Source organism: Microbispora sp. H10830 (assembly GCF_014161375.1).
GTDB lineage: Bacteria > Actinomycetota > Actinomycetes > Streptosporangiales > Streptosporangiaceae > Microbispora > Microbispora catharanthi.
Genome location: NZ_JABBWX010000015.1, coordinates 57103 through 114773 on the forward strand (window position 1 = coordinate 57103; position 57671 = coordinate 114773).

Below are 57671 nucleotides of genomic sequence, written 5' to 3' on the forward strand. Positions count from 1 at the left end.
TCGGAGGTCCCCTGGGCGAAGACCGCCAGTCCGAGCATGTAGATGGCGATTGGCATGACAACTCCACACCGCGTCGCAAACGTCATAGACGTCGCGAAAGTGTCGATGAAGGACACGGCGCGCCGCGGCGACGGCCGGACGACGAGGGAAGGTCCGGCCGGGCACGCGGGGTCGCCGCACGAGGACACCCGGGTTCCGGTGACGCGGTCGGCGACCATGACGGTGACGGTGGTGCGGAGCCCGGGAGAAACGGCCCGTACGACGGTGATCCGGTGACAGGCACGGCGCAGCCGTGCCGGACGCGATGCGCCCCGGCGTGGGGATCCGGCGCGGCGACTCAGCCGCGCGACGCATCAGCCACCGGATGACCGGTGGCTAGCGTCTCGACGCCTCGGGGCTGGACATGGGTGACACGTTAGTTACGGTGTGAGCGCCCTGTCCATCCCTTTGATCACGACAGCCGGGGCCCCCGGGGATCCGGGGCTCCCGCCACCCGGGCTCACGCGCCGGCGAGGCGGGCGATCACCGCGAGAGCCCTGCGGGCGCTCGCCGCGTCGTGGACCCGGAAGACCCGCGCGCCCTGCAGCGCCGACACGGCGAGCGTGGCCAGCGTGCCGGCGTGGCGCTCCTTGACGGGCAGCCCGCCCAGCGTCTCGCCGACGAAGTCCTTGTTGGAGACCGCCACGAGCACCGGCCACCCCGTGGCGGTCATCTCCCCGAGCCGCCGGCTGACCTCCAGCGAGTGCCAGGTGTTCTTGCCGAAGTCGTGAGCCGGGTCGATGAGGATCGCGTCGCGGCGGACTCCCGCGGCGACCGCGCGCTCCGCGAGGTCCGTCGTGTACGCGACCACGTCCGCCACGACGTCGGCGTACGCGACGCGGTGCGGCCGGGTGCGCGGCTCCACCCGCCCGGCGTGCGCGCACACCAGGCCGATGCCGTACGCCGCCGCGACGCCCGCGAGGCCGGGGTCCACGCCGCCCCAGGTGTCGTTGAGCAGGTCGGCCCCCGCCTCGGCGACGACCTTGGCCACCTCCGACCGCCAGGTGTCCACGCTGATGATCACGTCGGGATGCCGCTCGCGCACCGCGGCGACGACCTCCGCCACGCGGCGGATCTCCTCGGCCGGGTCGACCTCCGTGCCGGGACCCGCCTTCACGCCGCCGATGTCCACGATGTCCGCCCCCTCGTCGATGAGACGGGAGGCGGCGTCCACGGCGGCCTGGAAGGCGTAGGTGGACCCCCTGTCGTAGAAGGAGTCGGGGGTCCGGTTGACCACGGCCATGACCGCGAAGTCACCGGGACCGAAGGCACGGCCGCGCAGGCGCAGGACGGACGGCGTGCCGGGCTGCGAGCCGGCCTGCGAACCGGGCTGCGTGATGGGCGCCCCGGTGGGCATCGGCGAACTGGACACGCCGCCAGCGTACTGCCGCCGTCGTGCTGAGGACCGTCCCGCGGATCCCATCGTGGCGAGGTGCCGCCCGGGCTGAGCAGTTCTACTTCCGCCCGCGTCGGGAACCCGTCATCACGATGTCGACGGTCCGGGCCACGGGGGAAACTACCTATGTTGGGCCGTCGGGTGGGCTACCTCGGTTTTCCCCGTTATCGCGCAGCGGTCCGCCGTGAATGCTGGTTGACGGAGGCCGGCACCCGCATCCGGCCGTGGACGAGGAAAGCGACGATGAACAGCATCTCCAACCGGATCGAGCATGCCGAGCGGATCGCGGAGCGCGCGCTGAGCCAGCAGCGGCGGTTCGCCGCGGACGCGTCGCACGAACTGCTCACCCCCATCGCCGCCATTCGAGCCCAGCTGGAGGCCGCGCGACTCTACCCCGACGACGTGTCCGAGGCGATCGACGGGGCGCTGCGAGCCACCGGCAGGCTGGAGGCGATCGTCTCCGACCTCCTGTTGCTGACGAGTATCACGACGATCACACCGTCCGAGAGAGAGGAGATCGACCTCGGCCGGCTCGTCGCCGCGGAACTGGCGCACAGGCGGGCCCACCGCCCGCTCGAGGTCCACCTCGCCCCGGACGTGATCGTGCGAGGGCTGCGGCCGCTGCTGGCCCGCGTGGTGAGGAATCTGCTCGACAACGCCGAACGGCACGCCGCCACGGCCGTCCGAGTGGACGTCCGCAGGGACGGCGAGCGGGCCGTCCTCGCGGTGGGCAACGACGGCGAGACCATCCCCGAGGCCGACCGCGAGCGTATCTTCGACCGCTTCTTCCGCAGGGACACCGCCAGGAGCAGGTCCGCGGGCGGCTCCGGCCTCGGGCTCGCCATCGCCGGGGAGGCCGTCAAGGCCCACGGCGGGGACATCTCCGTCCAGGACGCCCAACCCGGGACGCGGTTCGTCGTCCGCCTGCCGCTCACGCGGCCCGCCGAGACCACGCCGGAGGAGCGGAGGGGACAGGTCGTGCGCCTGCGCGGCACGTCCCCGAGGCCGGGCCCGCCGTCAGCGGAGGGCGCCGCGCTGCGGCTGCCCGTCTTCCACGCCGGTGAGACGGCCGCGGCAGGCGCCGACCCGGAACGGCGAGGCGTTCGGGCGCTCGCCGAAGGCGGTGGAGAGGCCGGAGATCGCGTGCTCCTCAGCGTGGACGGGGAGGTGGCGTGGCTCTGCCGCGATCCCGGCCGTCCTGACCACCGTCCTGATCACTGGCCTGACCACTGGCCTGACCGCCGTCCTGACCACCGGCCTTCCGTGCGGTCACCCACGCGGCGATCTGGGCGCGGGAGTTGAAGCCGAGCTTGGTCAAGATGTGCTCGACGTGGCCCTCCGTGGTTCTCAGGGCGATGACGAGTGCCGAGGAGATCTCCCGGTTGCTCATTCCCTGGGAGACCAGCTCGGCGATCTCGCTCTCGCGCCTGGTCAGCGGTGACGCCGCCGGTATGGCTGCCTCCTGCGGTTCCTCGCCCCGGTCCTCGGTCCCGCGCGCGTCCACCGGCTCGCCGAGCGCCTCGGCGACGGCGTCGTCCAGCGTCAACCGCCCTCCCTGGCGCAGCGCGCGGTCGAAGGCCCGCTCCCCCATCTGCGCCCGGAGCGCGTTCACACACCGCTCGTGGAACTCGCCGTGCTGCACCATCCACAGGGCGCTCATTCCGGCCGTCCGGCACACCCCCACCGCGGCGCCGAACATGCGGGCGGCGGCGGCGTGCCGGCCCTCGCTCTGCATGATCCAGCCGAGCGCTTCCATCGACGTCCCGATCGCAAGCCGGTCGTCGAAACCGCGGCCGACCCGCAGGCTCTCACGGGCCAGAGACGCCGCCCGGGCGTTGTCCCCCCGCTGCCAGGCCTGGATGGCGCACACGTTCAGCACCCAAGATCGGATCCAGCTCTCACCATGGCGCTCGGCGATCGCGAGGCTGCGCTCGAGCAGCCGCGCCGCCCGTTCCAAGTCGCCCAGGTAGCCGACCGCGGCCCCAAGCGAGAAGAGGCCGACGACGAGGGCGATGCCCTCCCCGGCGGCGGCGAGCCCCGCCACGGCCTCCTCCAGCACGACGGCAGCCCGGGCGTGGTCGCCGCTCTGGTGACTCGCTATGCCGGCGACCAGCGACGCCCATGCCAGGATCCTGGCATCGTTCAGCTTCTCCGCGAGCGCCCGGCCCTCGCCGATGCGAAGCTCCCCCGCCGTCGGGTCGCCCTGCATGAACGCCAAGTGCGCGTCGGCGCACAACGCCTCGGCTCGTACGGCGGTCGGCCCCGGAGTCGCCTCCAGCAACCGGTCGAGCCAGTAACGGCCCTCGCTGTAGAACGCGTTGGGCATCCAGAGGGGATCGAACAGGAGCATGGCCATGCGCAGCCCGGTCTCCGCCTCACCGGGCTCGCTGAGGCAGAACTCCATGGCGGCGCGCAGATGTGCCCGCTCCAGCCGCAACCGGGCGTACCACGTCAACTGGGCGGGGCCGAACCACTCGGCCACCGCCCGCTCGACCAGACGGAGGTAGTGGTCACGGTGGCGCCGGGCCAGCGTTCGCCGCTCGTCGGGCCCCTGCAGCCGAAGCCTGCCGAACTCCCGCAGCGTCTCCAGCATGCGGTAGCGGACCTGGCACCCGTGCTCCTCGCGCAGCAGTAGCGACTTGTCCAGCAGCGCGTCGATCAGATCGAGCACGTCCTGCTGTTCGATGCCGTCGCCGGTGCAGACCGCCTCCACGGCCTCGAGATCGAAGTGGCCGGGGAAGATCGAGACGCGGCTGCACAGCGTGCGCTCGGGCGGGGAGAGCAGTCGGAAGCTCCAGTCCACGAGCGCGTGCAGGGTCCGCTGGCGCGGGACGAGGGTCGGGCTCCCGCTCGTGAGCAGGCCATACCGGTTGTCGAGTCGTTCGAGCAGCGCGTCGACCGTCAGCGCCCGCAGCCGTACGGCGGCCAGTTCGATCGCCAGCGGGATCCCGTCCAGCCGGCGGCACAGCTCGACCACGGCGTCCTCGTTGTCCGCTGTCAGGCGGAACCCGGGCACGACGGCCGCCGCCCGCTCCAGGAACAGGCAGACTCCGTCGTAAAGCTCCGGCGCCTTCCCCGGGAGCCGCCGGTCCGGCTCGGGAAGCGCGAGCGGCGCCACCTTCATCTGGTGCTCGCCCATGACCCCGAGCGACTGGCGGCTGGTGGCGATGATCCGCAGATCGGGAACGGCCCGCAGGAGCCGGTCGGCGAGCGACGCGCAGGCGTCTCGCAGGTGCTCGCAGTTGTCGAGCACGAGCAGCGTCCGCTGCGCCGACAGCGCCTGGATCAGCGAGGTGAGGGAGGACTTCTCCGACTGGTCCCGCACGCCGATGGTCGCCGCCACCGTCTCGGTGACCAGCTCCGGGTCGTCGAGGGCGGACAGATCGACCAGCCAGACCGCCTCGAACGCCCGGTGCTGCTCGGCGGCGACCCGCAGCGCGAGCCGGGTCTTGCCGACGCCGCCCGCTCCCGTCAGAGTCACCAGGCGCGAGATGTTCTGCAACCGGCGGATCTCGGTCAGGTCCCGCCTGCGGCCCACGAAGCTCGTCAGCTCGGCTGGAAGGTTGCCGACCCGACGCGCGAGCGGCGCGCTGGTGACCACCACTTCACGCTAAGCAGGACGAACTACCAGGTCAAACGCACTGTTGTCACCGCGACACCGGGCCGCCCGACCGCCTCCCTTCGACCGGTACGCCCGGGAGTCCGGAGCTTCACCGGCCCGCCGGCGGTCTTGCCGGTATGGGTCACCGTGGCGCGACCGGGACAGGTATCGCTCGACGGACGAGGCGATGGAACGATCCAAACAACCGGCATGCGATTCATGCCGCGGAGCCGCCCTCGGCCAGGGCCACGAAGTCCTGCGCCATCGCGGGCAACCGCCGCCGGGCGTGGACGACCGCGATGATCTTCCGGAGCGAGGGATCGAGCGAGCGGACCACGAGACCGGCCCTGGCCGCCTGCTCGGCCATGCCCCGATACCACAGCAGCGAGGCGCGCCCCTCCCGTACGATCCGCAGCCAGCCCCGCCGCTCGTCGGACTCGACGGCCGGGATCGGGCGGACGCCGTACGTGGCGAAGATCTGGTCGAACTCCCTGCGGCGGGGGTTGCCGGGGGCGGGCAGCACCAGCCGCATGCCGTCGAGCCGGGCCACGGGGACGGGATCGGGCAGGTCGAGGCCGGGCGGGGAGATCAGCACGATCTCCTGGCGTTCGAGCGGGTGGCTCACCAGGTCGGTGGGCACCGGGAGGTCGGTCAGCCCGAGATCGGCGCGCTGTTCGCGTACCGCGCTGACCACCCCCTCCCGGCCCTCGCACCGCACGATGTGCACCCGGATCCCCGGATGCTCGGCGGCGTAGGCGGGCAGCAGGCGCCCGGCGAGACCGGGCTCCAGGCTCGGCGTGGACGCGATCCGCAGTTCGGCGCCGGAGGAGTTGCCCTGCGTCGCGAGGGCCTCGATCTCCGCCACCGCGTCGAGGGCCTCGCGGGCCAGCTTCACCACCCGGCGGCCCTGGGCCGTCACGACGACCCCGCGGCCCGAGCGCGCGAAAAGCGTCATTCCGAGTTCACGTTCCAGGTCGCGTATCGCGCGGGACAGAGCAGGCTGCGCGATATAGAGCGATCTGGCGGCATCGGTCATGGTGCGGTGCTCCGCAGTGGCGACCACGTAACGGAGCTGCTGCAGATTCATGCGAAAAACGCTAGGGCAGACGAGCCCGGCGATTCCGGAACATCGCAGAGATCACGCCGGTCGATTACACATCGTGCCCGACATCTGCTACATCCGTGATGGATGAGAAAACAGTATTCTTTTGCCCCAAATCCACAAAGGGGGCAATGTCGTGGCGCAGCAGTACCCTCCCCAGGAGCCGCCCGGGGAGAGTTCTCCCTATTCAGGACCGCCGTATTCGCCGCAACCGGAGGCCGGGCCCGCCTCGCCGGACGGATCGCGATCCTCCGGCCCGGCCCCGGGGCCGTACGGTCCGCCGGGGTGGGGCGGCCCGGAGGGCGGCGCGTGGCAGCAGGCGCCCGGCGCCGCTCCCTACCCGCCGCCGCAGAACGGCTCCCAGGCGCCGGGAGGTCAGGCCTACGGCGGCCCCTATCCGCCCGGGGCACATCCCCAGGGCCCGTCCGCGTACCCGGGGAACGCACCGTCCCACGGCCCGGCCTATCCGGGGAACGCCTCGCCGCAGGGCGGCCCCCAACCTTCCGGCCCTCCTGTTTCCGGCCCTCCTCTTTTCGGGCAGCAGCCTCACGGCGCCGTCTCCGGCATGCCGCAGGGCGGCACCGCCTACCCGCCGAGCGGGCCGCCGCAGGGCGCGGGGGGCTACCCCGGAACTCAGCCTCAGGGCGGTGTTCCGAGCCCCGGACCGAATGGCGGCACCCCCTATCCGCAGGCCGCGCCGCCCTATAGCCAAGGCGCCCACCCGGGGGCCGAGGCGCAGGGGGGCGCCTATGCACCGAACGGCCCATACCCGGGCGCGACGCCCTACCAGCCCGGGCCCCAGTTCCAGGCCGGGACACAGTTCCCGGGCGGGGCACAGTTCCCGGGCGGGGCACAGTTCCAAGGCGAGGCACAGTTCCCGGGCGGGGCGCAGTCGCAGGCCCCGGCGTGGCCGGACGCGGCGGGCGCCGGACCGCACGCACAGCCCCCCGCGCAGTCCCTCGCGCAGCCTCCCGCACAGGCTCAGGCGGGGCCCTACGCGCAGTCCTACGCACCCCCGCCGTCCCCCGCCGCCCCACCCGGCTCTCCGTACGGGCCGCCGAACGGAGCGGCGGGCCACCAGGCAGGCCACGCGTACGCGCCGAACGGGCCCGCCTACCCGCAGGCGGCGCCGCCTCAGGGAGCGCCGTTCCAGGTGCCGCCACCGCAGGCGCCGCCACAGGGGTCGCCGCAGGGGCCGGGGTGGGCCCCGCAGCCTCCGCCTCCCCCGCGCGGGCCCGCCGCCCCGTATCCGCCGCCCGCCTGGCGGCCGCCCCGCCGCAAGTCCGGCGCGGGGGCGGTCGTCGGCGCGCTCATGGGCGTGCTGGCGCTGGTCTTCGTGCTCGTCGTGATCGTGAGCGCACTGGCCGGTCTGTCGGACCACGACGAAACGGTCTCGCCGGTCGCGATCCCGACCTTCACCTTCTCGCCGTTCCCCTCGCACGAAGCCACCACGGACACGGAACCGACCCACAAGCCCACCTCGAAGCCGACGTCGCAGCCCACGACGCGGCCGACTCCGGTGCTCAACCGCACGACGAAGAACAACACCCTCTATCGGGCAGGATCGCTGCCGAAGACGAACTGCCGGGCCGGGAACGCCAGCATCTACAACCACGCCCAGTTCAAGGCGCTGATCCTCAAGACCGGCGCGTGCATGAGCAAGGCGTGGGCGCCGGCGCTGGAGCGGGTCGGGATCGACTGGAGCCCGCCGAAGTACATGATCGCGGCCCGCAAGGGCAGGGGCGCGTGCGGCGACTATCCCTCCCCCGGCAGCAACGTGCCGTACTACTGCCCGAGCAACAGCACGATCTACGCCTCCACCTCGGCCATGACGAGGGAGTACGGCCCGCTCGGTTCGTGGAACGGGATCATCATCAGCATGATGGCCCACGAGTACGGCCACCACATCCAGAGTCTGTCGGGCATCTCCGACTCCTGGTGGCGGCAGACGCTCGACTCCGGCTCGCGGAGCGGCAAGATGGCTCTGAGCCGCCGGCACGAACTGCAGGCGACGTGTTTCGGCGGCATGTTCATGCGGTCGGTCGCCGCCTCGTATCCGATCGACACCACCCGGCGCAACACGCTCCTGTGGGCGTACAGCCACCTGGGCGACCAGCCGGGAGGGCCGCGCGACCACGGAAACACGCGCAGCAACGCCGCCTGGTTCCGCCAGGGATACACCCGCCCGATGGCCTACCAGTGCAACACCTGGGTGGTCGGCTCCAGTTCCGTGTCGTGATGGGCCCCCCGGTTTACGTCTACCTTGTCCGGATATGGGGGTTAGAATCCCTGCCACAGCTTCGGAGGAGAGAGCGGTGAACCATGCGAGGCGGGGGTCCCGCTGACGAGGCCGGAGGGCCCCTGGAAGGTCAGCGGCCAGGTCAGCCCGGTGGAAACACAGGTCAGCCCAGTGGAGCCAGCGGAGACACAGGCCAGCCCGGTGGAAACACAGGTCGGCGTGGTGGGGGCGGGGGCGGCAAGGAACCCGCGGGCCCGCCGCCCACGGCGGCCGCGCGCGGCGAGGGGCCGCGCTTCGGCCCTCGGCTGACCACCGCCTCCCTGATCGGCTGGACGGCGCTGTCGGCCGTCGTACCCGGGGCGGCCCACCTGCGGGCGGGCAACCGCCGCACCGGGATCGCGCTGCTGGCGACGTTCGGCGTCGTGCTGGTCGCCCTGGTGGTCCTGGTCCTGCGACTGAAGGACAACGCGGGGGTCGCGCTGCGCGGCAGCACGATGACCGCCATCATGGCCGGCGCCGCCGTGTGCGCGCTCGCCTGGTTCGCGCTCGTGCTCCTGTCGTTCGTCGCCCTGCGTCCGCAGCGCCTGACGCAGACCGGACAGGTGGTGTCCGGCATCGTCGCGGGCGTGCTGTGCGTGGCCGTGATGGCCCCGTTCGCCTTCACCGCGAACACGATCAGGACGGCCAGCCAGTTACTCGACGACGTCACGGCTCCGGTGGAGGGCTCGACCCCCGTCCCCGTACGGGCCGAGGACCCGTGGAACGGCCGCACGCGCGTGAACTTCCTGCTGATCGGCGGCGACGCGGCGGGCAACCGGCTCGGGGTGCGCACCGACTCGATGACCGTGGCCAGCGTGAACATCGCCACCGGCAACACCGTCCTGTTCAGCCTGCCGCGCAACCTCCAGTACGTCCGCTTCCCCCCGAGCAGCCCCCTGCGCAAGGTGTTCCCCAACGGCTTCAACGCCGAGGGACAGGGCCTGCTCAACTCCGTCTGGTACTACGCCGACAACAACCCCCAGGTCATGGGCGGCAAGAACAAGGGCGCGCAGGCGCTGAAGGACGCCATCGGCTACACCCTGGGCCTGAACATCGACTACTACGCGATTGTCGACATGTACGGCTTCGCGGCCCTGATCGACGCGGTCGGCGGGCTCAAGATCCGGGTCGAGCAGGACGTCAGGTGGGGCGGCAAGTTCGGCACCGCCGGGACCATCAAGGCCGGTTACCGGACGCTCAACGGCGAGGAGGTGCTCTGGTATGGCCGCTCGCGGGTGGACAGCGACGACTTCTCCCGCATGGCCCGCCAGCGCTGCGTCATCGGCGCGCTCGCCCAGCAGGTCACCCCGGCCACGGTGCTCGCGAACTTCAACAAGATCGCCGCGGCGGCCCGGCACATGTTCCGCACCGACATCCCCCGCGACCTGCTGGAGCACCTCGTCCCGCTCGGCATGAAGGTGCGCAGCGCCAAGATCACCAGTCTCCAGTTCGTGCCGCCTCTCATCTACACCGGCAACCCGGACTGGGTCAAGATCAGGCAGCTGACCAAGGAGGCGATCCGGCAGTCGATGTCCGACCGGGGCGCCGTCGCGGCCACCGCCTCGCCGATGTCGTCCGCCGGATCGGCGGCGTCCGCCACCCCCTCCGGTTCGCACTCCCCGTCCGCGTCGCCGAGTCCGTCTCCCTCCCGTACGCCGGTCGTCGCCGGGGCGAGCCCCCGCAGGACGCCCACCACGAACGACAAGGCGGCCAAGAGCCTGTCGGAGCTGTGCGGCTTCTGAGTCAACGCTTCTGAGCCAACGCTCCTGAGCGGGCGACACCAGCGGGTTTTTCCGCGAAGGCGTGGACGCCGCCCTCCGGATGCAGCAAGGTTGTCACGTAACGTATCCACCCAGTCACGATCCGCCTAGTAACGGAGTGGACTCGTCGTGCGCGTACTCATCCAGTTGCGTCCGTCCCCCGATCTGGTCGCCGCCGTCGCCGACCCGTCGGTTCCCTCGATGGCGTCGGACGTGGCCGACGGCCTGCCCGGGGTCGTCCTCGACCACTCGTACGCCCCCGTGGCCGTGCCCCGCCCGATGCCCGCGTCCCCCGGCGGGGACCCGCTGTCGCTCAACCAGCCGCTGGTCTTCTCCATGGCGCCCCAGGACGCCTCGGTCGTGGTCCGCGGGGAGATCGCCGACGACGAGGTCACCAGCAGGATCGCCCTCCTGCCCGCGGCCCGCCGCGACGTGGTCGCGGTGTACGCCGACCCGGCGATCGAGACCTCGCTCACCTGCGGGGGCGACCCCGCCGTCGGCGACTGGCACGACGTCGAACGCCTGCTGCGCGTGCCCGACCTGACGGCCGAGGGGCTGGACGGCTCCGGCGTCCCCCTCGCGGTCGTCGACACCGGCATCAACGCGGCGTACGTCAAGTCGGCCCGCGGCCACGACGTGACAGTGGATCACGAGCGGAGCTGGAACCCCCAGAGCGTCTCCGGAACCCCGGGGGACTTCCCTGTCGACCACGGCACCATGTGCGCCTTCGACGCGCTGATCGCCGCGCCCAAGGCGTCGCTGGTGGACGTGCCCGTGCTGCTGTCGCGGCGGCAGGGCGGCTCGACGCTCGACGGCCTGCTGTCCGACGCGATCGCCGCGTACGCCCATCTACGCGAGATCCTCGACGCCCAGCCCGCCGAGTCGCGGGCGCTCGTGGTGACCAACAGCTGGGGGTCCTTCTCCCCCCGCTGGGACTTCCCGCCCGGACACCCCGGCAACTACTCCGACAACCCGGCCCATCCGTTCAACCTGATCGTCGGCAGCCTGGCCGAGGCGGGGGCGGACATCCTGTTCGCCGCGGGCAACTGCGGGACGCAGTGCCGCGACAGCAGGTGCGCCTACCCCGACCGGCCCATCGTCGGGGCCAACTCCCATCCCCGCGCGCTGTCGATCGGCGGAATCGACACGGCGGGCACACGGGTGGGCTACTCCTCGCAGGGCCCCGGCCGGCTGGCCGCGCGCAAGCCGGACGTCTGCTCCTACACGCACTTCGCCGGCTCTGGCGCGCTCGGCGACGGCGAGCCCGACTCGGGCACCTCGGCGGCCTGCCCCGTCGCGGCCGGGCTGGTCGCCGCCGTACGCTCCCGCTGGCCCTCGACGGTGCTGCCGCCCGCCCAGCTCAGGACCCTGCTCCGCCGGACGGCCGATGATCGCAGTGCCGTAGGGTATGACCACGACTACGGATACGGCGTGGTGGACGCCGCCGGCATCATCGCCGCGCTGCGCCGCCGAGCCGCGAAAGCGGCCTGAGTACCACAGCGCCGCGAGAGCGGCCTGAGGCCGCCGCGGCGTCCGGTGACGACACGTCCAGCAGGGGAGGCGGGGCCGGTGGCCGAGGTGCTCATCACCGTGCGGCTCGCCGCGCCCGCGACGCTGGAGGCCGCGATGCGGCGGCTCGGCCTCACCGAGGACGAGGTCGACGCCGCGTACGGCCTGGTGCCGGTCGATCCCGGCAGGAACCTGTACGTCCTGCGGGTGACGGAGGACGCCGGACGGCGCGTCGGCGACTCGGGCGCGGCGGACGGCGGGCCCTACTCCGATCCGCCCATCGAGCCCTACGGCCCGCCGCGATGACCGCTCCCGTCTGGGTGGTGTCCGGTCCGCCGGGCGCGGGCAAGTCGACCGTCTGCGACCTGCTGCTGGCCCGCCTCGACCCCGTGCCCGCCCTGCTCGACAAGGACACGATGTACGGCGGCTTCGTCGAGGCCACGCTCGCCGCGTACGGCAGGCCCCCCGGCGAGCGCGAGGGGCCGTGGTACGACGATCACGTCAAGCGGCACGAGTACGCCGGCATGACGGCGACGGCCAGGGAGATCCGTTCCCACGGCTGCCCGGTGATGCTCGGCGGGCCCTTCACCTCCCAGGTGCACGACGCGGCGCTCTGGCACGCGTGGGTGGAGGCGCTGGGCGGACCCGAGGTGCGCCTGATCTGGATCCGCTCCGACGGCCCGACGCTGCGTGAGCGGCTCATCCGCCGGGGCCTCGCCAGGGACGGGCAGAAGCTGGAGAGGTTCGCCGAATATCTGCGCGCCATCCGCGTCGACGAGCCGCCCGCCGTGCCGTACGACGAGGTCGACAACCGCCTCGGCGCGCCCCCGCTGGAGGTCCAGATCGACCGGCTGCCGGCGAGGGCGTAGGCGGCGCCTCCCATCGTTCCCGCCTGGTGCTGCGCAAAAGGGGGAATGTGAGGCAAACGGTCGGTCGCCCCTCTCACTTCAGTCGAACGGACGGTCGAGTCCGTTACCGTCCGAGGCATGGAGGCGATGCGCTTCCGTCGCGCCCGGGCGCGGTCCCGATCGGTCACGGAACATGGAGACGACCTTGAAGGCAGTCACGATCCAGGCATTCGGAAGTCCCGAAGGTCTGGCGGTCATCGACCTCCCCGCCCCGGCTCCCGCCGCCGGGCAGGTGCTGATCGCCACCGAGGCGATCGGCGTCGGCGGCGTCGACGCCGTGATCCGAAGCGGCGCTCTGGCCGCCTACGGCTTCTCGGGAGGCCTTATCCCCGGCAGCGAGGTGGCGGGCACCGTGATCGCCGTCGGCGACGACGTCGGCACGTCGTGGATCGGGCAGCGGGTGTGGGCGTTCACCGGCGTGGGCGGCGGCTACGTCGAACAGGCGATCGCCGCGGTCGAGGAGATCCTTCCCCTTCCCGCGAACCTGTCCGCCGTCGACGCGGTGACGCTCGGGAGCTCCGGAGTGGTGGCCCACTTCGGCCTTTCCCATGCCCGCTTCGCTCCCGGCGAGTCGGTGCTGGTACGCGGCGCGGCCGGCAGCATCGGGATCATGACGGTCCAGCTCGCGGCTCACGGCGGTGCCGGTGCGGTGGCGGTCACGACGTCGTCGGCCGAGCGCGGCGAGCGCCTGCGCAGGCTCGGCGCGACCCATGTGCTCGACCGCTCCGGCGAGGGCGGCGCGGACGCTCCCGCGGGCTACGACGTCATCATCGACATCGTCGCCGGCGCGGACATGCCTTCGTTCTTCGCCAAGCTCAACCCGAACGGTCGCCTGGTGGCCGTCGGCGCGGTCGGAGGCCAGCCGCCGGCGGACTTCGGCATGAGGATGATGGCGGCGTTCCGTAAGTCGATGTCGTTCGCCACGTTCAGCGCCGACACCGTGGCCGGGCCCGATCGGCGTGCCGTGAGGACCGAGCAGTTCGCCGCCGCGAGTCGCGGCGCGCTGCACACGGTGGTGCACGAGGTGCTGCCGTTGGAGCAGGCCGTGTCGGCGCACCGGAAGATGGACGCGGGTGAGGTGTTCGGCAGGATCGTGCTGACACCGTAGCCCGCGCGGCTCACGCCGGTCGCCGGTTACACGATCACGTGCCCGTACGCGGCGGCGAGCGGCCGCAGGTCGGGGACGCCGAAGGCCGCGCACATCGACGCGAACGTCTCGGCCTTGTCCTCGCCGTAGCGGCGGACGTGGGCCGCGTAGGCGTCGGCGGTGACGAATCTCGGCGGGTCGGTCTTGCTGTGGAACTTGTCCGCGAACATCACGAGCTCTTCCTCGGCCGACTCCGCGTGATAGTCGGCGGGAGGCAGCGGCAGGCCCTGTCGCAGCACGTCCTCCCGGCTGATCCCCACACCCGTGTGGTGAGAGCAGAACCGGCACAGGCTCTCGGGTAGTCCCTCCCCGCGGAGCAGTTCGTGGCCGAGGATCCCGTGGCGCACGTAACCGGCGTGGTCGAGCCGTCCGTCCTCGTCGTAGAGCAGGTAGACGCCGATGTCGTGCAGGAGGCTTCCGGCCCGCACCAACTCGGCGTCGACGTCGAGCCCGGCGCGGTCGGCCAGGCGCAGGGCGATCGCGCAGACGATCTCGCAGTGCGTGTGGACGAGGTCGAACGCTTCCTCCGTGGGCGCGTGTTTCGCGTGCAGTGCGCGGATCTCAGCGTCCGTCGGAAGCCGCATGCGCGGAGTCTAGCAAGCGACGATCATGGGCCATGAGACGCGGCTCAGGAGGGCACCCGCTCGCCCAGGCTCTCGCGCAGGCTCCTGATCTCCTCGCGCAGGGCCGACAGCTCGGCGAGCGTCGAGCGGTCGTCCCTGGCCTCCTCCTCCATCGCGCTCACCACGACCGCGATGAAGAGGTTCAGCACGACGAAGGTGCAGACCAGCACGAACACCACAAAGTAGATCCATGACGAGGGATGGCTCTCCATCAGCTGCCGGTTGATCTCCGACCAGCCGTCCCCCGTCATGACCTGGAACAACGTGTACAGCGACGTGGGCAGGTCGCCGAAGTACTCGGGCGCGGCGGCGCCGTACAGCTTGGTGCCCATGACGGCGCCGACGTACAGGACGAGGCCGAGCAGGACGACGATCGAGGTCATCCCCGGGATGGCGGTGAGCAGCGCGGAGACCACCCGCCGCAGCGACGGCACCACCGAGATCAGCCGCAACGCCCGCAGGACGCGCAGAGCCCGCAGCACCGACAGGCCGCCCGCCGTGGGGAGGAACGAGAAGCCGATGATCAGCAGGTCGAAGACGTTCCAGGCGTCGCGGAGGAACCGCCACCCGTAGACGTAGATCTTGGCCAGAATCTCCGCCACGAAGACGTACAGGGCGACATGGTCGGCGACGTGCAGTTCCGTGCCGTACCGGGCGACCGCCTCGGCGGAGGTCTCGACGCCCAGCGTGGCCGCGTTGAAGAGGATCACCACGGTGATCGCCTGCTGGAACCGCCGCGACTCGATCAGGCGGCGGACACGTTCACGCACGAAGGACTCCTGGGGGGCCATGAAAGATCGCCACAGAGCCTAGTGCCCCCGTCGGACAATTCCGCGCTCCGGTTGGGCCGGATCCCCGGCCGCAGCCGACCCGTCGGGCGCCTGGCACGACACCTGGACGGGGCCGGTGCTTTCGCTACGCTGGCCCGCGGAGCGGTGATCGCGATGGATGAGGGGCTACATGGCCGAAAGTCCGTTACGTGCCGGAGACCCTGAACGGCTGGGTGACTACCGCCTCGTGGGCCGCCTGGGGGAAGGCGGCCAGGGCGTCGTGTATCTCGGCGAGACCCCGGCCGGGGAGAAGGTGGCGGTGAAGGTCGTGCGGGCGCGGCCGTCCATCGGCGTTCCCTCGTCCTTCGCCAGGGAACTGGCCGCGGCACGCCAGGTGGCCGAGTTCTGCACGGTGCGCATCCTCGACGCCAGGCTTGACGCCGACCCGCCCTACATAGTGAGCGAGGTCGTCGACGGTCCGTCGCTCCAGCAGGTGATCGAGAGCGGCGGGCCGCTCAGGGGCGCGGTGCTGCACCGGCTGGCCATCGGCACCATCACCGCCTTGGCGGCCGTCCATCGAGCGGGGGTGGTGCACCGCGACTTCAAGCCGAGCAACGTGCTGGTCGGCCCCGACGGGCCACGCGTCATCGACTTCGGCATCGCCCGGCTGGTGGACGCCTCGGCCACCACCGGTCCCACCGCCGGCACGCCGCCCTATATGGCGCCCGAGCACTTCCGCGGTGACCGGATCGGCCCTCCGGCGGACGTGTTCGCCTGGGGCTCCACCATCACGTACGCGGCCACGGGGGCGCCGCCGTTCGGCCGGGACACGCCCGCGGCCATCGCTTACCGGATTGTGCAGGGCGAACCCGTCCTCGGTGACCTGGCGGGCGGGCTGCGCGACCTGGTGGCACGCTGCCTGGACAAGGACCCGACGCGACGACCGACCGCCCGCGAGGTCCTCCTGAGCCTCCTGGACGACGTGCCGTCCTCAGGCGGGGACGTCGCAGCGCTCCAGATGGGCCGGCAGGCGGCGATCGGGCAGATCGCGCCGGAGACGACGGGCGGCGGGGAGCACCGGCTTCCCCGCCGGGCTCTGCTGGCCGGCACGGGAGCGGTGGTCGCGGCCCTCGCGGGGACCTGGATCGCGGTCTCCCGCCTGCCCGCAGGCACCGGCGGAGCCACGCCGTCGGTGCCGGGGGAATCGCCCGTGCCGATGGCCGCGTCCGGCTCCTCCTCCCTCGCCGCGGGCGGACCCACCGCGAGCGTCCCCGCCTCGCCGGACTCCACGGCCACCGGGACCGCTTCGCCGTCGGCGAGCCCGGCCCGTGCGGCCGTGCCGTCCCCGGTCGCGGCTCCCGGGACTCCCGCGGAGCTGGGCGCGGCGATCGACGCCGCCGTCACGGCCGCCCCCTCCGCGAGGTTCGCCTGCGAGGGGGCGTTCACCCAGAGCGACACCTTCCTGCGGGCCGACGGCCGGTTCACCCATGATCCCGGAGGCCAGTACGACGGCGACTCCTACGACATGCGCGTCACCTATCCGGAAAGCGAGCGGAAACGCGTCGTCGTCATCGCCGACGACGTCCGCCTTCCGAACGGCGAGAGGCTGCCGCTGGATCTCGACCCGCAGGGGCCGGCCGCCCGTGGGCGCGACGGCGCGGCGGCGGGCGCCGCGCTCTTCATCCTCGTCGGCTCGATCCCCACGATCCTGACCCTCGTCGGCGCCACCCCGAGGGTCTACCGCTCCGGGAAGGACGGCAGGACGTACTCGGGCGGTGTCCTGGTCGCGGACGTCGGTTACGTGCTGCGCGGTTTCCTCGCAAGCTGGCTGAGCCCGGCGCGGGGCCTGGACAGGTCCCGCATCTCATACACGCTGACACTCGACCAGGAGGACCTGCCGGTCAGGTTCGTGTTCACCTGGAAGGCGTCCGTGCCGCAGTTGGGACTGCTCTCGTCGTCCTTCACGACGACCTACCGTGCGTGGGGCCCGGCCCGGCCGATCGTCGCCCCGGCTTCCTGAACCGCGCTCCCTCTTCCTGAACTGCGCTCCCTGAGCCGGGCATCCGGGAGGGTCCCTCGCCCGGGAAGGGAATCAGCGGGCGGCGGCGTCGACGGCCTGGGCCGACAGGACGTGGTCGAGGACCATGAGCGCGCAGCCGGTGATGCCCGCGCCGGGGCCGAGGTGGCTGCGCTCGATGCGCAGGCTGCGGGTGGCGAGCTGGGTGGAGCGCCGGTAGACGACCTCGCGCACGCCCGACACCAGCGGCTGGAACATCTCGGCGACGTCGCCGCCGAGGACCACGACGGCGGGGTTGAGCAGGTTGACCGCGCCGGAGATGACCTCGCCGAGCCAGCGACCGGCCTGCCGCACCACGGCCATGGTCTCCGCGTCGCCGGCCCGGACCAGGGCGGTCACGTCGGCGAGCGACATCACGTCGCGGCCCTTGGCCCGCAGGTCGCGCAGGATCGCGGTGCCGCTGGCGACCGAGTCGACGCAGTCGAGGTTGCCGCAGCGGCACAGCACGCCCCCGCCGTCCCGCACGGGGATGTGCCCGATCTCCCCGGCCGCGCCGAGCGCGCCGCGCAGGATGCCGCCGCCGGAGATCACTCCCGCGCCGATCCGGGTGGAGACCTTCACGAACAGCAGGTCGTCGAGTTCCGAGGCGTAGACGACCCGGTGCTCGCCCATCGCGATGACGTTCACGTCGTTGTCCACGAGCACCGGCACGCGGAACCGCTCGGCGATGATCGGCGGGATCACCACGCCGGTCCAGCTCGCCATCACGCGGGCGCTTTCGACCCGTCCGGCGGCGAACTCCACGGTCGCCGGCACGCCCAGCCCGATGCCGACGACGTCGTCCCGCCCGTCGAGCAGCTTCTCCCAGGTGTCCATGAGCAGGGGCAGGACGACGCCCGGCCCCTCCTCGACGTCGATGTCCAGGTCGGTGCGGTGCAGCACCTCGCCCGCGAGGTCGCACAGCGCGATCTGGGTGCGGCGGGCGCCGAGCGAGGCCACCGGGACGACTCCCCCGGAGGCGGCGAAGCGCAGCCGCATGGGCGGGCGGCCTCCGGTGGACGGCCCCTCGGCGTCCTCCAGGATCAGCCCGCGCTGGAGCAAATCGGCGACGCGGTGCGCCACGGCGGGGCGGGACAGGCCCGTCACACGGCCGATGTCGGCGCGCGTCACCGCCTCCCCGCTCCGGATGAGCTGGAGGACCTCGCCGGTGGTGGCTAGACGTGACATCGAGCGTAAGTGAAGCACAGGAACTCACCTAAGTTCAATGACTTATTCATTCTGAGTTACAAAAGTGGGCTTGAAAAGTCGCATAACTTCCCGATACTGTCCCATCCGTGCCCGATCGACACCTGGTGCCCGATCAACGGATCGGGGCCGGACGCGCCGCCGGGCACACGTCCCGGGACGACAGCCCCGGGGCGAGTTGGACCCGCCTCGCGGCGGCCCCGGCAGGAGGAGGACCTTCCGTGACGAACCCCGTTATCACCGAGGTCACCGATCGCGTGGTCGCGCGGAGCCGCGAAAGCCGCGGGGCCTACCTGGAGCGGGTGCGCCGCGCCGGGGCCGAGCTGCGTGAGCGGGGGCCGGCCCGGGGGCGGCTCGGCTGCGCCAACCTGGCCCACGGCTTCGCCGCCGCGCCCGCCGAGGACAAGCTCGACCTGCGCGGTACGGCGAAGCCCGGCGTGGCCATCGTGACGTCGTACAACGACATGCTGTCGGCGCACCAGCCGTACGAGACCTACCCGCCGGAGCTGAAGCGGGCGGTCCGGGAGGCGGGCGGCGTGGCGCAGGTGGCGGGCGGCGTGCCCGCGATGTGCGACGGCATCACCCAGGGCAGGGCGGGCATGGAGCTGTCGCTCTACAGCCGCGACGTGATCGCGATGGCGACCGCGATCGCGCTGTCGCACGACATGTTCGACGCGGCCCTGCTGCTCGGGGTCTGCGACAAGATCGTCCCGGGGCTGCTCGTCGGCGCCTTACACTTCGGGCACCTACCGGCCATATTCGTCCCCGCCGGGCCGATGACCTCGGGCCTGCCCAACAAGGTCAAGGCCAGGGCGCGGCAGTCCTTCGCCGAAGGCAAGATCGGCCGCCTGGAGATGCTCGACGCCGAGGCGGCGTCCTACCACTCCCCCGGCACCTGCACGTTCTACGGCACCGCCAACTCCAACCAGCTCCTCATGGAGGTCATGGGCCTCCACCTGCCGGGGGCGACGTTCGTCAACCCGCACACCGAGCTGCGGCACGCGCTGACCGGGGCGGCGGCGCGGCGGGCGGTCGAGATCACCCCGCACGGCGAGGAGTACACGCCCGTCGCCGAGATCGTGGACGAGAAGGCGATCGTCAACGCGGTCGTCGCGCTGCTCGCCTCCGGCGGCTCCACCAACCACACGATGCACCTGGTCGCCATGGCGGCGGCCGCCGGCATCGAGCTGACCTGGGACGACATGGCGGCCCTGTCCAAGGTCGTGCCGCTGATCACCCGGATGTACCCCAACGGCCAGGCGGACGTGAACCACTTCCAGGCCGCGGGCGGCATGCCGGTGTTCATCGGCGACCTGCTGGACGCCGGGCTGCTCCACGAGGACGTGCTCACGGTCGCCGGGCGCGGCCTCGGTCTCTACCGCTCCGCCCCCGTGCTCAAGGAAGGCGGGGCGCTCAAGGAGGGCGCGCTGGTGTGGGAGGAGCGGACAGAGCCCAGCGCCGACACCGAGGTCCTGCGGCCGGTCGCCGAGCCGTTCTCCCCCGACGGCGGCATCCACATGCTGTCCGGCAACCTGGGCCGGGCGGTGAGCAAGGTCTCCGCCGTCAAGCCCGCGCACCTGGTGATCGAGGCCCCCGCCAAGGTGTTCGACGACCAGCTCGATCTGCTCGCCGCGTTCGAGCGGGGCGAGCTCGACGGGCAGGACTTCGTCGCGGTCGTCCGCTACCAGGGCCCCCGGGCCAACGGCATGCCGGAGCTGCACAAGCTCACGCCGCCGCTGGCCGTCCTGCTCGACCGCGGCCAGAAGGTGGCCATCGTCACCGACGGCCGCATGTCCGGCGCCTCGGGGAAGGTCCCCGCGGCGATCCACCTGTCTCCCGAGGCCGCCGACGGCGGGCCGATCGCGCTGGTGCGCGACGGCGACGTGATCCGCCTCGACTCGGCCGCCGGGACCCTCACCGTGCTCGCCGACCTCACCGGGCGTACGCCGGAGGGCGCCCCGCTGACCGACGAGCAGTGGGCCGGCACCGGCCGCGAGCTGTTCGCCTCCTTCCGCCGCACGGTCGGCCCGGCCGAGCGCGGCGCGAGCGTCTTCGGAGGTGCCGCGTGAGCCTTCCCTGGCTGGTCGCGGACATCGGCGGGACCAACGCCAGGTTCGGTTTGGTGACGCGGCCCGGAGGGCAGCCGGAGGCGGTAGCCGTACTCGACGTTTCCCAGCATCTCGGCCTTGCCGATGCCGTAGCCGCCTATCTCGCAGACCATGCGGGCGGAGTTCGGCCGGGGGCCGCGTGCCTGGCGATCGCCGGTCCGGTCGACAACGACCGGTACCGGCTGACGAACGCGGGATGGTCGGGGTCCGTGGAAGAGCTCGGCATCCCGCGTACGGTGCTGCTCAACGACTTCGAGGCGCTGGCGATCTCGCTGCCGCACCTGGCGGGGGACGACCTCCTGCCGCTCGGCGGCCCGCCGCCGACCGCCGGCCTGACGAAGGCCGTGCTCGGACCCGGCACCGGGCTCGGGGTGGCCGGTCTCGTGCCCGTGCGGGAGGGCTGGCAGCCGGTGCCCGGCGAGGGCGGGCACGTGGCGGTTCCCGCCGTCACGGACCTGGAGATGGAGATAGTCCGGGCGCTGCGCGCGGACGGCCTGCCGTACGTGGACGCCGAGCACCTGCTGTCGGGCACCGGGCTGCCGCGCCTGCACCGCGGGCTCGCGCTCGTGCGCGGCGTCGCGCCCGAGGCCCGTACGGCGGCGCAGATCACCTCCTCGGACGAGCCGCTGTGCGCCGAGACCGTGGAGGTCTTCCTCGCCCTGCTCGGCGGCTTCGCCGGCGGCGTGGCGCTCACCCTCGGCGCGCGGGGCGGGGTCTACCTGGGCGGCGGCGTGCTGCCGCGCCTGGTCTCGCGGATCCCCGGCAGCGCGTTCCGGGCCCGGTTCGAGACGACCGCGCCGGCGCTGACCGAGTACGCCGCCGCGATCGCCACCGTTCTGATCATCGCCGAGCAGCCGGCGCTGACGGGTGCGGCCGCCTGGCTCGCCCAAAAAAACCCCGATGTGGAGCTGGTATGAGCAACCTTCTCGACCTCGCGCCGGTCGTCCCGGTGGTCGTCCTCGACGACGCCGAGAGCGCCGTCCCCCTCGCCCGGGCCCTGGTGGCGGGCGGGCTGCCGGTCATCGAGGTCACGCTGCGCACTCCGGTCGCCCTCGACGCGATCCGGCGGATCGCCGCCGAGGTGCCGGAGGCCGTGATCGGCGCGGGCACCGTGCGCTCGCCCGAGGACGTGGAGGCCGCGGCCGGGGCCGGCGCCCGCTTCCTCGTCTCCCCCGGCACCACGCCCGGCCTGCTCGCGGCCATGCTCGCCTCGGGCGTGCCGTTCCTGCCGGGCGTCGCCACGGCCACCGAGGCGATGACGCTGGCCGAGCGCGGCGTGCGCGAGCTCAAGTTCTTCCCGGCCGAGCCGGCCGGCGGTGTCACGTACCTGAAGTCGCTGGGCGGCCCGCTGCCCGACGTGCGGTTCTGCCCCACGGGCGGGATCACCCCGTCGAACGCGCCGGCCTACCTCGCCCTGCCGAACGTCGGCTGCGTCGGCGGAAGCTGGCTCACGCCGCGCAGCCTCGTGACGGCGGGCGACTTCGCCAGGATCGAGAAGCTCGCCTCCGAGGCCGCCGCGCTGCGCCCCTGAGCGCTCCCCTCGCGCGGCGCCCCTGAGCGCTGCCCTGGATTTTCCCAGCTCGCCGGCCCGTCCTTCCTCCCTCGGCGGAGCCGGTGGCCATGCTCGTGCCCGCGACCCGGGCACGTCCATGGGTGCCGGGCCCGCGACCGCTCACCTGCGGTGGCGGGCCCGGCGTCGTCTCACGACACCGCACCCAGTCTCACGACACCGGGCCCAGCAGGGCGTCCAGGCCGATCGGGTCCTCGTGCGTGCCCTCCGAGGTGCACGCGTGCGCCCCGGCCACCGCGCCCAGCCGTACGCACTCCTCCAGGGGACGGCCGGCCAGGCGGCCGTACAGGAAGCCCGACACGAACGCGTCGCCGGCGCCGTTGCTGTCGGCCACCGGGCCCGGCAGCGGCTCGGCCGGGAAGCCGCGGACCTTCCCTTCGGCCAGCACGTGGCAGCCCTCGGCCCCGTCCGTGCACACGACCACCGACGCGCGGCCCCGCTCCGCGATCGCCCGCATGACCTCCTCGCGCCGCCCGCCGAGCTTGGTCGCGGACAGGAAGACCACGTCGGAGGAGTAGGCGAAGTCCTCGTGGTGCGGGTTCTCGCCGTCCCAGTCGTGCAGGTCGGTCGAGACCGTCGTGCCGTCGGGGATGTCGGCGTACACGTGCCGGGCGAAGTCCACGATCGAGACGTGGACGTGCCGGGCCGACCGGAGGGCCGGCAGGTAGAGGTCGCGGGGCATCCGCTGGCCGGGGACGACCCGGGGGTCGAAGAGCGAGAGGCGCCTGCCGTCCGGGCCCACGAGCAGGACGCTGCGGCGGGTGCCCGCCTCGGACGGGGCGTGGGCGAAGTCCACGCCCCGGGCGGCGAGGTGGTCGCGGATCAGCGCGCCCTGTGGGTCGTCGCCGATGAGGTCGACGAACTTCACGCGCAGGCCGAGGGCGTGGCAGCCGAGCGCTACTCCCGCGCCGGTGTTGCCGATCCGGTCCACGACGGGCGGCACGGCATAGGTGTCGGCGTACGGCAGGGGCAGTTCGGGCACGTAGACGGTCGTGTCGACGCCGGCGCCGCCGACGACCAGGACGTCGAAGGGGTGATCGGTCATTCGCAACGCTCCTGAGGACGTCATGAGTGTCCGGCGCGGTGATCTCGCACGGTCGCCGGAACGGGGGAAGGGCGATCAGGCCGGGGCGGGCATGCCGGGACCGCTGCGGGTACAGCGGACCCTCGCCGGCGCTTCACGCCGCGGCGCGCGGCCGGGACCGGTGGCGGCAGCGCCCGGGGTCAGACGGCAGTGGCAAGGCTCAGCGGTTGACCAGCGGGCCCGAGCTGGTGGAGCCGCGCACCACGAGCTCAGGCTGGTAGACCAGCTCGACGTGCTTGGCGGGAGTGCCGCCGATCTCCTCGAGCAGGGTCTCGACGGCGGCGGCCGCCATCGCGCCGATCGGCTTGCGCACGGTCGTCAGCGGCGGGTCGGTGAACGCCATCAGCGGCGAGTCGTCGAACCCGACGACCGACACGTCCCCGGGCACCGACAGCCCCCGCTCGCGGGCGGCGCGGATCGCGCCGAGCGCCATGAGGTCGCTCGCGCAGAAGATCCCGGTGCAGCCGCGGTCGAGCAGCGCCGAGCAGCGCCGAGGCGGCGGCCTGCCCGCCCTCGACGGAGAACAGCGAGTGCTGGATGAGGTCGTCGACGTCGGCCGGGCCGAGCAGCTGCGCCATCGCCTGGCGGAAGCCCTCGATCTTGCGGATGACCGGGACGAAGCGCCGCTGCCCCAGCGCGAGGCCGATGCGCTCGTGCCCGAGGTCCACCAGATGCTGCACGGCCAGGCGCGCGGCGAGCCGGTCGTCGGGCGAGATGAACGGCACGGGGATGGCCTCGTTGTAGCCGTCGACGAGCACGATCGGCAGCCCCCGGTCGGTGAGCCGGGTGTAGCGGTCCATCCGCGCGGTGGTGTCGGCGTGCAGGCCTGAGACGAAGACGATGCCGGACACGCCCCGGTCGAGGAGCATCTCGGTGAACTCGTCCTCGGGGGCTCCGCCGGGCTCCTGCGTGCACAGGATCGGCGTGTAGCCGTGCTGGATCAGCGACTTCTCCATCGCCTGAGCGAACGCCGGGAAGATCGGGTTGCCGAGCTCCGGGATCACCAGGCCGATCAGGCCGTTGCTGCGCTGGCGCAGCCGCTGGGGCCGCTCGTAGCCCATCAGGTCGAGGGCGGTGAGCACGGCCTGGCGGGTGGCCGGGGAGACCCCCGCCTTGCCGTTGAGCACACGGCTCACCGTCGCCTCGCTGACTCCGGCCTGGGCGGCGATGTCGGCGAGCCGTGTGTTGTTCATGAGCATTACTTTAGACATCTCTCGCGGTCCACCAGGTGGCGGAGTCGGGAGCGAGCCGGACGACGTCACCGGCGGTCTCTGGTCCTCCGCTGGCCAGCAGCAGGTCGCCGTACCCCTGGACCGCGCCGTGCTCGGGCCCGATCTCCACCCACTCCGGCGTCATGTTGAGCACGCAGACGAACGAGTCGCCGCGCCGGAACGCCAGCGTTCCGGCCGGGCTGTCGATCCAGGTCAGGGTGCCGTCGCCCAGCTCGGGGTGCTCCCGCCTGAGGGCGAGGGCGGCCCGGTAGAGGCTGAGCATCGACGCGCCGTCCCGCAGCTGCGCCTCCACCGACAGGTCGCGCCAGCCGGCCGGCATCGGCAGCCAGCTCTCGTAGATCCCCGGCGGGGTGAAGCCGTACGGCGGCTCGCCCGCGGCGGTCCACGGAAGCGGCACCCGGCAACCGTCGCGCCCGCTGTCGGGGTCGCGCAGCCGCTGCGGGTCCTGCAGGTACTGCTCGGGCAGGTCGAGCACCTCGGGCAGCCCCAGCTCCTCGCCCTGGTAGACGTAGGCCGAGCCGGGCAGCGCCAGCATGAGCAGCGCCGCCGCCCGCGCCCTGCGCAGGCCGCGCTCGCCGCCGCCGTAGCGGGTGACGTGCCGCTTGACGTCGTGGTTGGACAGCACCCAGGTCGGGGGCGCGTCCACCAGCGCCGACGTGCGCACCGACTCGTCGATGACCTCGCGGAAGCGCGCCGCGTCCCAGGGCGTCTTGAGGAAGTGGAAGTTGAACGCCTGGTGCAGCTCGTCGGGGCGGACGTAGTTGGCCAGCCGCTCGGGCGAGGGCGCCCACGCCTCGGCCACTCCGATCCGCTCGCCCTCGTAGGAGTCGAGGATGCGGCGCCAGGCCCGGTGGATCTCGTGCACGCCGTCCTGGTCGAAGAACGGCACGACCTGCGCGCCGATCATCTCGGCCTGGCCCCGGGCGCCCACGTCGGGCAGGCCCGGCGCCTTGACCATGCCGTGCGCGACGTCGATCCGGAAGCCGTCCACGCCGAGGTCGAGCCAGAACCGCAGCACGTCGGCGAACTCCTCGTGCACCTCCGGGTGCTCCCAGTTGAGGTCCGGCTGCTCGGGGGCGAACAGGTGCAGGTACCACTGGCCGTCCTCGACCCGGGTCCAGGCGGGCCCGCCGAAGATCGACTCCCAGTCGTTGGGCGGCAGCTCGCCCGCCGCGCCCTTGCCCTCGCGGAAGATGTAGCGCTCCCGCTCGGGGCTGCCCGGCCCGGCCCGCAGCGCCGCCTCGAACCAGGGGTGGCGGTCGGAGGTGTGGTTGGGCACCACGTCCACGATGATCCGCAGGCCCAGCCGGTGGGCGTCCGCGATCAGCGCCTGGGCGTCGGCCAGCGAGCCGAAGAGCGGATCGACGTCGCGGTAGTCGGCCACGTCGTATCCGAAGTCGGCCATCGGCGAGGGGTAGAACGGCGTCAGCCAGATCGCGTCCACGCCGAGGTCGGCGAGGTACCGCAGGCGGCTGCGCACGCCGAGCAGGTCGCCGATCCCGTCGCCGTTGCCGTCCGCGAAGCTGCGGACGTACACCTGGTAGATCACCGCGTCGCGCCACCACCGGGTCGCGACCGCGGACGGCTGGACGGCGAGTTCGGTCATTGGGATCCCCCGATTCTCATATAGGGTCACGCCTTCGTCGCGCCGGCCGTCAGGCCGGTGACGAGGTGGCGCTGGACGAGCAGGAAGACGACGGCCGCCGGGATGGCGATCAGCACCGACGAGGCCGTCAGCAGGCCCCACTCCGCCTTGTGCTGGCCGACGAACTGGCTCAGGCCGACCGCGAGCGTGTACTTGTCGTCGCCCGTCATGAACGCGGTCGCGTACGCGACCTCCGCCCAGGCGGTGATGAACGAGTAGAACGCGGCCACGGCCAGGCCGGGCTTGGCCAGCGGCAGGATGAGCCGCCAGAACGTGCCGAAGGGGGACAGGCCGTCCACCCGGCCCGCCTCGTCGATCGTCACGGGGACGGTGTCGAAGTAGCCCTTCATCATCCACGCGCAGAACGGCACGGTGGAGGTGAGGTAGGCGACGACGAGGGACGGGAACTGGTTGATCAGTCCGAGCCCGGCCATCAGGTTGTAGATCGGCACGATCAGGATCGCCACGGGGAACATCTGCGTGATCAGCAGCATCCACATCACCGAACGGAAGCCCGGGAAGCGGAAGCGGCTGACCGCGTAGCCGGTGGTCGCCGACAGCAGCACGCCGAGCACGGCCGTGATGAGCGAGACGACGACGGAGTTCGCGGCCCACGTCAGGAACCGGGTCTCCCCCAGGACCTGCGTGTAGTTGGCGAGCGTGGGGTGGTCGATCGGCGCCACCGAGGCGGTCTCGATGACCGTCCGCGGCTTGAGCGAGGTCAGCACCAGCCACGCGACCGGGAACACCGACACGATGCTCGCCGCGATCAGCGTGAGGTGCAGGGCGATCGACTTGCCGGGGCTGCGCCTGTCGCGGCTCCACGCGCCGGCGGGGGCGGCCCGGCTCACCACGCCTCCCCCTGCTGCCTGAGCGCGCGCCGGTAGACCGTTGCCATCACGACGAGCAGCGCGAGGATCACCATGCCCCAGGCGGCGGAGCCCGAGTAGTTCCTGATGCCCTCGAACGCCTGGCGGTAGGCGTACGTCACGAGGATCTCCGTGGCTCCGCCCGGTCCTCCCTTGGTCAGCAGGAAGATGACCGGGAACTGGTTGAACGTCCAGATCGTGCCGAGCAGGACGACCGTGTTCGACACCGGGCGCAGGCCCGGCAGCGTGATGTGGCGGAAGCGCTGCCACGGCGTGGCGCCGTCCACCTCGGCGGCCTCGTGCAGCTCGCGCGGGATGGCCTGCAGGCCGCCGAGCAGCGCGAGCATCATGAACGGCACGCCCAGCCACACGTTGCAGGCGATCACCGAGACCTTCGCCCAGAACGGATCGTCCAGCCAGGCGATCCCGGCGAACCCCGCGGCCCGCAGCATGGCGTTGACCACGCCGAACTCGCCGTTCAGCAGGTAGCGCCAGATGAAGGCGGACACGAAGGCCGGCACGGCCCAGGGCAGCACGAGCAGGATCCGGTAGAGCGACCGCAGCCGCATGGGCCGGTTCAGCAGCATCGCCAGGCCGAGGCCGATGCCCACGTGCAGGGCGACGCACACGACCGTCCACACGACCGTCCAGGTCAGCCGGCCGAGGAACTCCGCGGACGTGAGGATGTCGGCGTAGTTCTTCAGGCCCACGAACTCGTAGGTGGACGGGATGACGTTCATCCCGATAGTGCGGCCCATGGTGGCCTCGGTCGCGTCGGTGAGCGACAGGTACACGCCCCGCACGAGGGGGTAGCCGACCAGCACCAGCATCACGATGACGACCGGCGCGGTCATCGCCCAGGCGTACCAGTGACGCGACAGGAGGCGCCGCGCCCCGGAACGGGGCGCGGCCCTTCTCGTCGCGACGACGTCAGCCGTCATGTCCTACAGGCTCCAGCCCTTGAGGATGCCCTGGTAGGCGGTGGCGACGTCCTTGAGCATGGGCTCGGTCGTCGTCTGCCCGCCGGCGAGCTTCTGGTAGCCGTCGACCAGCGGCTGGAACAGCGAGGCGGCCTCGGGGATCCAGGGACGCTCGACGGCCGTCTCCATCGGCTTCTGCCACTGGGCGATCTTCGGGTTGGCCGTGGCCTCCGAGGCGCTGTAGGCGGGCTGGCGGGTCGGCAGCAGGCCGAGCTTGCCGGCGATCTTTGCCTGGCTCTCCGCGCTGTCCATGAACTGGACGAACAGGTACGACGCGTCGAGGTTCTTGGAACCGGCGTAGACGGTGTAGTCGTGGCCGCCCAGGGGCGAGCCCGCCTTCGCCGAGCCGGCCGGGACCGGGGCGACGCCGAAGTTGTCCGGGTTGTCCTTGAACACCTTGCCACCGAGGTTGTCGGCGTTCGACCACGGACCGTTGAAGATCATCGCGACCTTGCCGTCCTTGAACGCGGTCTCGGCGTTCGTGTAGCTGTCCTGCAGCGCCGGCTTGACGGCGGCGCCCGACGTGATCAGGTCCTCGACGATCTTCACCCCCGCCACGCTCTGCGGGGACGAGATCGTGATCTTCTTGTTCTGGACGTCGACGAAGTCGCCGCCCTCGCCGTAGATGAACGGAAGCAGGAAGTAGGCGTCCACGTTCAGGGCGAGTCCGCCCGCTCCGGTCTTCGACTTGACGTCGAGCGCCACCTTCTTGAGGTCGGCCATCGTGGCCGGAGGCTCGTCGTAGCCCGCCTTCTTCAGTAGTTCCTTGTTGTACAGGAGGCCGAGGGTGTCCGTCACCTGCGGCACGCCGTACGTCTTGCCGTTGTACTTGCCGCTGGCGGACGGGACGGGCAGGAACTCCTCGGGCTTGTCGACCGCGGGGGTGCCGTCGAGCGGCGCGAGGTAGCCGAGCGAGGCGAACTCCGCGACCCACCCCACGTCGGTGCGCAGCACGTCGGGCGCGCCCGCCCCGGACTGCGCGGCGGTCTTGAACTTGTCGCGCGCGTTCGCGAACGGCACGTTGACGTAGTTGACCTTGATCTTCGGGTACTTGGCCTCGAAGTCCTTGATGATCTCCTGGAAGACCGGGCCCTCGGTCGTGGCGTCCGAGGTGTCCCACCAGGTGACCGTGCCGGTCACCTCGGCGGGGGCGGCGCTCTTGGCCGGGGCCGATCCGGCGTCGCCGGAACCGTCGCCACAGGCGGTGACCGCCAAAGCGAGCGCCGCGGCCACCGCCGCGGACGTGAGGACTCGCCTCATCTGCGTCGCACTCCTTGCTCAGGGGGATTTGAGCGGAACGTAACAGGGGTGCGAAGGGGATGAAAGGCCTTACAGAAACTTTCAGCAATTTCGTTACATTTGACGCCTCACAGGGGGGCGCGAGGGAGGTCACGGCGCGACCCTGACAGCCGTCTTTAGCAAGGGGAAAGTTAGGAGTAACGAGAAGTTGCACGTAGATGCCGGATCTTTCACGACACGTATGGACACGAGTGCCCGCGACGCGATGTACTACCTCATCATTCACACCGAAGGCTGGGGATCCGGGCGTGCCTGCCCGGGAGGAACGAGCGCGCATGAGCACCGTCGTCCTCGACAACGTGACGAAGATTTACCCGGGGGGGTACCTCGCGGTCGACCGCATGAACCTGCGCGCGGACGAGGGTGAACTCCTCGTCCTGCTCGGGCCGTCGGGCTGCGGGAAGTCCACACTGCTGCGCATGATCGCGGGCCTGGAGGAGATCACCTCCGGCGACCTGTGGCTGGGCGGGCAGCTCGCCAACCACCTCGCACCCCGGGACCGGGACGTCGCGATGGTCTTCCAGAACGGCGCCCTCTATCCCCACCGGACGGTACGCGGCAACCTGTCGTTCCCGCTGGAGATCGCCAAGGCGGACCCCACGATGGTCAAGCAGCGGGTCGTCGAACTGTCGCGCGCGCTGCACATCGACGAGACGCTCGACCGGCGGCCGGGCACGCTGTCCGGCGGCCAGCGCCAGCGCGTCGCGATGGGCCGCGCGATCGTGCGCCAGCCCTCCCTCTTCCTGATGGACGAGCCGCTGTCCAATCTGGACGCCGGCATGCGCACCGAGCTGCGCATGGAGATCTCGTCGCTGGTGCGCGCCCTCGGGGTCACCACCATCTACGTGACGCACGACCAGGTCGAGGCCCTCACCCTGGCCGACCGCATCGCCATCATGAACCGGGGCGTGCTGCAGGACATCGGCACCCCTGCGCAGGTCTACAACGACCCCGCGACCGCGTTCACCGCCGCGTTCCTCAACTCCCAGCAGCTCAACCTGCTCGCGGCGACCGTGCGCACCCCGCAGAACCAGTTCATCATGCTCGACTTCGGCCCTCATCAGATCACGATGCCCTGGACCGATCCACGGGCGTACGCGGTGTCGCAGCACACCGGCATGCAGATCATCGTGGGGATCCGGCCGGACGGGCTGGTGCCGGTGCCGGAGCGTACGGAGGGCCCGACGTTCTTCGGCCGGGTCAGGACGCTGGAGTATCACGGCCACGAGTGGCTCGCCTACCTGGAGGCCGGGATCCCGGCCGTCAACGTGCCGGAACCGCCGGACCGCCGCCAGCTGAACGGCGCGGGAGGCGGCGGCAGGGCGCGGTCGATGATGCGCCGCCTGCTGAACGGCTCGGTCCCGGCGGAGGAGGAGGAGCAGCCGCCGCCGCTCTCGCAGTCGGGCACGCACCGCCGCGCGGACCTGATCGTCAGGCTCGGCAACCGGCCCGTATGGCGCGCGGGCGACGCCGGCCGGGTCGCCGTCGACGTCTCCCGGCTCATGCTGTTCACGATGGACGGCACCCGCATCGACCCGCCGCGCCGGTAGGACCGTCAGGCGGTACGGCTGACGCCGCCGGCCAGCACGGAGACGATCCCCACCAGGCGGGCGATCTTGTCCAGCTCGGCCCGGTGGAACGCCGGTCCCTGGGAACGCGCCACCACCAGGTGGATGCCGTCCATCGGCACGCTCGCCAGGTGCAGCCCGCCCTCCTCGAACGCCGAGGCGCGCAGCGGGGTGAGGTCGGCCGCGGGCACCTTCTCGGGGGCCTGCCAGCTTCCGTGGACGATCGTGCCGTCGGCCGAGTCGACCCCCACCGCCCACTCGGCGCTGACCAGGTCGGGCACCGCGTCGACGAGGGTGACGTACGCCCGGTCGGGGTCCGCGGCGACGTGGCCGAGCAGGTCGTAGTCGGGGGTCGAGCCGGGCACCTCCCGGGTCGGCCACACGGCCTCCACCCGCGTGCCGGGGACCACGCCGATCCGCTCACGCAGCTCGCCGGGCTCGAAGACGCCCGACCAGGAGACGGTGAAGTCGTCGACCGCGCGGCCCGCCTGCCGCTCCAGCACGGTGACCTGCAGGATGTCCGCGCCCATCACCCCGAACGCGCGCGCCACCTGGCCGAGCACCCCGGGCCGGTCAGGGAGCGAGACCCGCAGCCGCAGCAGCATCCCCACCACCTCCTTCTCGTGCGACACCAACAGTGTCGGACACACGTTTCGCGGCTGTTACGCCGGTGGGTCACGGAATGGCTGCAATGTTTCTGGAAGTTGCAGCAAAGTCTTGCACGGTCCGGGGCCCGACAGTAGCTTCCGGGCCATGGTGACCCCCCAGCACCGGCGTACGCGCGTGCCCACAGCGCTGTCCACCGTCACGGCACTCGCCGCCGCGCTCATCGCCTTCCCCCTGCCGCCTGCCCCGGCGGCGTCGGCCTCCGTCGCCACGGGCACGGTCACGGCGGGCACCGCCACGACCGCCGTCACCGCCACGACCGCCGTCACCGCCGCGACCGGCGCGCCGTCCGACGCCGAACTCGCCCGCGACGCCCTCCGCTCGGACCTGTCCCGCGAGCGACTGTACTTCGCGATGACCGACCGGTTCGCCGACGGCGACCCCTCCAACGACCGGGGCGGGCTGTCCGGCGACCGGCTGACGACCGGCTTCGACCCCGCGGACAAGGGCTTCTACCAGGGCGGCGACCTCGCGGGCCTGATCGGGAAGCTCGACTACGTCAAGGGCCTGGGCAGCACGGCCATCTGGCTCACGCCGTCGTTCGAGAACCGGCCCGTGCAGGGCACGGGGGCGAACGCCAGTGCCGGCTACCACGGCTACTGGATCACCGACTTCACCAGGATCGATCCGCACCTCGGCACCAACGCGCAGATGAAGAGCCTCGTCAAGGAGGCGCACAAGCGCGGCATGAAGGTGTTCTTCGACATCATCACCAACCACACCGCCGATCTCATCGACTACGCGGAGAAGACGTACGGCTATCGCGGCAAGGCCGCCTACCCCTACGTGGACGCCTCCGGCCGGGCCTTCGACGACCGCGACTACGCCCTGCGCGACGACTTCCCGAAGGTCACCGCCGAGTCGTTCCCGTACACGCCGGTGGTGACGGCCAGGTCGAAGGTGCCGTCCTGGCTGAACGACCCGACCATGTATCACAACCGGGGCGACTCGACCTTCTCCGGGGAGAGCTCCGAGTACGGCGACTTCTCCGGCCTCGACGACCTGTGGACCGAGCGGCCCGAGGTCGTGAAGGGCATGACCGACATCTACAAGACGTGGGTCAAGGAGACCGGCATCGACGGCTTCCGCATCGACACCGCCAAGCACGTCGACATGGAGTTCTGGCAGCGCTTCGCGCCCGCCCTGCACGGCTACGCCGCCAAGCTCGGCAACGACAGGTTCTTCATGTTCGGCGAGGTCTACAGCTCCGACCCCGCGTTCGAGAGCCGCTACACCACCACCGGCACGCTCGACGCCACGCTGGACTTCGGCTTCCAGGAGGCGGCGCGCTCGTACGCGAGCGGTGGCGACGCCGCGAGCCTCGGCAGGTTGTACGCCGCGGACGACTACTTCACCGACGCCGACTCCAACGCCTCGTCCCTGCCGACGTTCCTCGGCAACCACGACATGGGCCGGATCGGGTACTTCCTCAAGCAGGACGACCCCTCGGCCGGCGACGCCACGTTGCTCGCCCGCGACCGCCTGGCCCACCAGCTCATGTACCTGACCCGCGGCCAGCCGGTGGTGTACTACGGCGACGAGCAGGGCTTCACCGGCGGCGGGGGCGACAAGGACGCCCGGCAGCCGATGTTCGCCTCGAAGACGGCCGACTACCTCGACGACGATCTCATCGGCACCACCGCCACCCACGCGACCGCCAACTTCGTCACCACCCATCCCCTCTACACCTCGATCGCCGAACTGGCCCGGCTGCGCGACCGCTATCCCGCGCTGGCGGACGGCGCCCAGACCGTGCGGCTGGCGAGCGGGAAGGTGTTCGCGTTCTCCCGGATCGCCGCCAAGGAGCGGGTCGAGTTCGTCGTGGCGCTCAACAACGGCGCGGCCGCCGAGACCGTCCAGATCCCGACGTACTCCCCCGGCGCGTCCTTCACCCAGATCTACGGCGGGACGGGCAGGCTCACCGGCACGGCCGACGGGAAGCTGTCCGTGACCGTGCCGCCGTTGTCGGCCGTCGTCTACCGCGCGGACAAGCCCCTGGCCGCCCCGGCCGGGGCGCCGGGGATCTCCCTCACGCTGCCCGGCACGACGTTGCGCGGCACGGCCGGCGACGGCCGGGTGGCGATCTCCGCCGAGGTGCCCGGCGACGGGTTCGCGCAGGTCACCTTCGCCGCCAAGGCGGGGGACGCGCCGTGGCGGGTGCTCGGCACCGACGACGCCCCCAACGGCCACACCTACCGCGTCTTCCACGACCTCACCAGCGTGCCCGAGGGCACCCCGCTCACGTACAAGGCCGTCGTCAAGGACGCGGCGGGCCGCTACGCGGGCGCCACGGCGACCGCGACGGCCGGGCCGGAGCCCGCGGAGGAGGAGCCGGGCGCGGTCAAGCGCGACCACCTGGTGGTCCACTACAGGCGCGACGGGGGCGACTACGACGGCTGGGGGCTGCACGCCTGGGGCGACATCGACCAGACGGTCGAGTGGGGATCGCCGGTCGCCTTCGAGGGCGAGGACGCGTTCGGCCGCTTCGCCTGGCTGAAGCTCAAGCCGGGGGCCACCGAGGTCGGCCTGATCACCCACAGGGGTGACACCAAGGACCAGGGCGACCGGATGGTCGACCCGGCGCGTACGGACGAGGTGTGGCTCGTCGAGGGCAGGCCGGACGTCTACGCCTCCCGGGCCGCCGCCGAAGGGTACGCCACGGTCCACTACCGCCGCCCCGACGGCGCGTACGACGGCTGGGGCCTGCACCTGTGGGGTGACGCGCTCGCCGACGGCGCGGGCACCGAGTGGGGCTCCCCGCGACCGCCGGACGGGACCGACGCGTTCGGGGCCTTCTGGCGGGTGCCTCTGAAGAACGCCGACGCGTCGCTGAACTACATCATCCACAAGGGCGACACGAAGGACCCCGGGCCCGACCAGTCGTTCGTGCCGGCCAGGCAGCCAGAGGCGTACGTGAACTCGGGCGGGACGGCGATCCACGGCAGCGCGGCGGCGGCGCGGAACGTCGCCGTGCTGCACTACCACCGGGCGGACGGCGACTACGGCGGCTGGGGCCTGCACTTCTGGGGCGACGCGTCCGGCTCGGTCGAGTGGGGCGACCCGCTCGAGCCGGCCGGGACCGACGCCTTCGGCGTGTACTTCGAGGTGCCGCTCGAACAGGACGCGAAGACGCTGGGGTGGATCATCCACAAGGGCGATCAGAAGGACCAGCAGGCCGACCAGTCGCTGGACCTCGGCGTGACCGGCCACGAGGTGTGGAAACTGTCAGGTGTGGACGGATACCTGCTGCCGCAGCCCGCGGCCACCGGGGCGGACGCCGACCTGTCCAAGGCCACGGCCCAGTGGATCGACCGCGACACGGTCGCCTGGAAGGGCGAGGTCGCCGCGGCGAACCACTACGCGCTGGCCTACTCCCCCAAGGGCGACATCGCGTACGACAAGGGCGACCTGACCGGGGACGTCCATCTCATCCGGCTGGCGCCCCGTGCTTCCGACGAGCCCAGCACGCTCACCGACGCCCAGAAGGCCGCGTGGCCGCATCTGGCGGCGTACGGCGCGCTGAAGGTGGACCCGCGCGACGCCGGCCTCGTGCGCGACGCGCTGCGCGGCCAGGTCGTGGCGATCGAGCGCGGGCCCTCGGGCGCGCTGCTGACCGCCACGGGCGTGCAGATCCCCGGCGTGCTCGACGACCTGTACGCCGGGGCCGCAAAGGTCCCGCTCGGCCCCACCGGCCGCGGCGGGCTCGCGGTGTGGGCGCCGACCGCCCAGAAGGTCGAGCTGGCCCTCTACGACGGCCCGTCCACCGATCGCAGGACGGTCCACCGGATGCGCAGGGACGACGCGACGGGCGTGTGGTCGGTCGACGGCCCGGCGTCGTGGCGGGACAGGTACTACACCTACCTCGTCACCGTCTACGCCCCGGCGGCAGGGAAGATCGTGACCAACGAGGTGACCGATCCCTACAGCCTGTCGGTCTCGGCGGGCTCGGGGCGCAGCCGGATCGTCGACCTGGACGACCGGTCGCTGCGGCCCGAGGGGTGGACGGCGCTGAGGAAGCCCCCGGCGGTGCGCCAGGACCGGGCGTCGATCTACGAGCTGCACGTGCGCGACTTCTCGGCCTCCGACACCACCGTGCCGGCCGCCGAGCGCGGCACCTACAAGGCGTTCACCGAGACCGGCAGCGCCGGGATGACCGAGCTGCGGAGCCTGGCGAAGGACGGGCTGACCCACGTCCACCTGCTGCCGGCCTTCGACTTCGCCACCGTGCCCGACCGGAAGGCCGACCGCACCGAGCCCGGCTGCGACCTGGCCGCGCTGCCGCCGGACTCCGACCGGCAGCAGGCGTGCGTCGCGGAGACGGCCGCGAAGGACTCGTTCAACTGGGGCTACGACCCGCTGCACTACACCGTGCCCGAGGGCTCGTACGCGACCGACCCGGACCGGAGGATCAAGGAGTTCCGCGAGATGGTCGCGGGGCTCAACGGCGCGGGCCTGCGAGTGGTCATGGACGTCGTCTACAACCACACCCACGCCGCCGGGCAGGACCCCACCAGCGTGCTCGACCGTGTCGTCCCCGGCTACTACCACCGGCTCATGGACGACGGCACGGTGGCCACCTCCACCTGCTGCGCGAACACCGCCCCGGAGCACGCGATGATGGGCCGGCTCGTCGTCGACTCGATCGTCACCTGGGCGAAGGAGTACAAGGTCGACGGCTTCCGGTTCGACCTGATGGGCCACCACCCGAAGGCGAACATCCTGGCCGTGCGCAAGGCCCTCGACGCGCTCACGCCCGAGAAGGACGGCGTGGACGGCAAGTCGATCATCCTGTACGGCGAGGGCTGGAACTTCGGCGAGGTGGCCGACGGCGCCCGGTTCGAGCAGGCCACCCAGGCCGGCATGGCGGGCACCGGTATCGGCACCTTCAGCGACCGGCTGCGCGACGCCGTGCGCGGCGGCACGCCGTTCGACGCGGACCCGGGCGTCCGGGGCTTCGGCTCCGGGCTGGCCGACTCCGCGCAGGACGACCGGCTCGCGCACTACGAGGACCTGATCAAGCTCGGACTCGCGGGCAACCTGCGCGACTTCACGTTCATTGGGTCGTCCGGCACGCCGGTCAAGGGCTCGGAGGTCGACTACAACGGCAGCCCCGCCGGATACGCCGCCGTGCCCGGCGACACGGTGACCTACGTCGACGCCCACGACAACGAGACGCTGTTCGACGCGCTCGCCTTCAAGTTGCCCGGGGACACCCCGATGGCCGACCGGGTCAGGATGCAGTCGCTGTCGCTGGCGACGGTCCTGCTCGGCCAGGGCACCGCGTTCGTCCACGCCGGCAGCGAGCGGCTGCGGTCGAAGTCGCTCGACCGCAACTCCTACGACTCGGGCGACTGGTTCAACCGCCTGCTGTGGGACTGCCGCCAGGGCAACGGCTTCGGCGGCGGCCTGCCGCCCGCGAAGGACAACGAGGCGCGCTGGCCGTACGCGCGGCCCCTGCTGGCCGACCCCGCGCTGCGGCCCGGCTGCGCGGCGATCGGGGCGGCCAGGGCGAGGTTCGGTGAGTTCCTGCGGATCCGCTCCTCCTCCCCCGCCTTCTCGCTGGGCTCCGCCGCCGAGATCGGCAGGCGGGTCTCCTTCCCGCCGTCCGGCACCCCCGGCGTGATCGTCATGCGCATCGACGCCACCGGCGTCGATGCCGCGAACAAGGCGATCTACGTGGTGTTCAACGCCACCGGGAAGACCGCCGCACCCGCCGTGCCCGCGCTGAAGGGTGCCCGGGTCGCGCTGCACCCCGTGCAGGCGGCGTCGGACGACCCGGTGGTCCGGCAGGCGTCGGCGGACGGGGCGACCGGCACGCTGACCGTGCCCGCCCGCACGGTCGCGGTGTTCACCGAGACGCCGTAGGGACGCCGTAGGGACGCCGTAGGGACGCCGTAGGGACGCTTCAGGAGTGGCGCCGGGCGCGGGCGGGCACCCCCGCGCCCGGTTGCACTCATTAAGAGACTTTGGGCAACTTTGGGGCGAGCTTTTCGCTGTCGCGAGTTTCCCTAAAGATGACCATCAGTAACCTCGGGTAATGCTCCTCCCCAGGCGCTCCCCTTCACTGCGAGCCCGGCTGGCACTCCTCGCCACCGGGACGGCGGCGATCCTGCTGATCCCGCTCGCGATCGTGGTGCACGTACTCGTCCGCGACATGGTCGCGGACCGCATCTGGGACCGGAGCCTGGACACCGCCACCAACGTCGCCACGCAGATCCGCGACGGGCGCCTGCGCGACCCCATCCCGACCGGCGGGAACGACATCGACCTGATCGAGGTGGCGGGGCCGGACGGCCGGGTCGTCGCCGAGAGCGCGGCGGCCAGGGACGTGCCCCGCCTGAGCCCGTTACGCCCGGCCCCCGACCGCGAGGTCACCCAGACGACGGCCTGCTCGCCCGCCGGTCGCGACTGCCTCTACATCACGGTGCTGCGGGTCTCCCCGGGGTCCGGCTCCGACCTCGTCTACGCGGGCCGGGCGGCCCCGGCGATCCTCGACACGTCCTTCACGCTGCCGACGCTGCTCCTGGCGGCCCTGCTGCTCGCCGCGCTCGCGGGCTGGACGGCCTACAAGGTGACGGGCCGCGCGCTGCGGCCGGTGGAGGCGATCCGGTCGGAGCTCGCCGAGATCACCGAGAGGAACCCCGGCGGCCGGGTGCCCGAGCCGCCCGGCGACGACGAGTTCTCCCGGCTGGCCCAGGCGGCCAACGACGCGCTGTCCCGGCTGGACACCTCGATCCAGCGGCAGCGGCAGTTCGCCGCCGACGCCTCGCACGAACTGCTCACCCCCATCGCCGGGATCCGGGCCCAGCTGGAGAGCGCTCGGCTCCACCCCGAGGACACCGTTGAGGCGGTCTGCGCCGCGCTGCGCGACACCGAGCGCCTGGAGGCGATCGTCGCCGACCTGCTCCTGCTCGCGCGGATCCCCACGGTTCCCGAGACCGCCCGGGAGGATGTCGACCTGTCCCACCTGGTCGTCGCCGAGGTCGAGCGGCGGCCGGAACGGCTGCCGACCCACCTCCACAACACCCCGGGGGTGACGGTCAGGGGCATGCGCCGCCACCTCGCCCGGGTGGTGGCGAACCTGCTCGACAACGCCGAGCGGCACGCGCTGAGCGTGGTCTGCGTGCGGGTCGCGCGCACCGAGGACGCGGCCGTCCTCTACGTGCGCAACGACGGCCGGCCGATCTCCGAGGCGGACCGCGAGCGGATCTTCGAGCGGTTCTACCGCACCGACGCGGCGCGCAGCCGCGACCGGGGCGGCACGGGCCTCGGCCTGGCCATCGCCCGCGAGGTGGTGGAGGCCCACGGCGGCTCCATCCGGGTCGAGGACGTCACGGACGGCGAGCCCGGGGTGCGTTTCGTGATCACGCTGCCGCTGGCCCCGGACACCGCGGACGATCCCGCCCCCGATGGCGCCGACCCGTCCGGCGACACCCAAAGTTAAGGACCGCGCCCCTGGTCGTTCAGCCCAGTAACCCCCAACTGGAGGACCTGCTGGCTAGTTTTCGGGACACCCCGGCCCCCTTGGGTCACACGGGTTCCCGAAGTCGCAGGTAGAGGAGTCACTCGTGCGAGTGCTGGCTGTCGTCCCCGCCCGTGGAGGCTCCGTGGGCGTCCCCCTGAAGAACCTGGAGAAGGTGGGCGGCGTTCCGCTCGTCGCCCGGGCGGTGGACGCCTGTCTGCGCGCCGAGCTGGTGGACGAGGTGGTCGTCAGCACCGACCACGACCGGATCACCGAGGTGGCCGAGGCCGCGGGCGCGCGGGTCGTGCGCCGGCCCGCCGACCTCAGCGGCTCGACCGCCTCCAGCGAGTCCGCCGTGCTGCACGCCCTGTCCGAGATCCCCTCCGAGAGCTCCGGCGAGCAGCCGGAGATCGTCGTGCTCGTCCAGTGCACCAGCGCGTTCCTCGATCCCCGCGACCTCGACGCCGCCGTCGCGAAGGTGCTGGACGGCGAGGCCGACTCGGTCTTCTCCGGCACCGAGACCTACGAGTTCGTCTGGACCGGCGCCGGCCACGGGGTGAACCACGACCCGGCCGTGCGCCCGCGCCGCCAGGACCGCGAGCCCCACTTCCGCGAGACCGGCGCGTTCTACGTCATGCGCACGGAGGGCCTGCGCGAGCGCGGCCACCGCTTCTTCGGCAGGGTCGCGGTCCAGCCGGTGCCCGCCCGCCACGCGGTCGAGATCGACACCCCCGAGGACCTGGAGATCGCACGGGCGCTCGCGCCGTTCGTGGACGAGCCGCTGCCGATCGACGTGGACGCGGTCGTCACCGACTTCGACGGCGTGCACACCGACGACCGCGCGTTCGTCGACTCCGACGGCCGGGAGATGGTCGCGGTCAGCCGCTCCGACGGGATGGGGATCGCGCTGCTGCGCCGGGCCGGCGTGAAGGTGCTCGTGCTGTCCACCGAGCGCAACCCGGTCGTCGCCGCCCGCGCCGCCAAGCTCGGCGTGCCGGTGGTGCAGGGCCTCGGCGCCAAGGACGTCGCGCTGCGTGAATGGCTGGCCGCCGAGGGCCTGGCTCCCGAGCGGGTGGCGTACGTGGGCAACGACGTCAACGACCTGTCCTGCATGGCGATCGTCGGCTGGCCGGTCGCGGTGCCCGACGCCCACCCCCGGGTGCGCGCCGCCGCCCGCGTCGTGCTGTCGGCCCCCGGGGGCGCCGGAGCCGTGCGGGAGCTGTCCGACCGGGTGCTCGCGGCCCGCCCGGCCACCGCGCTGGAGACGGTCCAAGCCCCCGCACCCGTCGGCGTGCCCCGCCACCTCGGGCAGCCGCGGCCGGTGCGGATCGGCCGGTCGCTGGTCGGCCCCGGGCAGCCCGTGTACGTGATCGGCGAGATCGGCATCAACCACAACGGCGACGTCGACATCGCCCGCAAGCTCATCGACGTGGCCGCCGACGCCGGCTGCCAGGCCGTCAAGTTCCAGAAGCGCACCCCGGAGATCTGCGTGCCGCTCGAGCAGCGCGACCAGATCCGGCAGACGCCGTGGGGCGAGATGACCTACATGGAGTACAAGATCCGCACCGAGTTCGGCGCGGACGAGTACGCCCACATCGCCAAGTACTGCGAGGAGCGCGGCGTCGACTGGTTCGCCTCACCCTGGGACGTGCCGTCGGTGGAGTTCCTGGAGGACATGGACGTCGTCGCGCACAAGGTGGCCTCGGCCTCGGTGACCGACCACGAACTGCTGCGCGCGCTGGCCGCCACCCGCAAGCCGATCATTCTGTCCACCGGCATGTCCACGATCGAGGAGATCGACGCGGCGGTGGAGATCCTCGGCACCGAGCGCCTGGTGATGATGCACGCCACCTCCACCTACCCGCTCCCGCCCGAGGAGGCCAACCTCCGCATGATCACCACGCTGCAGCAGCGGTATGGCGTGCCGGTCGGCTACTCGGGGCACGAGCGCGGGCTGCAGATCTCGCTCGCCGCCGTGACGCTGGGCGCGGTGACCGTCGAGCGGCACATCACCCTCGACCGGGCGATGTGGGGCTCCGACCACGCCGCCTCGCTGGAGCCCACCGGCCTGGAGCACCTGGTCCGCGACATCCGCATCATCGAGACCGCACTCGGCGACGGCGTGAAGCGCGTCTACCCGGGCGAGGAGGCCCCCCGGGCCCGCCTGCGCCGCGCCACGGCATGATCACTCTCTCCGTGGTCGTGCCGGTCCGGGACGGCGAGGCGTACCTCGGGGACGCGCTCACGTCGCTGGTGCGCAACCGGACACCCGAGTTCGATACCGAGGTCGTCGTCGTGGACGACGGCTCGGCGGACGCGACGCCGGAGGTCGTCGAGGACTTCCGGCGCGACCTGCCGGGGCTCACGGTCGTCCGCAACCCGGTGCCGCTGGGCCTGGCCGGCGCCCGCAACGCCGGGCTGAAGCTGGCCGCCGGCCGGTACGTCACCTTCCTCGACGCCGACGACTGGCTCGCACCCGGCTACCTGCCCCGCCTCGTCGCCGCCATCGACGGGCTCGGGTGCGACTTCGTGCGCGTGGACCACGTCCAGGTCGAGGGCCGCAGGCGGGAGACGCACCGGGCGCCGCAGCCGCGCCGCGGCGTCGTGCTGGACCCGCGCGACGGCATCCTGCCGGCCGATTTCAAGACGATGGTCGACTACCCCTACGCCTGGGCGGGGATCTACCGGCGCGAGCTGGACGACCTGCTGACCTTCCCCGCCGGGCTGCACACCGCCGAGGACCGCCCGTGGATCTGGCGGCTGCACCGCCTGGCCCGGTCGTACGCCGTGGTCTCCCTCGCCGGGGTGTTCTACCGGCGGGGCGTCGCGGCCTCGCTCACGCAGATCGGCGACGAGCGGCAGCTCCACTTCTTCGACGCCTACGACATCGTGCTGGACGAGGCCGAGCCGCGCTACCTGCCGAAGGCGGCCCGCAACCTGTGCGCGCTGCTCGCCCACCACGTGGAGCTGGCCGACCGGTTCACCCCGGCCCTACGCGCCCGGTTCGACGAGCGGGCGCGGGCGGCGCTCGCCCGGCTGCCCCACGAGGCGCTGACCGAGGCGATCGGCGGGCTGGAGCCCGAGCGGGCCGCTCTGCTCGGCTCCTACCTACCGGGCCCCCACACGACAGGAGGGCCGCGTGCCTGACTCCACGCTGTTCTACGCCTCCACGCTGTTCGGCGCGATGACGCTCGCTGCCGCGATCGACGAGGGGCGGTTCCGCGACGGCGGCCGGGTCCTCCTCGTGTCGAACAACGCGGCGATCCCTGAGGTCACCCCGGCGCTGGACGAGGCGCCGGGGTTCGCCGCGCTGCGCGACAGGTTCGACCGCGTCCTGTCCTGGAACGAGATCATCGCGCCGCTTCACCCGTCGGACTGGAAGCCCCGCTCGATCGAGACGCCCATGCTCGGCCGCCTGCTGCGCGACCTGATCGGCGAGCCGGACGAGCTGGTCCTGGAGTCGATCGCGGTCTCCCCGTCGCGTACGCTCGCGGGCCTGGTCAAGGACTGCCCGATCACCGTCTACTCCGACGGCCTCATGAGCTACGGGCCGACCCGCGACCCGCTCCCCCAGGAGATCGCCGGCCGGATCGCCCGGCTGCTCCACCTCGACCTCGTCCCCGGCCTGGCGCCCCTGCTCCTGGCCGAGCACGGGGTGCCGGCCGAGGCCCTGAGGGACGCGTCGTTCGCACGCGTGGTGGGCCGGGTGGCGGAGGCGGCCGAGGCCGTTCCCCGCGCCGAGGCGGTCGTCCTCGGCCAGTACCTGTCCGCGCTCGGCCTGGTCACGGCCGCCGAGGAGGCCGCGTTGCACGAGCACATGCTGCGCGGGCTGGCGGCGCGCGGCCACCGGACCGTGCTGTTCAAGCCGCACCCCGCCGCCGGGCGGCGGCACGCCCGCGAGCTGCGGCCGATCGCCGCGGAGCTGGGCGTCGACCTCCTCGTGGCTCCCGAGACGACGCCCGCAGAGGCGTGCTTCGCCGCGCACCGCCCCGAACTGGTCGCCGGGTGCTTCTCCACCGCGCTGGTGACCGCGCGGCGGCTGTTCGGCCTGCCGGTCGCGGCCACCGGCACCGATCTCGTGCTCGAACGGCTCACGCCGTACGAGAACGGCAACCGGATCCCGGCGACGATCGTGGACGCCGCGCTGCCCCGGCTGGAGGCCGACGGCACGGTCACCGAGCCGCCCGCCGCCGACCTCACCGCCCTGGTGGCGGCCGTGGGCTACTGCATGCAGAGCGGGGCCCACCCCGGCCTGCGCGAGACCGCGGCGGCCTACGTGGGCGCCCACGGACCGGCGCGCTACTTCAAGAAGCGCAGGCTGGAGTCGCTCGGCCTGATCGAACGCGCGGCCCCCGCGCCGGCCCGTCCGCAGGCGCGCCTGCGCCGCCTGCTGTCCCGCTGATCGGGCCGGCGCGGGGGCCGCTTCAGAACGCCTTGAGGTAGCGGCGCATCCGCCGCTTGGCGCGGTAGCCGTACCGCAGGACCTTGGGCGGCACCTCCAGGCGCAGCCGGGCGCGGCGGCGGGCGGCGGCATGCTCGGGACCGTCGAGGAGCGAGCGGCCCGGCTCCAGCGTCCCCGCGCGGGCCGCGGCGACCAGCGCGGCGACGCGGCCGGTCCAGTCGCTGGCCGAGGAGTCGTGGAAGTAGTTGGCCCGGCACCACTCCTCGGCCGGGACCCGGAAGTCCGCCTTGGCCAGGTCGTCGAGCGTGCCCAGGCAGCCGCTGCCCTCGAACACCAGGTTGATCATCTCCGCGCTGACCCCGAAGTCGGACAGCACGAGCAGCGGCACGTTCCCGGCGATCGCCTCAAGCGCGGCCGTCGAGCTGACCGTGACGAATCCGGCGGCGCGGCTCAGGTGCTCGTGCATCGGGCCCGCGGCGAAGCGCACGGCGCCCGCGGGCACCCGGCCCTCGGCCTCCATCGCGGTCCACAGCCGCTCGTAGTGGTGACGTTCGTTGTGCGTCTGCCGCTCGTCGTCGCGGGCCCGCAGCTTGACCACCACGTCCAGGTCGGGCCGGGCCCGCCCGAGCGCGGCCAGGGCGAGCAGGATCCGCTCCCGCTCCTCGCGCCGCCTGGGCACCTTGGCCTGGGTGGCGAACACGACGCGGTCGCGCACGCCCCCGGTGTCGTGCGCGGCCGGTTCGCGGGGCAGGAGGTCCAGGTAGGGCAGGCGGGCCAGCGCCACCGCCCCTCCCCCGCCGAGCCGCGCGCCGATCTCGGAGAACTCGGCGACCTCCCGGCCGCTGTGCACGACGAACAGGTCGCAGCCGCTGCGGAACAGCCAGGCCTTCTCCGTCGCGGGCACCGAGATGCCGGGCAGCCCCGACACCAGCACCGGCCGGGGCCGCAGCCCGGCCAGCGTCTCCGCCGCCAGCGCGTCGACCACCGGCCCGGTGCAGGCCAGCAGCACGGCGTCGGGCCGGAACCGTTCGGCGGCCCGACGCAACTGCCGCGCGGGCAGGACCGGGGGAAGCCCCTCGCCCTGCGTGCGGGTGCCGCTCACCGCGGCGGCGATCTGCGCCGCCGAGGGGGTGATGGGAGTGCGGACGACGGCCAGATCCGTGACCCAGTCCTCCGGAGTCGCGTCGAGCAGGCCGGCGGCCCACTTGAGATACGAGTCGGAGTCGGCCACGGCGAGCAGACGGGTCAAGGAGCGACCTTTCCGGGATCGTGCGTGTGGGGCTGATGAGGTTCGTGCGCGAAGAGCTGGAGGTGGGAGCGCAGCGACGGGGCGGCCGAGGCCGTCCACCAGTCCTCCGGCACGTCCACGGACTCCACCCGTACGCCCCGGGCCGACAGCAGGACGCGCAGCGAGGTCACCGCGGTGGACGGCAGGCTCAGCACCCGCTGGTCCGGCCGCAGGTCGCGCAGCGTCATCTCGGCGGGCGCCCCGGCGTCGTACACGGTCAGCCCGGCGATCCTGCGCACCCGGTCGAGGTCCCCGGGATCCTCACGCCGGTGGGGGAAGTACGCGACGGGCTCGTCGATCCGCTCCAGCCAGCGCAGGTAGCGGTCGCGGTGGATGAGCCCGTTGCGTACGAGCGAGGTGCCGAGCACGACGGTGCGCTCCGGCGGCGGCCGGTCGGCGGGCTGGGCGCGCAGCCAGGCGAAGTCGTGCCGGACGAGCCGCGCGCCCGTGCCCTCCACCGCCTCGGCGAGGCCGGTGGGCACCGGAAGCGCGGTGAACACCGTGGGTCTGCGGGTGCGCAGGCGGAACCCGGCGGCCGCCGCGAGCACCTTGCGGCCGAGGCCCGGGGTTCCTCGGGCGCGCAGCAGCGGACGCCGCGCGACCAGCAGCTCCAGCAGGCGGATCGTGGCCAGCCCGTCGTCCACCAGCACCGTACGGCCGGGAAGGGCCGTGACGAGGGCGAGCTGGACGCGCCCGGAGAAGGCGTCGCCCACCGCCCACACGCGGCCCGGCCGGGGAACCCGCTCGGCCGGCTCGGCGAACTCCAGCCCCTCGGGCAGCCCGAGCCGCTCGAGCTCGCGGCGGGTCAGCCGCAGGGCCGGCAGCCCGGCCCGCGGCACCACCGTGGTGACGGTCCCGAGGAGCCCCGCGTGGTGCGCCTCGACGACGCACAGCAGCTGCAGGGGGGACTCCACCCACGCGACGGCCTGCCCCTGCTCGGCGGCGTGGCGCCGTCCCTCGTTCTCCACGCCCCGTAAAGAAACGTTCACGACGCGCTCACCCTAGCCGCCCGACACGACGACGACGGGAACACCCGGTGAACAGACCCCGAAGGGATCTTCTCGGGGCATTACGGCAGCATGGGAGGCATGAACGTGGTCACCTTGAACAACAATGTGCGGATGCCCCAGCTCGGTTTCGGTCTGTGGCAGGTGGCCGACGACGAGGCCGAGAAGGCCGTGGCGACGGCCCTGGAGTACGGCTACCGCAGCATCGACACCGCGAGGCTGTACCGCAACGAGGAGGGCGTCGGCCGCGCCCTGCGCGCCTCGGGCGTCCCCCGTGAGGAGCTGTTCGTCACCACCAAGCTCTGGAACGACCAGCACGGCTACGACAAGGCGCTGCGCGCCTTCGACGCCAGCATGCGGCGGCTCGGCCTGGAGACCCTCGACCTGTACCTGATCCACTGGCCGGCGCCCAAGCAGGACAGGTACGTCGAGACGTGGAAGGCCCTGGAGAAGCTGTACGCCGACGGGCGGGTGCGGGCCATCGGGGTGTCCAACTTCACCGTGAGCACGCTGGAGCGCCTGCTCGCCGAGACCGATGTGATCCCCGCGCTGAACCAGATCGAGCTGCACCCGCAGTTCGCGCAGCGGGAACTGCGCGGCCTGCACGCCGAGCGCGGCATCGCCACCGAGGCGTGGAGCCCGCTCGGGCAGGGCAAGGGCCTGCTCGACCTGCCCGTCCTGGCCGAGATCGGCGCGAAGTACGGCAAGACGGCCGCACAGGTGGTGCTGCGCTGGCACGTCCAGCTCGGCAACGTGGTGATCCCGAAGTCGGTGACGCCGTCGCGCATCAAGGAGAACATCGAGGTCTTCGACTTCGCGCTGAGCCCGGAGGACATGGTCGCGATCAACGGTCTCGACGAGGGCCGCCGTCTCGGCCCCGACCCCGCCACCCTCGGCTGACCGGCCGGCGGCGGAGGATTCACCAGAGTCTCTCCCATAACGGACGCGGTGCGGTCACGCGGTCACGCTGCGTACGTTTCCCCTGATGAGCACGTGGCAATGATTGCTGCCGTGCCCCAACCACGACGATCGAGAAAGCTGTGGGCCGGGCTCGCCGCGGCGCTCCTGCTGTGCCTCGGGCTCACCGGCGCCTCCCGTGCCGAGCCCGCCCCCACGCTCGCGGCTCAACGGCCCAATATCGTGCTGATCCTCACCGACGACCTGGACGCGGCGGATCTGAGCCGGTTCCCCAACATCACGAACCTCCTGGTGCGTCAGGGCACCACACTGTCGCGCTTCTTCGTCACCAACCCCTGGTGCTGCCCCTCCCGCTCGTCCATCCTGCGCTCGCAGTACATGCACAGCCACCAGGTGGAGAGCAACCGGTCGCCGACCGGCGGGTTCCCGAAGTTCCGGCCGCTGGAGGCCTCCACCCTCGGGACGTGGATGCACGACGCGGGCTACCGCACCGCGCTCATGGGCAAGTATCTCAACAACTACCCCGAGGGCGCGCCCCGCACGTACGTGCCGCCCGGCTGGGACGAGTGGCACGTCCCCGTCACCCGCCTCTACCAGGAGTACGGCTACACGCTCAACGAGAACGGCGTGATCCGGCGGTACGGCGACGCCCCCGAGGACTACCTGGAGGACGTGCTGAGCGCCAAGGCCGCGGCGTTCGCGACCGGTTCCGCCGCCGAGTCCTCCGCCGGGGCGGACGCTCCGTTCTTCCTCTATCTCGCTCCGGTCGCGCCGCACCTGCCCGCGCACTACGCGCCGCGCCACGCCGCCGCCTTCGCCGGCGAACAGGCGCCGCGGACCGCGTCGTTCGACCAGGCCGACCTGTCCGCCGAGCCCCGCTGGCTCGGCGAGCGCACGCCGCTGTCGGCCGCCGACACGCGGCGGATCGACCGCGTTCACCGCGACCGGCTGCGGGCCATGCTCGGTGTCGACGACATGGTGGGCGCCCTGGTCGAGGCGCTGCGCCGGGCGGGCCGCCTGGACGACACCTACATCTTCTTCACCTCCGACAACGGCTTCCATCTCGGCCAGCACCGGCTGCGGCCGGGCAAGACGACGCCCTTCGAGGAGGACATCCGGGTGCCGATGGTGGTGCGCGGGCCGGGGGTGCCCGCCGGGGGCGTGGTCGACGCGCTCACCTCGACGGTCGACCTCGCGCCCACGTTCGCCGAGCTGGGCGGGGCCGCGGTGCCTCCGACGGCCGAGGGCCGCTCGCTCGTCCCGCTCCTGCAGGGGCACGACGTCCCCTGGCGCGACGCCGTGCTCGCGGAGTTCTACCACCCCTCCTACTCGCCGAACTCGCCGCCCACATATGCGATGCTGCGGACCGGGCGTTACGCGTACGTGGAGTACGAGACCGGGGAGCGGCAGCTCTACGACCTGCGGGACGACCCGGCGGAGCTGCACAACATCGCGGCGACGGCCGGCCCGGGCCTGACGGCCGCGCTCGCGGCCCGGCTCGCGCTGCTGCGGGCCTGCTCCGGACCGGCGTGCCGGCTGGCGGACGCCGCGGGCACAGTGGTCTCAGGCACGGTGATCCCCGGCACAGTGATCCCAGGCACGGGGATCTCGCTGGGCGGCGGAGTGTCCTCGGCGACGGCCGCGGCGGCCCACGAGTGAGGTGACGGAGCGGATAAGGGCGGGCGCCCCGGCAGGTTCGGGGCACCCCCTATTCATTTCTGCCCATATGGCTATGGGAGCGCTCCCAAGCGCGGTATGTCCTAGTATGTCCCATTGACCGGCTCTAACCACCCAGGGAGTAACAGTTAGGTTTCGGCATATTGACGCCCCGGTTGCTCATAGAGGACCCTTCGTGGGAGCGCTCCCAACGGTGCTTGGTACACCGTGCGGGAGCACCGAGCACAACCTTCGATCGCGGGCCGTGAGATCGGGGACCGGCCTGGGATGCACCTCCCACGAACGATTCGGGATACCACCTGAGAGGGGTCCGGAATGATTGCAAACTCGCGCCGCGGCAGGCTGCTCGCGGTCGCCGCGGTGGCGGCGCTGGCTCTCGGCGCCACCGCCTGCCAGTCCGACGACAAGCCCGACACCGCGTCGGGTGGCGGGTCCACGGCGGCGGCCGGCCCCGTCACCATCACGCTCCAGACGTTCGGCGGCGGCAAGAACTTCGGCTACAAGGAGGCCGTCGACAAGTGGAACGCCGAGCACAAGGACATCCAGATCAAGTATGACAACCTGACCGACCAGTTCGAGCAGGTCTACTGGCCGCAGATGATCCAGTGGCTGCAGTCCGGCGCGGGCGCCGGCGACGTCGTCGGCATCGACGAGGGCGGCATGGGCCTCGCCAAGGCGCACCCCGAGTGGTGGGCCGACCTGGGCGAGTTCGGCCTGCAGAACCGCAAGAGCGACTTCGCCGCCTGGAAGTGGGAGAACGGCGTCACCGCCGACGGCAAGCTGTTCGGCCTCGGCACCGACGTCGGCGGCATGAGCCTGTGCTACCGCCGTGACCTGTTCGAGAAGGCCGGTCTGCCCGCCGACCGCGAGGAGGTCAGCAAGCTCTGGCCGACCTGGGACGACTTCGTCAAGGTCGCCCACAAGTTCCAGGACAAGATCAAGGACACGAAGTTCGTCGACGGCACCAACACCCTCTACAACGTGGTCCTGGTGCAGGAGGGCGCCAAGAACGGCAACGTCACGTACTTCGACAAGGACAACAACCTGATCGTCGACAAGAACCCGGCGGTCAAGACGGCGTACGACTTCGCCCAGAAGATCAGCCAGGAGGGCCTCACGGCCAAGCTGCGCAACTTCACGCCCGAGTGGAACACCGGCATGAAGAAGTCGCAGTTCGCCACCCTCGGCTGCCCGTCGTGGATGCTCGGCGCGGTGAGCGGCGACGGCGGCGCCGGACCGGACTTCAAGGGCAAGTGGGACGTCGCGGCGGTGCCCGGCGGCGGCGGCAACTGGGGCGGCTCCTGGCTGGCCGTGCCGAAGCAGTCGAAGCACCCCAAGGAGGCGGCGCAGGTCCTCGACTACCTGACCGGCAAGGACGCCGAGGTCAGCGTCTTCAACTACGCCGGCAACATGCCGAGCAACGTCCAGGCGCAGCAGGACCCGGCCGTCCAGGGTGCGAAGAACGAGTACTTCAACGACGCCCCCGTCGGTGAGATCTTCGCCAAGTCGGCCGCCTCGCTCCAGCCGATCTTCCTCGGCGTCAAGCACGCCCAGGTCAAGAACGCCATCGAGTCGGTCGTCTCCGCCATCGACGACGGCTCCGTGCCGTACGCGAACGGCTGGAAGAAGCTCGTCGACGACGCCGTGAAGGCCGCGGGCTGATCCTGCCCGCCAGGTGAGCACCGGCCCGCCGCAGCGGCACCCCGCCGGCGGGCCGGTCGCCTGCTTTCACCCGAAAGGTAACTCATGAGCCTGCACGTCGACGCCGGGCAACCGACCCGGGCACCGATGCCGCCCAGCCGGAGGCACGTCCGGCCGAGACCGGGCCGGTCCTTTCTGACCTGGCTGGACCTCAAGGCCGCACCCTACCTCCTGGTCTCTCCCTACTACATCCTCTTCCTGATCTTCGGGCTCTTCCCGCTCGGCTTCACCCTCTACTACTCGTTCTTCGACTACGACCTCACGGGCACGGTCGAGTGGACGGGCCTCGGCAACTACACCGCCATGCTCGGCGACGCCGATTTCTGGAAGGCGGTCGTCAACACCCTCGCGATGTTCGTCCTCGCGACGGTCCCGCAGATACTGCTGGCCCTGCTGCTGGCCAACGCGCTGAACAAGCGGATGAAGGCGCAGCTGTTCGTCCGGCTGGGCGTCCTGCTCCCCCTCGTCACCTCGGTCGTCGCGGTGGCGGTCGTCTTCACCCAGCTGTACGGGCGCGACTGGGGCGTGGTCAACTGGGTTCTCGGCTGGTTCGGGGCCGACCCCATCGACTGGAAGGCCGAGCGTCTCCCCTCCTGGCTCGCCATCGCGACCATGATCGACTGGCGCTGGACCGGCTACAACGCGATCATCTTCCTGGCCGGCATGCAGACGATCCCCAAGGACCTCTACGAGGCGGCCTCGATCGACGGCGCGTCCCGGCGGCGCCAGTTCTGGCAGATCACGATCCCGATGCTCCGGCCCACGATGATCTTCGTGGTGCTGAACTCCACCATCGGCGGCCTCACGCTGTTCTCCGAGCCGACGACGTTCTACAACGGCAACGTCCACGGCGGCACCAACAGCCAGTTCCAGACCGTCTCGATGTTCATCTTCGAGCAGGGCTTCCGCGAGTTCGACTACGGCTACGCCTCCGCGGCCGCCTGGCTGCTGTTCCTGCTCATCCTCATCGGATCGGCCATCAACTTCCTGCTCATCCGCCGGATCGGGGGCAACAAGTGACCACGCTCTCCGCGCCCGCCACCACGCGGCGGCGCCGCGCCAAGGGGCCGGGAGGTGCCGCCGGCCTCTGGACCGCCACACCGATGACGAGGCTCATCCTCGCGGTCACGATCATCATCTCGGCGTTCCCGCTGTACTACATGATCGTCATCGCCTCGCGCACCAACACCGAGGCGACCGACATGCCGCCGCCGTTCCTGCCGGGCGGCAAGCTCGGGGAGAACATCCAGCGCGTGCTGACCAACCCCGACGCGCACTACCTGACCGGTCTCACCAACTCCCTGATCATCGCCGCCACGGTGACGGTCTCGGTGGTGGTGATCTCGACGTTCGCCGGCTTCGCGTTCGCCCGGCTGAACTTCAAGGGCGGCAAGATCCTGCTGCTGCTGGTGCTGCTGACCATGATGGTCCCGCTGCAGCAGATGGGCATCGTGCCCCTCTACCGCCTCATGGTCAGCCTCGAATGGGTCGGCTCGATCAAGGCCGTGATCCTGCCCTTCCTGCTCAACGGTTTCGGCGTCTTCCTCATGACGCAGTACACCCAGCAGGCCGTGCCCAACGAGCTGGTCGAGGCCGCCCGCGTCGACGGCGCTTCGACGCTGCGGATCTGGTGGAACGTCATCCTGCCCGCCGTACGGCCGGGCATGGCGGTGCTGGGCATCAACACGTTCATGCTGATCTGGAACGACTTCATGTGGCCGCTGATCGTGCTGACGCCGGACAACCCGACGGTCCAGGTTGCCATCAACTCGCTCAACGCGAAGTACGGCACGGACTACGTGCTCATCTTCAGCGGCACGCTCATGTCGATTCTCCCGCTCATCGTCGTGTTCATCGCGTTCGGCCGACAGATCATCGGCGGACTCATGGAAGGTGCGGTCAAGGCGTGACAACGCAAGGCACACGACCCGAAGCGGAGACGGCCGGCCTGATGTTCCCCACCGGGTTCGTCTGGGGCGCCGCCACTTCCGCCTACCAGATCGAGGGCGCGATCACCGCGGACGGGCGGGGCCGCTCCATCTGGGACACCTTCTGCGGTCAGGACGGGCGCATCGTGGGCGGAGACACCGCCGAGATCGCGATCGACCACTACAACCGGTATCGCGAGGACGTCAAGCTCATGGCGGACCTCGGCCTCACCGCCTACCGGTTCTCCGTCTCCTGGCCTCGGATCCAGCCCGACGGCTCCGGCGCGTACAGCGCCAAGGGCCTCGACTTCTACAAGAGGCTCGTCGACGAGCTTCTCAGCTACGGCATCGACCCGTGGCTGACGCTCTACCACTGGGACCTCCCGCAGGCGCTCGAAGACGCCGGCGGGTGGCCGTCGCGCGACACGTCGAAGCGCTTCGCCGACTTCGCCGCGACCGTGCACGCCGAGCTCGGCGACCGGGTCAGGAACTGGAGCACGGTCAACGAGCCCTGGTGCGCCGCGTTCCTCGGCTACGCCTCCGGCGAGCACGCCCCCGGGCGGCGCGAGCCGGCCGCCGCGCTGCGTGCCGCGCACCACCTCAACCTCGCGCACGGCCTGGCCGTCCAGGCGATGCGGGCGCAGAACGCGCACTCGCAGATCGGCGGGTGCGTGAACGTGTACCCGGTCACGCCGGCCACGGGCAGCGAGGCCGACCAGGACGCCGCCCGCCGCATCGACGGGCTGCAGAACCGTTTCTTCCTGGACGCGCTGCTCAAGGGCTCCTACCCCGAGGACGTGCTGGCCGATCTGAGCCACCTGTCCGACATGGAGTTCATCCAGGACGGCGACCTGGCCACGATCGCCGCCCCGCTCGACATGCTGCTGATCAACTACTACAGCCGCTTCACCGTTTCCGGCGCGCCCGGCGGCGCCGCGTCCGCGGCCGCCGCGCCGACGGACTCCGGATCGCCGTGGATCGGCAGCGAGCACGTGGGCTTCGTCAACGGCGGCCGCCCGGTCACCTCCATGGGCTGGGAGATCGACGACAGCGGCCTGCACGAGATGCTGCGGCGGATCGCCGACGAGTACCCGCGGGTCCCGCTCTACATCTCGGAGAACGGCGCGGCGTACGACGACGTGATCGGCGAGGACGGCACGGTGCACGACCCCGACCGGGTGGCCTACATCGACGCCCATCTGCGGACCTGCCACGCGGCCATCGAGTCGGGCATCCCGCTTCAGGGCTACTTCGCCTGGTCGCTGATGGACAACTTCGAGTGGGCCTGGGGATACGGCAAGCGCTTCGGCCTTGTTTACGTCGACTACGAGACCCAGGCGAGGACCATGAAATCGAGCGCTTTGTGGTATGCCGACACCATCAGACACGGCGGCCTGCTGGGTCGGGCACAATAAGCGCAGACACGATAAGGGGGCAGTATAGATGAACGGGGACCGCCGTTCCGGAGGCCGGCCGACTCTGGAAGCGGTCGCCGCACGCGCCGGGGTCGGCCGCGGCACCGTGTCGCGGGTCATCAACGGCTCGCCCAAGGTGAGCGACCGGGCCCGCGACGCGGTGTTATTGGCGATCCAGGAGCTCGGCTATGTGCCCAACCGGGCGGCGCGCACCCTCGTGACCAATCGGACCGACACCATCGCGCTGGTGGTGTCGGAGTCGGAGCAGCGCGTCTTCGACGAGCCGTACTTCGCCGGGCTGATCCGCGGCATCGGCTCCGCGCTGGCGGAGACCGGCCTCCAGCTCATCCTCACGATGGCGCAGAACCGTGCCGAGCACGACCGGCTGGAGCACTACCTGACCGGGCAGCACGTCGACGGCGTGCTCCTCACCTCGGTGCACGGCGCCGACCCGCTGCCGGGACGGCTGGAGGAGCTGGGCGTGCCGACCGTGCTCGGTGGCCGCCCGGTGGGTCTCAACCCGTACAGCTTCGTCGACATGGACAACCGGGCCGGTGCCCGGCAGGCGGTCAAGTACCTGCTCTCCAAGGGCCGTACCAAGATCGCCACCATCGCCGGTCCGCAGGACATGGGCGTGGGCGTCGACCGTCTCGCCGGATACCGCGACGCGCTGCTGGCCACCGGCATGACCGAGCGCGTCGCGTACGGCGACTTCTCCGAGGAGAGCGGGGAGGCGGGCATGCGCGACCTGCTCGCCCGTCACCCCGACCTGGACGCCGTCTTCACGGCCTCCGACCCGATGGCGGTCGGCGCCCTGCGGGTGCTGAAGGAGCAGGGTCTGGTCGTGCCCGACGACGTCGCGGTGATCGGCTTCGAGGACTCCAAGGTGGCGCTGCACACCGATCCTCAGCTGACGAGCGTGCACCAGCCGACCGAGGCGATGGGCCGGCAGATGGTCCAGCTCCTGATCGCCCGGATCAACGGCGAGCCGCTGGAGCAGCCGGTCGTCATCCTCGACACCCATCTGGTGATCCGCGCCTCCGCCTGACGGCCACGGCCAGACCGCGGACGACGAACCGCCGCGCACCCCGAGGGGGTGCGCGGCGGTTCGCATCAACGCTCCTGCCAGAGCCGGTGATCGACGGCCGTGGACGGAGTGGGATCAGTCCCCGGGCCGTTCCTGTGCCGGTGGGGCGGTCACGGAGAGGGCGCGCAGGTCGTCGAAGGCTTGGAGGAGATGTGCGTCCAAGCTCTGTGAGGGGTCGTCGATCCAGGCGTGGACCGCTTGGTGAAAGGCGGCCCAGCCGGTCTGAGCAGCCAGGCCGGCCAGCCGATGGGTGACGCCGCGCTGCCGCAGTGCCTCCGCCACGGCTTCTGTGATCGACGCGGCCTTGGCCAGGTCGCGTTCACGGAGTGCCGGTGTCGCCGCGATGACGTGTAGTCGTGGTTCGGCGAACGGGCGGTTGTCCTCAAGGATCCGTTCGACCTTCCGGAAGGCGCAGAGCAGCATTTCGAGCGGCTGCAGATCATGAGGCGCTTCGGCTACCTCCCGCGTCAGCGCGGCGCGCAGGTCGGATTCGCCGTCGAAGAGCACCTCGCGCTTGTCCGGGAAGTGCCGGAAGAACGTGCGTTCGTTGACGCCGGCCCTGGCGGCGATCTCGGCCGTGGTCGTCTGCTCGAACCCGCGTTCCCGGTACAGCTCCAGGGCCGCCTGCTGAAGGCGGCGGCGCGCTTCTGCTCCGCTCCGTGGCACGCTCCGAGGATATCGCATATGTCAGTGAGTGGCGCTACTTGACGCCAGTCACTGACGCTACCTAAGGTCAGTGACTGGCACTAGGTAGTGCCAGTCACTGGCGTCAAGCGGGAGAGCGTTTCATGCATGTCTTCGTCACCGGTGGTTCGGGCCAGACCGGCCCCGCGGTCGTCGCCGAGCTCATCGCGGCCGGCCACACCGTCACCGGTCTTGCGCGCTCGGATGCCGCCGCCGCCCGGCTGGAGTCTCTGGGGGCCACACCACACCGCGGCTCCCTGGACGACCTCGACAGTCTGCACAGGGGCGCCGAAGCCGCCGACGGAGTCGTGCACATGGCCTACGGCGGCGACTTCTCCGACCTCGACGACATGATGAGGCGCGACCGGACCGCGATCGAGACGCTCGGCCGGCCGTTGGAACACTCGGGCAAGCCGCTCGTCGTCACCTCGGGCACCCTGGTCATGCCGGCCGGCCGGGAGTCCACCGAGAAGGACGAGCCCGACGCGGCCGGGATCGCCGCCTTCCGCATCGCGGGTGAGCGAGCGTGTCTGGGCTTCGCCGCCCGGGGAGTGCGCGCGAGTGTGGTCCGTCTCGCTCCCACCGTCCACGGTCCCGAAGACCACGGTTTCATCCCCATGCTCATCGCCACCGCGCGAAAGACCGGCGTCTCGGCGTACATCGGAGACGGCGCCAACCGGTGGCCCGCGGTGCACCGGCTCGACGCGGCGGTCCTGTTCCGCCTGGCGGTGGAGAAGGCACCCGCGGGCAGCGTGCTGCACGGAGTGGCCGAAAGCGGCGTCACTTTGAAGAGCATCGCAGAGACGATCGCCCGGGGCCTGGATCTGCGCACGGTCTCGCTGACCCCCGACGAGGCCGCCACACACTTCGTGAGCCCGTTCATGGCCACCGCCTACGGCTTCGACGGGCCCGTCTCCAGCTCCTACACGCAGGAGCTGCTCGGCTGGTCGCCCACCTACCCGACGCTGCTCGAAGACCTGGAGCACGGCGATTACCTGGTCACGCCGGCCGCCCGGACAGCATGAGGCGGACGCCCGGACGACACGAGGCGGGCGCCCGGAAGCACAGGGCGCCCGCCTCGCGTTCAGCTGCCGGCGGACGAGAGCAGGCGCTCGGCCTCTTCCTCCGACATGTTCTCCAGCTCGGCCACCAGCAGGTCCTCCAGCGCGACCGCCAGCTCGGCCACGGTGCGCCGCTCGAAGATCGTCCGGACCGGGACCTCCACCCCGGTCCCCCGGCGCAGCCTGGCCGCGATCCTCGTCGCGAGCAGCGAGTGCCCGCCCAGGGTGAAGAAGTCGTCGTTCACGCCGATGGAACCGACGCCGAGCAGTTCCGCCCAGATCTCGGCCACCAGCAGCTCCGCGTCCGTGCTCGGCGGGACGTGCCCGGCCGACGGCGTCCGGACCGGCGCGGGCAGTGCCGCCCGGTCCACCTTGCCGCGGCTGGTGAGCGGCAGCGCGTCGAGAACGACCCAGGCGGTCGGGACGAGATGGCGCGGCAGGGTCCGCGCGAGGTGCCCGGCGAGCTCCTCCCCGCTCGCGGTCCCGGTCACGTACGCCACCAGCTCCTCGGCGTGGACCGTCACGAACGCCTGGCCGACGCCCGGGTGGTCGAGCAGCCGCGCCTCGACCTCGCCCGGCTCGATCCGGAAGCCGCGGACCTTGAGCTGCCCGTCGAGCCGTCCGAGGAACTCCAGCGCGCCCTCCTGGTTCCAGCGCGCCCGGTCGCCGGTGCGGTACCTCCGCGATCCCGGCGGTCCCAGCGGGTCGGGGACGAAGGCGGCGGCCGTGAGCGCCGGGCGGCGCAGGTAGCCGCGTGCCACCCCGGCACCGCCGATGACCAGCTCGCCGATCACGCCCTTCGGGACCGGCGCCCCGGCGGCGTCGAGCAGGTGGACCGTCGTCGCGCCGACGGGCCGCCCGATCGGCGGCCTGCCGTACGGCGTCGCGCCGAGGTCGGTCGCGGTCGCGATGACCGCGGCCTCGGTCGGGCCGTAGGTGTTCACCAGGCGGACGCCGTCGCCGAACCTGCCGCGCCAGCGCGTGACCGCGCCGCCGGACGCCTGCTCGCCGCCGATGACGACCAGACGGAGCGCGGGCGGCCAGGCGATCTGGTCGATCTCCTCGACCAGGTGGTGCCAGTAGGCGGTGGGCAGGTCGAGCATCGTGATCCGCTCCCCGCCCGGGGCGGCGAGCAGGTCGGGCAGCGTCGCCGCCCCGCCCGGCAGCAGCACCAGGGTCGCTCCCGCGGCGAGCGTGGGGAAGACCTCTTCGAGGTGGGTGTCGAAGCTCAGCGACGCGAACTGGACGACGCGGTCGCCGGGCGCCAGGCCGTACTCCTCGCGCATCCAGCGGATCCGCGCCGCGATGGCGCGGTGCTCGACGGCGACGCCCTTGGGCCTGCCGGTGGAGCCGGAGGTGGAGATCACGTAGGCCACGTCGCCCGGGCGCGTCCCGGCCGGTTCACCCTGATCGCCGGGGGCCGCATCGTCCTCGCCGCCCAGCGGGTCGACGGCGGTGAGCCCGGCGGGCAGCGCCCGGGTCGTGATCACGTGTGTGGCCCCGGCGTCCGCGAGCGAGAAGGCCAGCCGCTCCTCCGGCTCGTCCGGCTCGAACGGCAGGTAGGCCGCGCCGGCCCGCCAGACGGCGAGCAGCGCGCTGATCGCCTCGGCGGAACGGGGCAGGCA

The 57671-nt window shown here is 71.9% G+C and carries 41 protein-coding genes and 2 pseudogenes (2 of these 43 only partly in view); 25 read left to right on the top strand and 18 right to left on the bottom strand.

The annotated features are described in order from the left end of the window. Positions 1-56: the 5' portion of a Cmx/CmrA family chloramphenicol efflux MFS transporter gene (locus HHX35_RS32175; protein WP_182902427.1), read on the bottom strand. It extends 1135 nt beyond the left edge of the window; 56 of the gene's 1191 nt are visible here — the first part of the coding sequence; its start codon is at positions 54-56; its stop codon lies off the left edge, out of view. A gap of 443 nt (positions 57-499) precedes the next feature. Next, positions 500-1282 (bottom strand): dihydropteroate synthase, encoded by a 783-nt coding sequence (gene folP / locus HHX35_RS32180; RefSeq protein WP_259405614.1) that lies wholly within the window; start codon positions 1280-1282, stop codon positions 500-502. 396 nt (positions 1283-1678) lie between these two features. Here folP and HHX35_RS45225 point away from each other — a divergent pair, with 396 nt between their 5' ends. Beyond that, entirely contained in the window at positions 1679-2737 is a 1059-nt protein-coding gene (locus tag HHX35_RS45225) for a HAMP domain-containing sensor histidine kinase (RefSeq protein WP_182902428.1), read from the top strand. Positions 2738-2768: 31 nt separating this feature from the next. On the opposite strand, the pseudogene HHX35_RS43960 reads toward HHX35_RS45225, so the two are convergent. Together HHX35_RS43960 and HHX35_RS32190 are read right to left on the bottom strand one after the other, a co-directional pair. Next, positions 2769-5039, bottom strand: a pseudogene (locus HHX35_RS43960) (AAA family ATPase); the annotation flags it as partial. Between the two features lie 214 nt (positions 5040-5253). After that, positions 5254-6123: a LysR family transcriptional regulator gene (locus HHX35_RS32190; RefSeq protein ID WP_182902429.1), complete on the bottom strand. Its 870-nt coding sequence runs from the start codon at positions 6121-6123 to the stop codon at positions 5254-5256. A gap of 1168 nt (positions 6124-7291) precedes the next feature. Here HHX35_RS32190 and HHX35_RS43965 point away from each other — a divergent pair. The 6 genes from HHX35_RS43965 (at position 7292) to HHX35_RS32220 (ending at position 13701) form a co-directional block, all read left to right on the top strand. Next, complete coding sequence (locus HHX35_RS43965) at positions 7292-8377, top strand: neutral zinc metallopeptidase (RefSeq protein WP_310739449.1); 1086 nt, start codon at positions 7292-7294, stop codon at positions 8375-8377. Positions 8378-8460: 83 nt separating this feature from the next. After that, entirely contained in the window at positions 8461-10158 is a 1698-nt protein-coding gene (locus HHX35_RS32200; RefSeq protein WP_182902431.1) for an LCP family protein, read from the top strand. A 147-nt stretch (positions 10159-10305) separates the two neighbouring features. Continuing rightward, positions 10306-11667 (top strand): S8 family serine peptidase, encoded by a 1362-nt coding sequence (locus HHX35_RS32205; RefSeq protein WP_182902432.1) that lies wholly within the window; start codon positions 10306-10308, stop codon positions 11665-11667. Between the two features lie 78 nt (positions 11668-11745). After that, the gene (locus HHX35_RS32210; protein ID WP_310739451.1) at positions 11746-11991 is read left to right on the top strand and encodes a hypothetical protein; all 246 of its coding nucleotides are present in this window, start codon (positions 11746-11748) and stop codon (positions 11989-11991) included. Next, positions 11988-12554 (top strand): AAA family ATPase, encoded by a 567-nt coding sequence (locus HHX35_RS32215; RefSeq protein WP_182902433.1) that lies wholly within the window; start codon positions 11988-11990, stop codon positions 12552-12554. The genes HHX35_RS32210 and HHX35_RS32215 overlap by 4 nt, the downstream gene beginning before the upstream one ends. A gap of 184 nt (positions 12555-12738) precedes the next feature. Beyond that, on the top strand, positions 12739-13701 hold the full coding sequence (locus tag HHX35_RS32220) for a zinc-dependent alcohol dehydrogenase family protein (protein WP_182902434.1): 963 nt from the start codon (positions 12739-12741) through the stop codon (positions 13699-13701). Between the two features lie 26 nt (positions 13702-13727). Here HHX35_RS32220 and HHX35_RS32225 read toward each other — a convergent pair whose 3' ends face one another. Both HHX35_RS32225 and HHX35_RS32230 read right to left on the bottom strand, forming a co-directional pair. Next, a complete protein-coding gene (locus HHX35_RS32225; RefSeq protein ID WP_182902435.1) occupies positions 13728-14324 on the bottom strand; it encodes an HD domain-containing protein in 597 nt (198 codons plus the stop codon). Positions 14325-14368: 44 nt separating this feature from the next. Continuing rightward, positions 14369-15133, bottom strand: coding sequence for an ion transporter (locus tag HHX35_RS32230; protein WP_139572837.1), 765 nt, complete (start codon positions 15131-15133; stop codon positions 14369-14371). A 190-nt stretch (positions 15134-15323) separates the two neighbouring features. On the opposite strand from HHX35_RS32230, the gene HHX35_RS32235 reads away from it, so the two are divergent. Beyond that, positions 15324-17153, top strand: a complete 1830-nt coding sequence (locus HHX35_RS32235) for a serine/threonine-protein kinase (protein WP_182902437.1) — start codon at positions 15324-15326, stop codon at positions 17151-17153. 72 nt (positions 17154-17225) lie between these two features. Here the strand turns inward: HHX35_RS32235 and HHX35_RS32240 are convergent, their stop codons facing one another. Further along, on the bottom strand, positions 17226-18377 hold the full coding sequence (locus tag HHX35_RS32240) for an ROK family transcriptional regulator (protein ID WP_139572841.1): 1152 nt from the start codon (positions 18375-18377) through the stop codon (positions 17226-17228). Between the two features lie 239 nt (positions 18378-18616). On the opposite strand from HHX35_RS32240, the gene edd reads away from it, so the two are divergent. The 3 genes from edd to eda are packed head-to-tail and all read left to right on the top strand — an operon-like array spanning position 18617 to position 22034. Further along, the gene (gene edd, locus HHX35_RS32245; protein WP_182902438.1) at positions 18617-20464 is read left to right on the top strand and encodes a phosphogluconate dehydratase; all 1848 of its coding nucleotides are present in this window, start codon (positions 18617-18619) and stop codon (positions 20462-20464) included. Further along, positions 20461-21420 (top strand): glucokinase, encoded by a 960-nt coding sequence (locus HHX35_RS32250; protein ID WP_182902439.1) that lies wholly within the window; start codon positions 20461-20463, stop codon positions 21418-21420. Before edd ends, HHX35_RS32250 begins: the two co-directional genes overlap by 4 nt. After that, on the top strand, positions 21417-22034 hold the full coding sequence (eda, locus tag HHX35_RS32255) for a bifunctional 4-hydroxy-2-oxoglutarate aldolase/2-dehydro-3-deoxy-phosphogluconate aldolase (RefSeq protein WP_182902440.1): 618 nt from the start codon (positions 21417-21419) through the stop codon (positions 22032-22034). The genes HHX35_RS32250 and eda overlap by 4 nt, the downstream gene beginning before the upstream one ends. Positions 22035-22224: 190 nt before the next feature. On the opposite strand, the gene HHX35_RS32260 is transcribed toward eda, so the two are convergent. The 6 genes and pseudogenes from HHX35_RS32260 to HHX35_RS32285 form a co-directional block, all read right to left on the bottom strand. Continuing rightward, on the bottom strand, positions 22225-23118 hold the full coding sequence (locus HHX35_RS32260) for a carbohydrate kinase family protein (protein ID WP_182902441.1): 894 nt from the start codon (positions 23116-23118) through the stop codon (positions 22225-22227). A 199-nt stretch (positions 23119-23317) separates the two neighbouring features. After that, a pseudogene (locus HHX35_RS32265) lies at positions 23318-24350 on the bottom strand (LacI family DNA-binding transcriptional regulator). A 10-nt stretch (positions 24351-24360) separates the two neighbouring features. After that, complete coding sequence (locus tag HHX35_RS32270) at positions 24361-25995, bottom strand: glycoside hydrolase family 13 protein (protein WP_182902442.1); 1635 nt, start codon at positions 25993-25995, stop codon at positions 24361-24363. Between the two features lie 26 nt (positions 25996-26021). Then, the gene (locus tag HHX35_RS32275) at positions 26022-26885 is read right to left on the bottom strand and encodes an ABC transporter permease subunit (protein ID WP_310739452.1); all 864 of its coding nucleotides are present in this window, start codon (positions 26883-26885) and stop codon (positions 26022-26024) included. Beyond that, a complete protein-coding gene (locus tag HHX35_RS32280; protein ID WP_182902444.1) occupies positions 26882-27844 on the bottom strand; it encodes a carbohydrate ABC transporter permease in 963 nt (320 codons plus the stop codon). Before HHX35_RS32280 ends, HHX35_RS32275 begins: the two co-directional genes overlap by 4 nt. Positions 27845-27847: 3 nt before the next feature. After that, positions 27848-29143, bottom strand: coding sequence for an extracellular solute-binding protein (locus HHX35_RS32285; RefSeq protein ID WP_182902445.1), 1296 nt, complete (start codon positions 29141-29143; stop codon positions 27848-27850). 314 nt (positions 29144-29457) lie between these two features. On the opposite strand from HHX35_RS32285, the gene HHX35_RS32290 reads away from it, so the two are divergent. After that, complete coding sequence (locus HHX35_RS32290; RefSeq protein WP_182902446.1) at positions 29458-30732, top strand: ABC transporter ATP-binding protein; 1275 nt, start codon at positions 29458-29460, stop codon at positions 30730-30732. Positions 30733-30737: 5 nt separating this feature from the next. On the opposite strand, the gene HHX35_RS32295 is transcribed toward HHX35_RS32290, so the two are convergent. Continuing rightward, complete coding sequence (locus HHX35_RS32295) at positions 30738-31382, bottom strand: amino acid-binding protein (RefSeq protein WP_240808735.1); 645 nt, start codon at positions 31380-31382, stop codon at positions 30738-30740. Between the two features lie 121 nt (positions 31383-31503). Here HHX35_RS32295 and pulA point away from each other — a divergent pair, with 121 nt between their 5' ends. From pulA to HHX35_RS32320, 5 genes are all read left to right on the top strand, one after another. Then, positions 31504-37281 (top strand): pullulanase-type alpha-1,6-glucosidase, encoded by a 5778-nt coding sequence (gene pulA, locus HHX35_RS32300; protein WP_182902447.1) that lies wholly within the window; start codon positions 31504-31506, stop codon positions 37279-37281. Positions 37282-37570: 289 nt separating this feature from the next. Next, positions 37571-38860: a sensor histidine kinase gene (locus HHX35_RS32305; RefSeq protein ID WP_396781285.1), complete on the top strand. Its 1290-nt coding sequence runs from the start codon at positions 37571-37573 to the stop codon at positions 38858-38860. Positions 38861-38984: 124 nt separating this feature from the next. After that, positions 38985-41063, top strand: a complete 2079-nt coding sequence (locus tag HHX35_RS32310) for an N-acetylneuraminate synthase family protein (RefSeq protein WP_182902449.1) — start codon at positions 38985-38987, stop codon at positions 41061-41063. After that, positions 41060-42025, top strand: a complete 966-nt coding sequence (locus HHX35_RS32315) for a glycosyltransferase family 2 protein (RefSeq protein WP_182902450.1) — start codon at positions 41060-41062, stop codon at positions 42023-42025. Before HHX35_RS32310 ends, HHX35_RS32315 begins: the two co-directional genes overlap by 4 nt. Then, a complete protein-coding gene (locus HHX35_RS32320) occupies positions 42018-43280 on the top strand; it encodes a polysialyltransferase family glycosyltransferase (protein WP_310739454.1) in 1263 nt (420 codons plus the stop codon). The genes HHX35_RS32315 and HHX35_RS32320 overlap by 8 nt, the downstream gene beginning before the upstream one ends. A gap of 22 nt (positions 43281-43302) precedes the next feature. Here the strand turns inward: HHX35_RS32320 and HHX35_RS32325 are convergent, their stop codons facing one another. Both HHX35_RS32325 and HHX35_RS32330 read right to left on the bottom strand, forming a co-directional pair. Further along, positions 43303-44529, bottom strand: coding sequence for a DUF6716 putative glycosyltransferase (locus tag HHX35_RS32325; RefSeq protein WP_182902451.1), 1227 nt, complete (start codon positions 44527-44529; stop codon positions 43303-43305). Beyond that, complete coding sequence (locus HHX35_RS32330) at positions 44526-45557, bottom strand: hypothetical protein (protein ID WP_182902452.1); 1032 nt, start codon at positions 45555-45557, stop codon at positions 44526-44528. Before HHX35_RS32330 ends, HHX35_RS32325 begins: the two co-directional genes overlap by 4 nt. A 99-nt stretch (positions 45558-45656) precedes the next feature. Here HHX35_RS32330 and HHX35_RS32335 point away from each other — a divergent pair, with 99 nt between their 5' ends. The 7 genes from HHX35_RS32335 to HHX35_RS32365 all read left to right on the top strand — a co-directional run bounded on the left by HHX35_RS32335 (position 45657) and on the right by HHX35_RS32365 (position 54262). Further along, on the top strand, positions 45657-46475 hold the full coding sequence (locus HHX35_RS32335) for an aldo/keto reductase (protein WP_182902453.1): 819 nt from the start codon (positions 45657-45659) through the stop codon (positions 46473-46475). Positions 46476-46586: 111 nt separating this feature from the next. Then, positions 46587-48152, top strand: a complete 1566-nt coding sequence (locus HHX35_RS32340; protein WP_310739455.1) for a sulfatase — start codon at positions 46587-46589, stop codon at positions 48150-48152. Positions 48153-48485: 333 nt separating this feature from the next. Next, positions 48486-49832: an ABC transporter substrate-binding protein gene (locus HHX35_RS32345; RefSeq protein WP_182902454.1), complete on the top strand. Its 1347-nt coding sequence runs from the start codon at positions 48486-48488 to the stop codon at positions 49830-49832. Positions 49833-49916: 84 nt separating this feature from the next. Then, positions 49917-50891: a carbohydrate ABC transporter permease gene (locus tag HHX35_RS32350; RefSeq protein ID WP_182902455.1), complete on the top strand. Its 975-nt coding sequence runs from the start codon at positions 49917-49919 to the stop codon at positions 50889-50891. Then, positions 50888-51781, top strand: a complete 894-nt coding sequence (locus HHX35_RS32355) for a carbohydrate ABC transporter permease (RefSeq protein ID WP_310739456.1) — start codon at positions 50888-50890, stop codon at positions 51779-51781. The genes HHX35_RS32350 and HHX35_RS32355 overlap by 4 nt, the downstream gene beginning before the upstream one ends. Positions 51782-51822: 41 nt before the next feature. Beyond that, complete coding sequence (locus HHX35_RS32360; RefSeq protein WP_182902553.1) at positions 51823-53214, top strand: GH1 family beta-glucosidase; 1392 nt, start codon at positions 51823-51825, stop codon at positions 53212-53214. 28 nt (positions 53215-53242) lie between these two features. Then, positions 53243-54262: a LacI family DNA-binding transcriptional regulator gene (locus HHX35_RS32365; protein ID WP_139572861.1), complete on the top strand. Its 1020-nt coding sequence runs from the start codon at positions 53243-53245 to the stop codon at positions 54260-54262. Between the two features lie 114 nt (positions 54263-54376). Here HHX35_RS32365 and HHX35_RS32370 read toward each other — a convergent pair whose 3' ends face one another. Then, complete coding sequence (locus tag HHX35_RS32370) at positions 54377-54967, bottom strand: TetR family transcriptional regulator (protein ID WP_182902456.1); 591 nt, start codon at positions 54965-54967, stop codon at positions 54377-54379. A gap of 122 nt (positions 54968-55089) precedes the next feature. On the opposite strand from HHX35_RS32370, the gene HHX35_RS32375 reads away from it, so the two are divergent. After that, positions 55090-56010, top strand: coding sequence for an SDR family oxidoreductase (locus tag HHX35_RS32375; protein ID WP_182902457.1), 921 nt, complete (start codon positions 55090-55092; stop codon positions 56008-56010). Positions 56011-56069: 59 nt separating this feature from the next. Here HHX35_RS32375 and HHX35_RS32380 read toward each other — a convergent pair whose 3' ends face one another. Next, on the bottom strand, positions 56070-57671 hold the 3' portion of the coding sequence (locus tag HHX35_RS32380) for a non-ribosomal peptide synthetase (protein WP_182902458.1). 1539 nt of this gene lie beyond the right edge of the window; the window shows 1602 of its 3141 coding nt (coding positions 1540-3141); its start codon lies off the right edge, out of view; it ends in the stop codon at positions 56070-56072.

Coding starts and splice junctions, on each gene's coding strand:
- folP (WP_259405614.1), bottom strand. CDS start 1,282: ATGGCCGTGGTCAACCGGACCCCCGACTCCTTCTACGACAGGGGGTCC.
- HHX35_RS45225 (WP_182902428.1), top strand. CDS start 1,679: ATGAACAGCATCTCCAACCGGATCGAGCATGCCGAGCGGATCGCGGAG.
- HHX35_RS32190 (WP_182902429.1), bottom strand. CDS start 6,123: ATGAATCTGCAGCAGCTCCGTTACGTGGTCGCCACTGCGGAGCACCGC.
- HHX35_RS32200 (WP_182902431.1), top strand. CDS start 8,461: ATGCGAGGCGGGGGTCCCGCTGACGAGGCCGGAGGGCCCCTGGAAGGT.
- HHX35_RS32215 (WP_182902433.1), top strand. CDS start 11,988: ATGACCGCTCCCGTCTGGGTGGTGTCCGGTCCGCCGGGCGCGGGCAAG.
- HHX35_RS32225 (WP_182902435.1), bottom strand. CDS start 14,324: ATGCGGCTTCCGACGGACGCTGAGATCCGCGCACTGCACGCGAAACAC.
- HHX35_RS32235 (WP_182902437.1), top strand. CDS start 15,324: ATGGCCGAAAGTCCGTTACGTGCCGGAGACCCTGAACGGCTGGGTGAC.
- HHX35_RS32240 (WP_139572841.1), bottom strand. CDS start 18,377: ATGTCACGTCTAGCCACCACCGGCGAGGTCCTCCAGCTCATCCGGAGC.
- eda (WP_182902440.1), top strand. CDS start 21,417: ATGAGCAACCTTCTCGACCTCGCGCCGGTCGTCCCGGTGGTCGTCCTC.
- HHX35_RS32260 (WP_182902441.1), bottom strand. CDS start 23,118: ATGACCGATCACCCCTTCGACGTCCTGGTCGTCGGCGGCGCCGGCGTC.
- HHX35_RS32270 (WP_182902442.1), bottom strand. CDS start 25,995: ATGACCGAACTCGCCGTCCAGCCGTCCGCGGTCGCGACCCGGTGGTGG.
- HHX35_RS32280 (WP_182902444.1), bottom strand. CDS start 27,844: ATGACGGCTGACGTCGTCGCGACGAGAAGGGCCGCGCCCCGTTCCGGG.
- HHX35_RS32285 (WP_182902445.1), bottom strand. CDS start 29,143: ATGAGGCGAGTCCTCACGTCCGCGGCGGTGGCCGCGGCGCTCGCTTTG.
- HHX35_RS32290 (WP_182902446.1), top strand. CDS start 29,458: ATGAGCACCGTCGTCCTCGACAACGTGACGAAGATTTACCCGGGGGGG.
- pulA (WP_182902447.1), top strand. CDS start 31,504: ATGGTGACCCCCCAGCACCGGCGTACGCGCGTGCCCACAGCGCTGTCC.
- HHX35_RS32305 (WP_396781285.1), top strand. CDS start 37,571: ATGGTCGCGGACCGCATCTGGGACCGGAGCCTGGACACCGCCACCAAC.
- HHX35_RS32315 (WP_182902450.1), top strand. CDS start 41,060: ATGATCACTCTCTCCGTGGTCGTGCCGGTCCGGGACGGCGAGGCGTAC.
- HHX35_RS32335 (WP_182902453.1), top strand. CDS start 45,657: ATGAACGTGGTCACCTTGAACAACAATGTGCGGATGCCCCAGCTCGGT.
- HHX35_RS32345 (WP_182902454.1), top strand. CDS start 48,486: ATGATTGCAAACTCGCGCCGCGGCAGGCTGCTCGCGGTCGCCGCGGTG.
- HHX35_RS32350 (WP_182902455.1), top strand. CDS start 49,917: ATGAGCCTGCACGTCGACGCCGGGCAACCGACCCGGGCACCGATGCCG.
- HHX35_RS32360 (WP_182902553.1), top strand. CDS start 51,823: ATGTTCCCCACCGGGTTCGTCTGGGGCGCCGCCACTTCCGCCTACCAG.
- HHX35_RS32365 (WP_139572861.1), top strand. CDS start 53,243: ATGAACGGGGACCGCCGTTCCGGAGGCCGGCCGACTCTGGAAGCGGTC.
- HHX35_RS32375 (WP_182902457.1), top strand. CDS start 55,090: ATGCATGTCTTCGTCACCGGTGGTTCGGGCCAGACCGGCCCCGCGGTC.